Annotated in this window: 48 protein-coding genes and 1 pseudogene (1 of these 49 cut by a window edge); 13 read left to right on the top strand and 36 right to left on the bottom strand. The window is 71.0% G+C overall.

What is annotated here, in order from left to right:
* From M8I34_RS19225 to M8I34_RS19185, 9 genes are all read right to left on the bottom strand, one after another.
* Positions 1-239, bottom strand: partial view of an ATP-binding cassette domain-containing protein gene (locus tag M8I34_RS19225; protein ID WP_250050656.1) — the 5' portion only. Its footprint begins 571 nt before the window's first position; the window shows 239 of its 810 coding nt (coding positions 1-239); it begins with the start codon at positions 237-239; the stop codon falls past the left edge of the window.
* A gap of 11 nt (positions 240-250) precedes the next feature.
* Positions 251-1,351: a sugar ABC transporter substrate-binding protein gene (locus tag M8I34_RS19220; protein ID WP_250050655.1), complete on the bottom strand. Its 1,101-nt coding sequence runs from the start codon at positions 1,349-1,351 to the stop codon at positions 251-253.
* Positions 1,351-3,756: a SpoIIE family protein phosphatase gene (locus M8I34_RS19215; protein ID WP_250050713.1), complete on the bottom strand. Its 2,406-nt coding sequence runs from the start codon at positions 3,754-3,756 to the stop codon at positions 1,351-1,353. The genes M8I34_RS19220 and M8I34_RS19215 overlap by 1 nt, the downstream gene beginning before the upstream one ends.
* Positions 3,757-4,094: 338 nt before the next feature.
* A complete protein-coding gene (locus M8I34_RS19210; protein WP_250050654.1) occupies positions 4,095-5,759 on the bottom strand; it encodes an FAD-dependent oxidoreductase in 1,665 nt (554 codons plus the stop codon).
* A 207-nt stretch (positions 5,760-5,966) separates the two neighbouring features.
* Entirely contained in the window at positions 5,967-6,995 is a 1,029-nt protein-coding gene (locus tag M8I34_RS19205; RefSeq protein ID WP_250050653.1) for a zinc-dependent alcohol dehydrogenase family protein, read from the bottom strand.
* A gap of 144 nt (positions 6,996-7,139) precedes the next feature.
* Positions 7,140-7,391, bottom strand: a complete 252-nt coding sequence (locus tag M8I34_RS19200) for a hypothetical protein (protein WP_250050652.1) — start codon at positions 7,389-7,391, stop codon at positions 7,140-7,142.
* Positions 7,392-7,494: 103 nt separating this feature from the next.
* Entirely contained in the window at positions 7,495-7,935 is a 441-nt protein-coding gene (locus M8I34_RS19195) for a hypothetical protein (protein ID WP_250050651.1), read from the bottom strand.
* Positions 7,936-8,112: 177 nt separating this feature from the next.
* Entirely contained in the window at positions 8,113-9,105 is a 993-nt protein-coding gene (locus tag M8I34_RS19190) for a hypothetical protein (RefSeq protein WP_250050650.1), read from the bottom strand.
* 162 nt (positions 9,106-9,267) lie between these two features.
* Complete coding sequence (locus tag M8I34_RS19185) at positions 9,268-10,731, bottom strand: amino acid permease (protein ID WP_250050649.1); 1,464 nt, start codon at positions 10,729-10,731, stop codon at positions 9,268-9,270.
* A gap of 703 nt (positions 10,732-11,434) precedes the next feature.
* Here M8I34_RS19185 and M8I34_RS19180 point away from each other — a divergent pair.
* A complete protein-coding gene (locus M8I34_RS19180; RefSeq protein WP_250050648.1) occupies positions 11,435-12,862 on the top strand; it encodes an NAD(P)-binding protein in 1,428 nt (475 codons plus the stop codon).
* Positions 12,863-12,908: 46 nt separating this feature from the next.
* Here M8I34_RS19180 and M8I34_RS19175 read toward each other — a convergent pair whose 3' ends face one another.
* The 3 genes from M8I34_RS19175 to M8I34_RS19165 all read right to left on the bottom strand — a co-directional run bounded on the left by M8I34_RS19175 (position 12,909) and on the right by M8I34_RS19165 (position 18,716).
* Complete coding sequence (locus M8I34_RS19175) at positions 12,909-15,386, bottom strand: SpoIIE family protein phosphatase (RefSeq protein ID WP_250050647.1); 2,478 nt, start codon at positions 15,384-15,386, stop codon at positions 12,909-12,911.
* Positions 15,387-15,590: 204 nt separating this feature from the next.
* Positions 15,591-17,225: a helix-turn-helix domain-containing protein gene (locus M8I34_RS19170; RefSeq protein ID WP_250050646.1), complete on the bottom strand. Its 1,635-nt coding sequence runs from the start codon at positions 17,223-17,225 to the stop codon at positions 15,591-15,593.
* A 339-nt stretch (positions 17,226-17,564) separates the two neighbouring features.
* Positions 17,565-18,716, bottom strand: coding sequence for an acyltransferase family protein (locus M8I34_RS19165; RefSeq protein ID WP_374210939.1), 1,152 nt, complete (start codon positions 18,714-18,716; stop codon positions 17,565-17,567).
* 482 nt (positions 18,717-19,198) lie between these two features.
* Between M8I34_RS19165 and M8I34_RS19160 the strand changes: the two genes are divergently transcribed.
* The 4 genes from M8I34_RS19160 (at position 19,199) to M8I34_RS19145 (ending at position 24,333) form a co-directional block, all read left to right on the top strand.
* Positions 19,199-20,032: an undecaprenyl-diphosphate phosphatase gene (locus M8I34_RS19160; protein WP_250050645.1), complete on the top strand. Its 834-nt coding sequence runs from the start codon at positions 19,199-19,201 to the stop codon at positions 20,030-20,032.
* A 103-nt stretch (positions 20,033-20,135) separates the two neighbouring features.
* A complete protein-coding gene (locus M8I34_RS19155) occupies positions 20,136-21,467 on the top strand; it encodes a PP2C family protein-serine/threonine phosphatase (RefSeq protein ID WP_250050644.1) in 1,332 nt (443 codons plus the stop codon).
* Between the two features lie 467 nt (positions 21,468-21,934).
* A complete protein-coding gene (locus tag M8I34_RS19150; protein ID WP_250050643.1) occupies positions 21,935-23,302 on the top strand; it encodes a DUF5685 family protein in 1,368 nt (455 codons plus the stop codon).
* A gap of 107 nt (positions 23,303-23,409) precedes the next feature.
* Positions 23,410-24,333: a PhzF family phenazine biosynthesis protein gene (locus M8I34_RS19145; protein WP_250050642.1), complete on the top strand. Its 924-nt coding sequence runs from the start codon at positions 23,410-23,412 to the stop codon at positions 24,331-24,333.
* Between the two features lie 91 nt (positions 24,334-24,424).
* Here the strand turns inward: M8I34_RS19145 and M8I34_RS19140 are convergent, their stop codons facing one another.
* From M8I34_RS19140 to M8I34_RS41330, 4 genes are all read right to left on the bottom strand, one after another.
* Positions 24,425-25,258 carry a hypothetical protein gene (locus M8I34_RS19140; protein WP_250050641.1) on the bottom strand — a complete coding sequence of 278 codons (834 nt, stop codon included), beginning with the start codon at positions 25,256-25,258 and terminating at the stop codon, positions 24,425-24,427.
* Positions 25,258-26,529, bottom strand: coding sequence for a VWA domain-containing protein (locus tag M8I34_RS19135; RefSeq protein ID WP_250050640.1), 1,272 nt, complete (start codon positions 26,527-26,529; stop codon positions 25,258-25,260). The genes M8I34_RS19140 and M8I34_RS19135 overlap by 1 nt, the downstream gene beginning before the upstream one ends.
* 151 nt (positions 26,530-26,680) lie before the next feature.
* Positions 26,681-27,859 (bottom strand): MalY/PatB family protein, encoded by a 1,179-nt coding sequence (locus M8I34_RS19130; RefSeq protein WP_250050639.1) that lies wholly within the window; start codon positions 27,857-27,859, stop codon positions 26,681-26,683.
* A 152-nt stretch (positions 27,860-28,011) separates the two neighbouring features.
* Positions 28,012-30,195, bottom strand: coding sequence for a SpoIIE family protein phosphatase (locus M8I34_RS41330; protein WP_284050522.1), 2,184 nt, complete (start codon positions 30,193-30,195; stop codon positions 28,012-28,014).
* A 377-nt stretch (positions 30,196-30,572) separates the two neighbouring features.
* On the opposite strand from M8I34_RS41330, the gene M8I34_RS19110 reads away from it, so the two are divergent.
* Both M8I34_RS19110 and M8I34_RS19105 read left to right on the top strand, forming a co-directional pair.
* Positions 30,573-31,349: a GNAT family N-acetyltransferase gene (locus tag M8I34_RS19110; protein WP_250050638.1), complete on the top strand. Its 777-nt coding sequence runs from the start codon at positions 30,573-30,575 to the stop codon at positions 31,347-31,349.
* A 139-nt stretch (positions 31,350-31,488) separates the two neighbouring features.
* On the top strand, positions 31,489-33,450 hold the full coding sequence (locus tag M8I34_RS19105; RefSeq protein WP_250050637.1) for an amino acid transporter: 1,962 nt from the start codon (positions 31,489-31,491) through the stop codon (positions 33,448-33,450).
* A 20-nt stretch (positions 33,451-33,470) separates the two neighbouring features.
* On the opposite strand, the gene M8I34_RS19100 is transcribed toward M8I34_RS19105, so the two are convergent.
* Both M8I34_RS19100 and M8I34_RS19095 read right to left on the bottom strand, forming a co-directional pair.
* Entirely contained in the window at positions 33,471-34,244 is a 774-nt protein-coding gene (locus M8I34_RS19100) for a (2Fe-2S)-binding protein (RefSeq protein ID WP_250050636.1), read from the bottom strand.
* Between the two features lie 107 nt (positions 34,245-34,351).
* Positions 34,352-35,215: a LysR family transcriptional regulator gene (locus M8I34_RS19095; protein WP_244416528.1), complete on the bottom strand. Its 864-nt coding sequence runs from the start codon at positions 35,213-35,215 to the stop codon at positions 34,352-34,354.
* A gap of 81 nt (positions 35,216-35,296) precedes the next feature.
* Here M8I34_RS19095 and M8I34_RS19090 point away from each other — a divergent pair.
* Both M8I34_RS19090 and M8I34_RS19085 read left to right on the top strand, forming a co-directional pair.
* A pseudogene (locus M8I34_RS19090) lies at positions 35,297-36,181 on the top strand (DMT family transporter); the annotation flags it as partial.
* Between the two features lie 186 nt (positions 36,182-36,367).
* A complete protein-coding gene (locus M8I34_RS19085) occupies positions 36,368-37,489 on the top strand; it encodes a CapA family protein (RefSeq protein ID WP_250050635.1) in 1,122 nt (373 codons plus the stop codon).
* A gap of 53 nt (positions 37,490-37,542) precedes the next feature.
* On the opposite strand, the gene M8I34_RS19080 is transcribed toward M8I34_RS19085, so the two are convergent.
* From M8I34_RS19080 to M8I34_RS19000, 17 genes are all read right to left on the bottom strand, one after another.
* On the bottom strand, positions 37,543-38,142 hold the full coding sequence (locus M8I34_RS19080) for a carboxymuconolactone decarboxylase family protein (RefSeq protein WP_250050634.1): 600 nt from the start codon (positions 38,140-38,142) through the stop codon (positions 37,543-37,545).
* A 133-nt stretch (positions 38,143-38,275) separates the two neighbouring features.
* Positions 38,276-39,979 (bottom strand): cholesterol oxidase substrate-binding domain-containing protein, encoded by a 1,704-nt coding sequence (locus tag M8I34_RS19075; protein ID WP_250050633.1) that lies wholly within the window; start codon positions 39,977-39,979, stop codon positions 38,276-38,278.
* 210 nt (positions 39,980-40,189) lie between these two features.
* The gene (locus tag M8I34_RS19070) at positions 40,190-40,360 is read right to left on the bottom strand and encodes a hypothetical protein (protein ID WP_030983248.1); all 171 of its coding nucleotides are present in this window, start codon (positions 40,358-40,360) and stop codon (positions 40,190-40,192) included.
* A gap of 386 nt (positions 40,361-40,746) precedes the next feature.
* Positions 40,747-41,163: a gas vesicle protein K gene (locus M8I34_RS19065; RefSeq protein ID WP_250050632.1), complete on the bottom strand. Its 417-nt coding sequence runs from the start codon at positions 41,161-41,163 to the stop codon at positions 40,747-40,749.
* Between the two features lie 41 nt (positions 41,164-41,204).
* Positions 41,205-41,444 (bottom strand): gas vesicle protein, encoded by a 240-nt coding sequence (locus M8I34_RS19060; protein WP_250050631.1) that lies wholly within the window; start codon positions 41,442-41,444, stop codon positions 41,205-41,207.
* Positions 41,441-42,394, bottom strand: coding sequence for a GvpL/GvpF family gas vesicle protein (locus M8I34_RS19055; protein ID WP_250050630.1), 954 nt, complete (start codon positions 42,392-42,394; stop codon positions 41,441-41,443). Before M8I34_RS19055 ends, M8I34_RS19060 begins: the two co-directional genes overlap by 4 nt.
* Positions 42,391-42,816 carry a gas vesicle protein gene (locus tag M8I34_RS19050; RefSeq protein ID WP_250050629.1) on the bottom strand — a complete coding sequence of 142 codons (426 nt, stop codon included), beginning with the start codon at positions 42,814-42,816 and terminating at the stop codon, positions 42,391-42,393. The genes M8I34_RS19055 and M8I34_RS19050 overlap by 4 nt, the downstream gene beginning before the upstream one ends.
* Positions 42,817-42,858: 42 nt before the next feature.
* Positions 42,859-44,112, bottom strand: a complete 1,254-nt coding sequence (locus tag M8I34_RS19045) for an SRPBCC family protein (protein WP_250050628.1) — start codon at positions 44,110-44,112, stop codon at positions 42,859-42,861.
* Positions 44,105-44,824 (bottom strand): hypothetical protein, encoded by a 720-nt coding sequence (locus M8I34_RS19040; protein ID WP_250050627.1) that lies wholly within the window; start codon positions 44,822-44,824, stop codon positions 44,105-44,107. Before M8I34_RS19040 ends, M8I34_RS19045 begins: the two co-directional genes overlap by 8 nt.
* 27 nt (positions 44,825-44,851) lie before the next feature.
* A complete protein-coding gene (locus tag M8I34_RS19035; protein WP_250050626.1) occupies positions 44,852-45,109 on the bottom strand; it encodes a gas vesicle protein GvpG in 258 nt (85 codons plus the stop codon).
* A 22-nt stretch (positions 45,110-45,131) separates the two neighbouring features.
* A complete protein-coding gene (locus tag M8I34_RS19030; RefSeq protein ID WP_250050625.1) occupies positions 45,132-45,845 on the bottom strand; it encodes a GvpL/GvpF family gas vesicle protein in 714 nt (237 codons plus the stop codon).
* Positions 45,846-45,848: 3 nt separating this feature from the next.
* The gene (locus M8I34_RS19025) at positions 45,849-46,292 is read right to left on the bottom strand and encodes a gas vesicle structural protein GvpA (protein ID WP_051817742.1); all 444 of its coding nucleotides are present in this window, start codon (positions 46,290-46,292) and stop codon (positions 45,849-45,851) included.
* A gap of 77 nt (positions 46,293-46,369) precedes the next feature.
* The gene (locus M8I34_RS19020) at positions 46,370-46,678 is read right to left on the bottom strand and encodes a gas vesicle protein (RefSeq protein WP_250050624.1); all 309 of its coding nucleotides are present in this window, start codon (positions 46,676-46,678) and stop codon (positions 46,370-46,372) included.
* A gap of 445 nt (positions 46,679-47,123) precedes the next feature.
* The gene (grpE, locus tag M8I34_RS19015; RefSeq protein WP_250050623.1) at positions 47,124-47,741 is read right to left on the bottom strand and encodes a nucleotide exchange factor GrpE; all 618 of its coding nucleotides are present in this window, start codon (positions 47,739-47,741) and stop codon (positions 47,124-47,126) included.
* A complete protein-coding gene (gene dnaK, locus M8I34_RS19010) occupies positions 47,738-49,642 on the bottom strand; it encodes a molecular chaperone DnaK (RefSeq protein WP_250050622.1) in 1,905 nt (634 codons plus the stop codon). The genes grpE and dnaK overlap by 4 nt, the downstream gene beginning before the upstream one ends.
* Before the next feature lie 461 nt (positions 49,643-50,103).
* Positions 50,104-51,168, bottom strand: coding sequence for a type III polyketide synthase (locus M8I34_RS19005; RefSeq protein ID WP_250050621.1), 1,065 nt, complete (start codon positions 51,166-51,168; stop codon positions 50,104-50,106).
* A 279-nt stretch (positions 51,169-51,447) separates the two neighbouring features.
* A complete protein-coding gene (locus M8I34_RS19000) occupies positions 51,448-52,656 on the bottom strand; it encodes a cytochrome P450 (protein ID WP_244416542.1) in 1,209 nt (402 codons plus the stop codon).
* Between the two features lie 394 nt (positions 52,657-53,050).
* Between M8I34_RS19000 and M8I34_RS18995 the strand changes: the two genes are divergently transcribed.
* Both M8I34_RS18995 and M8I34_RS18990 read left to right on the top strand, forming a co-directional pair.
* Complete coding sequence (locus tag M8I34_RS18995) at positions 53,051-53,656, top strand: helix-turn-helix domain-containing protein (RefSeq protein ID WP_250050620.1); 606 nt, start codon at positions 53,051-53,053, stop codon at positions 53,654-53,656.
* A 203-nt stretch (positions 53,657-53,859) separates the two neighbouring features.
* A complete protein-coding gene (locus tag M8I34_RS18990) occupies positions 53,860-54,729 on the top strand; it encodes a molybdopterin-dependent oxidoreductase (protein WP_250050619.1) in 870 nt (289 codons plus the stop codon).
* 119 nt (positions 54,730-54,848) lie between these two features.
* Here M8I34_RS18990 and M8I34_RS18985 read toward each other — a convergent pair whose 3' ends face one another.
* The gene (locus M8I34_RS18985) at positions 54,849-55,667 is read right to left on the bottom strand and encodes a DUF2785 domain-containing protein (protein ID WP_250050618.1); all 819 of its coding nucleotides are present in this window, start codon (positions 55,665-55,667) and stop codon (positions 54,849-54,851) included.
* 452 nt (positions 55,668-56,119) lie between these two features.
* Between M8I34_RS18985 and M8I34_RS18980 the strand changes: the two genes are divergently transcribed.
* Positions 56,120-56,488: a hypothetical protein gene (locus M8I34_RS18980; protein ID WP_250050617.1), complete on the top strand. Its 369-nt coding sequence runs from the start codon at positions 56,120-56,122 to the stop codon at positions 56,486-56,488.
* Between the two features lie 360 nt (positions 56,489-56,848).
* The gene (locus M8I34_RS18975) at positions 56,849-57,226 is read left to right on the top strand and encodes a hypothetical protein (RefSeq protein ID WP_244416547.1); all 378 of its coding nucleotides are present in this window, start codon (positions 56,849-56,851) and stop codon (positions 57,224-57,226) included.
* The last annotated feature ends 48 nt before the right edge of the window (positions 57,227-57,274 follow it).

Below are 57,274 nucleotides of genomic sequence, written 5' to 3'. Positions count from 1 at the left end.
ACGGGCCGCCCCTCCCACTCGACCACGCCCTCATCGGCGGGATCGACACCGGCGATCACCCTGATCAGCGTGGACTTGCCCGCGCCGTTGTCGCCCACGAGCGCGACGACCTGACCGGCCCGTACTTCCAGATCGACATCCGCCAGTGCCTGGACGGCGCCGTACCGCTTGAAGATGCCGCGCAGCGCCAGCAGGGGCGGTGCCGGCCTCGGCCGCCGGAGGGTTGCGCCGGACTCCATGGGTACCTGCCTTATCCGGTGAGCCCCGCCGCCCGGCAGGCGGACGCGAACTTGGGGGTGCAGATCTGATCGATGGTGTACATGCCGTCCTTGACCACCGTGTTCCTGATGTTGTGCACGGTCACGGAGACCGGGGTGAGCAGCACGGCCGGGATGCCGCGGGTGGTGGGGCTGCTGACCGTGTGTGTCGTGATGCCGTCCAGCTTCTTGCCGCGTCCCAGCGCGACGGCCATGGCGGCCGCGGTGTCGGCCTCGGGCTTGAAGGGCTTGTAGACGGTCATGTACTGATCGCCCTTGACGATGCTCTGAATGGCGCTGAGTTCGGCATCCTGCCCGGTGATGGGAGGCAGCGGGTCGACCTTGGCGGCCCGCAGGGCGGAGATGATGCCGGCGGCGAGCCCGTCATTGGCGGAGTAGACGCCGTCGATGTGGTCGGCACCGAGCGCCGAGATGGCGGCGGACATGTTGAGGTTGGCGTTCTCCGGTCGCCACCCGGCGGTCTCGTAGGCCTTCCCGATCTTCACCCGGCCCTTGAGCACGGCCAGTGCGCCCTGCTCGAACCAGGCGGAGTTGGGGTCCGTCGAAGCGCCGTTCATCATGACGATCTGGGCGCCGTGTGCCTTGTCGCCGAGGGCTTTGAGCAGCGCCTCGCCCTGGAGCCTGCCGACCCTCTCGCCGTTGAAGGAGACATAGGACGAGACCGGTCCCTCCACGAGGCGGTCGTAGGCGACGACCGGGATTCCTGCCGCCCGTGCGCTCTCCACCGGCGCGCGCAGCGACTTGGAGTCGACGGCGTCGAGGATCAGTACCCGGACCCGCTTGGTGATCATCGCGTCCATCTGCTGCTGCTGGGTGGCCACATCGTGCTCCGCGCTGACGGTCTCGACCGTGCACTCCGGGCACAGCTGATGGATCTTCTTCTCGATCAGGGGCTTGTCGAAGTGGTACAGGCGCGAGGTGTTGTCCGGGAGCAGCACACCGATCTTCACGTCGCCGCCGGAGGCAGGCCCGCTCGGCTCCCGTGCTCCGCCGGCCTGCCCGCAGGCGGCCGGCCCGGCCACCATGCACAGCCCGGCCAGGAGGACGGCAGCGCCACGCGGACGAGCACGCATCAGAGGGCCTCCTCACCCTCCGGCCGGCCGTCCGGAGCGGCCGGCAGTTCCTCGGCGCCGAGCCGCTCGCCCGGCAGCAGGGCGACCTCGCTCCACACCTGTTTGCCGCCGCTGAGCGGCACCGAGCCCCAGGACGCCGACATCGCCTCGACGAGCAGCAGCCCGCGGCCGCCGGTCGCCTCCCAGTCCACGCTGGCCGGTTTGACGGGTGAACGGGGCGAGGCGTCGTTCACCGCGATCCGCAGCCGGTCCGCGGCCAGTGTCAGATCCAGCCGCACCTCCCCCTGCGTATGCGCAATGGCGTTGGTGACCAGCTCGGACACCACCAGCAGGGCCACGTCCAGCTCCTCGGTCACGTTCCAGGAGCGCAGGGTGCGCGCGGTGAAGCGGCGGGCATGCATGACGGCGTCGGGCAGCCGCCACACCGTCCAGCGCACCCGGGTCGGGCGGACGCGCATCCCGTCGTAGCGCAGCACCAGCACCGCCACATCGTCGTCGCGCCGCTTCGCGTCCCCGAGCAGCTCGTCGGCCAGCCGCCCGGCATCGGCCGGATCGGCCGTGGCGAGCAGCTCGCGCACCCGGCCGATGCCGTCCTCCAGACGGAGCGTGGCCGACTCCACCAGGCCGTCCGTGAGCAGCGCGAGAACCGTGCCGGGGGTCAGGCCCACCTCGGTCAGCGGGAACTCACCCTCCGCGGCCACCCCCAGCGGAGGCCCGCCCTCGACCGACAGCGCCTCCGTACTGCCGTCGGGGTACCGCAGCAACGGCGGCAGATGCCCGGCCCGGACGAACCAGGCAATGCCCTCCTCCATGTCCAGATCCACATAGCAGCAGGTCGCGAACAGATCGGTCTCCATGCCGAGCAGCAGCCGATTGGCATGGGAGACCACCACATCCGGCGGATGGCCCTCCACCGCGTAGGCCCGGATGGCCGTGCGCATCTGGCCCATGATCGTGGCGGCGCCGGCGCTGTGGCCCTCCACATCGCCGATGACGAGTCCGACATGGCCGTCGGAGAGCGGAATGACGTCGTACCAGTCGCCGCCCACTTCGAGCCCCATCGTGGCGGGCAGATAGCGGGCGACGGCTACCCCGCCGGGCAGCGTCGGCAGCTTGCGGGGCAGCAGACTGCGCTGGAGCATCGTGGCGAGTTCATGCCCGGCGTCCAGTGCGTGGGCGCGTACCAGGGCCTGGCCCACCAGCCCCGCGGTCGCCGTCAGCAAGGACCGCTCCTCCGGCCCGAACGGATGCTCCTCCTCCCAGCCGATCAGGCACATCCCGACGATCCGGCCGTCGGCGGGCAGCGGCAGGACGGCGAGACCGCCGGGCCCGATGCCCGCCAGGTCGGGTTCGAGGGCCGCGCCCGGAGGCCACAGGGCCACATGGCCGCCCCGCAGCACGCTCTCCAGCGTGGGCAGGGAGTGGCACGACGTATCCGGCCACTCGGACCGCCACTCGGACCGCCATGCCGCGGGCCAGGCATCGGGCTCCGGCGGGTCGAGGACGGTCACCACGAACCGGTCGGCCTTCAGCTCGGCCACCGCCAGTCGCGTGGCCGCCAGCGGCATCCGCAGGGCGGAGACCACCACCCGGCTGACGTCCCGGATGGTCGTGGCACCGGCCAGCGCGGCGGACAGCCGCTGCACGACGGAGACCTCGTCCGCACCGGGGCGCAGATAGGAGGCGTCGGCGACCACTCCCAGCACGCGCTCCGGGGCGCCGTCGGCATCGACCAGTACCCGGCAGCGCAGGCTCAGCCAGCGCAGTTCGCCGTTGGGCCGGCGGATGCGGATCGACAGCTGCTGGCCGGCGGTGGGCAGCCGGCCCGGCTCCACGAGCGACATCAGCGCGGGAACGTCGTCCGGTGCGGTGCGCTCCAGCAGGGTCTCCACCCGCCGGTCGAACTGCTCGGGAGCGATGCCGAACAACTCCATCACCTGGGCATCCGCGTCGATCCGGCCGGTGCCCAGCGTCAGCGTGAACGCGCCGCCCCGGAGGGTGTCCAGCCCCGGCCCCAGCAGCGACCGCCGCTCCGTCCGCGCCATGACCCGGGCCGCGACGGCCTCCAGCCCGGCGGCCACCTGGTCGGCGTGCAGCTCCAGCAGATGGCGGCGGTCGGCGTCGAAGGCGTCCGGGGCCTTGTCCATGACCACCAGGCATCCCAGCCGCTTGGCGTCCCCGCCCAGCGGCAGCACACCCATCGAGACGTCGGCCGGCAGCGCCCCGGAACCGTCCCAGGGCTCCGCACCAGGACTGCCGGGGGGACCGGTGACGCCGTACTGCGCCAGCTCCGCCGGGCTCAGCCACAGCGGGACGCCGGTACGGAAGGCGGCGGCGACCGGTGAGCTGCCGGACAGCTCAAAGCCCGTCGGCAGGCCGTAGGGAGCGCCGGAGCCGCCGACCATCTCGGCCAGCTGAAGTTCGCCGCCTCCTGCGGCAGGCACATAGACGGCGGTCAGCTCAGCCCCGGTGGACCCAGGGACTCGTGCGGTCACTGCCTGTACCGCCTCCGTATGCCGGAAGCCGTCGTCGTAAGCCACGGTCGCCGTGTCCGCCCTCGGGGGCCAGAGCGTCCACCCCGCCACCGCCTCACCGGATATGTCGTCATTCACGGCCTCCTCTCCATGGTGCGGCACGCAGGGAGGCAGGAGCGAGTCGGTGAGCGGATCACGGTGGGTGACCAGGGGAGACCTCCACGGCAGCGGATCGGACGGATCGTCCCCGAGGGGCGGCGCGGTACGGATCAGCGGGTGACCGGCCGGATGGACTGGGCGTGCCGGAACACATTGCGCGGGTCCCAGTAGTCCTTGACCGCCTGTAGGCGTGCGTAGTTGTCGCCGTAGTACAGGCGGTGCGAGGGCTGGCCGGAGCGGTTCCACTCGGGGTCGTCGAGGTCGGTGTCCGGGTAGTTGATGTAGCACCCGTCGGTCACCGGCGCCGGCTGCTCCCCGGCCGGGGTGGTGGTCGGTGACAGCACCGGCACCCCGCCGGTGTCCTTGTAGACATCGCGGTAGAACTCGCGGATCCAGCGCAGGTGCGGTGCCGCGATCGAGGGGTCGATGTCGGCGTCCTGGTGGTCGGCGACACCGTCGTCGTTGGAGTCCTTCTGCCAGCTCCAGTACGTCTGGTACTGGAGCTTCAGCACGGAGCTGCGCTGGTAGACCGCGGTGTCGGCGCTGTCGGGGAGGTTGATCGCGGCGCCGTAGGAGTCGACCTGGAGCAGCGCCTGGGGGTTGCTGTAGCCGTTGCCCGACAAGTGGGTGAAGAGGGCGTCGAGCTGCGGTTCGGTGAAACCGCGCGTCATATACGCCGACTTGTACTTGCCGCACTGGTTGTCGCCGGAGCCGTTGAGCGTCTGGGTGGCGGTGAGCCACGGCAGCCGGGTCGGCACGTGCAGACCGCCCATGGGTGCGTGCTCGCCCATGCGCCGGTCCAGCGGAGTGGGTTCGACACCCAGGTCCTGGGTGAGCCACTCCAGGAAGGCGTCCAGCCGTTCCACACTGTCCGGCCTCGTGGCGTCGAGCTGGGTGATCAGCCCGATCTTGCCGTTGGCGCGTTGGTTGAGCTTCAGCAGGGTGAACATGTCGCTGTAGTCGCGGCGGAGGGACGCCGGGAGTTCCGGGGTGTTCTCGTACTCGAAGAACAGTCCGTAGTTCCGCACCAGCGACTTGAAGCGGTCCGGGTGATCCTTGAGGTCATCCCACGGCCAGGCCACGGCATGCAGCAGGACTTCGGACGGGGGCTTGGGCAGCCCCTTGAACCAATACCGGGTGACGATGCCGAAGTTGCCGCCGCCCCCGCCGGTATGGGCCCACCACAGATCCCGCAGCTCCTGCTCGGGCGCATCACGGCGCGCGATCACGACCTCCGCATGCTGTCCGTCACGGACCACGACTACCTCCACCGCGTAGAGGTAGTCCACGGTCAGGCCGTGCTGACGGGAGAGCAGGCCGTAGCCGCCGCCGGCCACATGGCCGCCGGCGCCGACCGAGTAGCAGGAGCCGCCGGGCAGCGCCACGCCGAAGGGCGCGTAGAGGTGGGTGGCGACATGCCAGTTGTTCGCCCCGGACTCGACGCAGTACGCGCCCATCTCCTGGTCCAGGTAGGCCCGGTCCATCTGCGCGAGGTCGAGGATCACGCCCACGTCGTCGCCGCAGACGAAGTTCTCGTAGCAGTGGCCGCCCGACCGGACCGTGATCCGCCGATGCAGATCCGCGTCGGAACCGTGGCTCGCCAGATACTTGTTGAGCGCGGCGACGGCCTCGCGCGTCGAACTGACCACTGACACATAGTCAGGTGTCGCGATGAAGCGCTGGTTGAACCCTCTCCGGAGGGCCTCGTAGCGGGCATCGCCCTGGCCCACTTCGGTCCCGCATGCGGCTGTGGCCGCGATCTCGTGGACGGTCATCTGGTCTCCCCTTGTCGAACGGCAGCGCAACGTAGTCAATTGACTACTATCCGTGACTATGGCGAGGGCTGCGAGTACCTGAAAGGAGTCAGCCGGTGCACCGGGGTTGACTTCCGCCCTTCCTGTACTGCCCGCACATCCCGTACTTCCCGCTCGTGGCGTGACGGCTCGACGGCCATGACGCCACGACGGGCGCCGTCGCGCCCGTCAGCCCGGTGTCAGTACGGCGGCCCCCTCGACCCGGTCGGCGGCCAGGTCCGCGAGCGCCTGCGGGGCGCGGCTCAACGGGTAGGGGCTGACGGTGACCCGGATGCCGATCCGTGCCGCGGTGGCCAGGAACTCGCGGCCGTCCTGGCGGGTGTTGGCGGTCACGCTGCGCAGATTCCGCTCAAGGAAGAGATGGCGCTGATAGTGGAGCGGGGGGATGTCGGTGAGGTGGATACCGGCAACGGCGAGCGTGCCCGAGCGGTCGAGGGCCTCAAGCGCCACCGGCACCAGATCGCCCACCGGCGCGAAGAGAATCGCCGAGTCCAGCGGTTCGGGAGGGCGGTCGTAGGCACCGCCGGCCGAGGATGCGCCCAGGTCGAGGGCGAGTTGACGGGCGCGCGCGGACCGGGTCAGCACATGGACGGTCGCGCCTTCGGCCAGTGCGACCTGTGCGGCCAGATGCGCCGAGGCGCCGAACCCGTAGATCCCGAGCCTGCCGCCGGACGGCAGTGCACTGCGGCGCAGCGCGCGGTAGCCGATGATCCCGGCGCACAGCAGCGGCGCCAGCAGGGTGGCGTCCTGGCCGTCCGGAAGCGGGTAGGCAAAGTCCGCGGGGACGAGGGCGGCATCGGCGAATCCGCCGTCGGCGTCCCAGCCGGTGTACAGGGACGCCGGACAGAGGTTCTCGTGGCCCGCACGGCAATACCGGCAGCTGCCGCAGGTGCTGCGCAGCCAGGCCCCGCCGGCCCGGTCGCCGGTGCGGAACGCCGTCACCGCCTCGCCGGTGGCGACCACGCGGCCGACGATCTCATGGCCCGGTACGGTCGCCGGCCGGTGCGGAGGCAGGTCCCCCTCCGCCAGATGCAGATCCGTACGGCACACCCCGCAGGCCTCCACCGTGAGCAACAGGTCGTCGGGGCCCGGCTCGGGAGCGGGACGGCGGACGGGGGCCAGCGGCCCGGAGGCCATCGGGCCAGGACGCCGGACGGCCCAGCCGGACACCGGGTCCGGGCCTGCAACGGGGGCCATGTCCCCAGGATGGCGTCCACCGGAGAGACCGACAAACGGTGCGGCGGGGCCCGTCGGGGCTCCGGAGGCCGTGCCGTACGGGCGTGCCTCGTGCACGGGCGGGCCGCTGGTGGACGGGCCGCCGTGCGCCAGGGCGCATCCGTCCTACCTGAAGAGCGCGGCCAGCTTCCGGATCATCCTGGAGAACAGGCCCGGGCGGGCGGGGGGCGGGGCCGCGGCGGGGGCGGTGGCCGGCGGCGGCTCGGTCGGCGGCGGATCGGCCGACGGCGGGGGCGCCGGGATGGCCGGCTGCTGCGGGACGGCGTCGTCGGCGGGTGCGCGCGGGGGCTGCGGCTTGTTGCGTACGAGTTCGGCGCGGACGAGCGCGCCAAGAGCGGCAAAGACGTCGAGGGGCATGCCGGATCTCCTGCGGTGGAAGTGCCGAGAGCTGACGACGGCAGGCCGCGATCGCCCCACGGTCCCGTGACGGGAGGGGGTCGGCGAAGGCGGCCGGGTCGGCTCAGCAGCGCAGGACGGCCACGCGTGGTGGCGATGCGGGGGCGGCGGCCGTGACGGCGGCCCCGGAAGACACGTCCTTGGACGTGGTGAGGGTCTGCTCGACGGGGGAGTTCCCCAGAGCCTTGCCACCGGACCCGGTCGGGACCTGATGGCGCAGATGGCAGGCCGACGCGTCGCACAGGCGACGGACGCCGCTGCCGGGGTGCTTTCCGCTGCCTCCGGTCGACGCCAGCACCGGCCCCGCGGCGAGGCAGGGCCCCGCGGCCGGGCCCGGTACGGCGGGAGCGTCGGCCCGGGGCGGGCAGCCGTGGGCATCGGGGGCCGGGCCATGGGGGGAACTCGGAGTGAGTGCGGCGTGCAGCAGGGCCAGCAACGCGACGAACACCAGCACGCGCCAGCCGCCAGTTGCCGCGGCGCGGCCTGTGCTGACGGTGTTGCGCATGCGAATCTCCCAACCCTCTTCGAGGAGGAAATCCCCTGGAAGGTGTCGGGACACTCCCGATCCGCCGCAAGAGGCGACAAAACCACCCGTTCCGGCTATCTCATCGCACACACGCTCCGGCCCTCGCACACACGCCCCAGGGGCGCGGCCCGTTCGCCGGTCGGCCCGCTCCGGCCGTCAACGCCGCCGGGAAGCGGCACGCCCCGCGCCGCCGTCGTCGGGGTCACCGCTCGCATAACGGCCGTGGAAGTGCGCGTAGCGCTCCAGCGGTTCGCCGTCCATGCCCCATGGCCAGGGCGTCGCCACGCCTCCGGTGACGTGCAGTACGGTCCCGGCCTCGGCCGTCCGGCCGGCCTTGAGCAGGGCGTAGGCCAGCAGATTGAGATCGGCCAGGGCCGCCGCGTGGTGGAGGAACCCCGGGCTCGGCCAGTAGTGCGCGGCCTGGTCGAGTGTCCTGGCGGCGTCGGGGCGCCGCCAGATCTCGCCGGCGCCCAGGGCCGTCATCCCGCCGCCGGCGACCGCTCGCTGATGGCCGTGGACGAGCGCGGTGAGCTCCAGACCGGCGGCCGGGGCATCGGGCGGCATCAGGGAGCGGACACCGTCGAGCAGATCCAGCACCAGGGCGCTGGAGCCGCACTCGTCCGGCGACAGATAGCCCAGGGCCTGGAGATGCGCCTCGCGGTTCCAGGGGTCGCGGGCCTTGATCTCGCGCCAGATCGCTGCCAGCTCCGTGGAGGGGCTCCGCTCAAGGCGCAGCGTGGCCAGATACAGGGTCCACGGCGTGGGGTCGGCGGGGAGCAGCTCGGCCGCGAGCCGGCAGGTCTCGCGGGTGGCGTGCAGATCGACGGTGGAATCCTGCTGCCGGGCCTGGATCAGGTCCGACCAGGCGTGCAGCAGCAAGGCGCCGTGGTCCTTGGGGCTGTGCTGCCGCCAGATGCCGGGCAGCGACCGCCCCGCCGATCCGGCGAGCACCGCCAGGCGGTGGGCCTTGCGGTCCCAGTCCTGGCCGGCCTCGTCGATCACATCCGACATCAGGGCCATCACGGCGGTGTCCAGGGAACCGCGGGACCAGCATGTCTCGACCCGTCGCCGGACCCGGCCCAGGGTGACGTCGTCGAGCTCGGGGACCAGGCGGGGAAGGCTGCCTTTGCGGCGTCTGAAGACGGGCATTGTTGTTCGGCGGCCTTCCGGTGGTGGGCTCGTGGGCGCAGCTGCGGAGCAGTGCGCGCTGGTCGGGCGGTGATATCGCCGGTGTGCCGTACGGCCAGCGGTGCAGGGCACACCGCCGACCGTACGGCACACCGTCCGGTGGCCGTACGGCAGGTCCGCCGGCTAGCGGGAGGTGACGGCCGCCTTCTCTGCGGTGTTGCGGCCGAGCCGGTCGCGGACCAGGGAGACCCCGACCACCAGCACGGCCAGGAGCACCGACAGCAGCACCTGGATCCGGCCGCCGCCCTCGCTGTCGTCGGTGAGCATGTAGACCAGCACGAACGAGATCATCGCGATGGTCGCCCAGGTCAGGTACGGGAACAGCCACATCCGGACGACCAGCTTGTCGGGGTTCTCGCGCAGGATGATGCCGCGCATCCGCAGCTGCGAGAAGCAGATGACCAGCCAGACGAAGAGCGCGACCGCGCCCGAGGAGTTCAGCAGGAACTGGAAGACGGTGTCCGGCCACAGGTAGTTGAAGCCGACCGCGACGAAGCCGAAGAGGACCGAGGCGAGGATCGCGGCCTGCGGGACGCCGCGCGAGTTCGTCCGGGCGAAGGCCTTCGGGGCATCGCCGCGCTGGCCGAGGGAGAAGGCCATCCGGGAGGCGGTGTAGAGGCCGGAGTTCAGGCAGGAGAGCACGGCGGTCAGCACGATGACGTTCATGATCTGGCCGGCGTGCGGGATGCCGATGGAGTCGAGGGCCGCGACGTACGAGCCCTTCTTGGCTATCGAGGGGTCGTTCCACGGCAGCAGGGAGACGATGACGAGGATCGAGCCGAGGTAGAAGATGCCGACTCGCCAGATGACGCTCTTGGTGGCCTTGGTGACCGCGCGCTGCGGGTCCTCGGACTCACCGGCGGCGAGGGTGACGATCTCGCTGCCCATGAAGGAGAAGACGACCATCAGCACACCGGTGAGGATCGCGCTGGGCCCGTTCGGCAGGAAGCCGCCATGGGAGGTGAGGTTGGCGAAGCCGGTTGCCGCGTTGTCGGAGCCGGGCAGTACACCGAAGATCGCCAGGCCGCCGAGGACGATGAAGGCCGCGATGGCGACGACCTTGATGCCCGCGAACCAGAACTCGAACTCGCCGAACGAGGCGACGGAGGCGAGGTTGGTGGCGGTGAGGACGACCATCACGATCAGCGCCCAGGCCCACTGCGGGACGGCCGGGACCCAGCTGGTCAGGATCGCCGCACCGGCGGTCGCCTCCACGGCGAGCACCACGACCCAGAAGAACCAGTACAGCCAGCCGATGGAGAAACCGGCCCAGCGGCCGAGTGCCCGGTCCGCGTAGGCGGAGAACGAGCCGGAGGTCGGGTTGGCGGCCGCCATCTCACCGAGCATCCGCATCACGAACACGACCAGCGCGCCCACCAGGGCGTACGACAGCAGGATGCCGGGCCCGGCCGCGGCGATACCGGAGGCGGAGCCGACGAAGAGACCGGCGCCGATGACCCCACCCACGGCGATCATGGACAGATGGCGGTTCTTGAGGCCCGACTGAAGCCCTGACTGCTCCGGAGCCTGCCCGTTCCCGGGCGGTGCGGGCGGAGCGGCCACGGGGCTGGGGGGAGGTGTAGTCATCTCGACATCCATTGAGGGTTGGAGGGGTCATGCATGTGGTGACTGCTGGGATCGCCTCGGTGGCCGGACGCACATGAGGGCCGGGGCCGGCAGGCGGCGATCATGGCCCTGACGACGTGCGAAGGCGCGGCGAGCGGGCCGTTGCCTTCGGATGCCTTTGCGCGGGTGGGGGAGCGCTGATCGCGCCTCCGCGCTGTGGCCCGCCCTCCTCGTGAGAGGTGAGCCGCATCACGTCCGGATTGGGATTTGCGTAAGCGTATGTGGCGGTGCGCGGTGGCGTATTTGTGAGAGAGGACAAATTCCCCTCCGAGAGCTGTACGTCCGGCCAATGAAGATTGGCGGAAAAAGGGCTCGCGCTCCGAGGAATGTGAGGTGACGGAGGTCCGGTGGCTGCTATCCGGGCCCGTTCCCGCAGGCGTCCGGGCGGCTCCTGGTACGGGCGGACAACGGCGCCGGCGAACCCTTGGTCACCGGCACAGATGCCTCGGGCCGTGCGCGCCCTAGCGTGAGTTCGGCCAGTTCACCGGCCGACGAGCAAGGGGACTCCATGGCCACCCTTCCCTCCGCCCGACAGACCCGCACCGCCCCGGGGCACGCTCCGCCGTCCACACCATCAGTGCCGGGCGACGGCACCGGGTCGGGGGAGGCAACACCAGGTGAAGGAAGGGCTGACGCCGCGGCGGCGGATCCTCCGGAGCACCCGGTGGACGAGGCCGAAGCGACCGGGCCGGATCCGGCCACGGGTCCGGTGGGCCAGGACGCCGGGATGGTGGTGATCGGGGCGACGACGCTGGCGCGCCGGGTCTGCGCCTCCCTGGGGGAGAGCGGGCATCCGGTCGACCATCTCGCCGCACCGGACGACCAGGACCTCCGCCGGGCCCTCGCCGCGCGGCCGGCCGGTGTGGCCGTCCTGGTGGGCGACGATCTGTCCGCGCTGCGCTATGCCCTTGCGGTACGGCATGTCTGCGACACCGTCCGGATCGTCGTCACCGTCTTCGACCGCACCGTCGCGCAGCAGCTCCGGCTGCTGCTGCACCACTGTGTGCCGGTCTCACCCGCCGACCTCCTGGCGCCGACGCTGGCCGGCCTGTGTGTGGACCCCGACGCCCTGGCCGTATGGCACGACGGGTACGGCGCGGTGGCGGTCCGGCGGCCGGACGGACGGCTGGAGGAGACGGCGTGGCGGGCGAGTACGGGCGCCCGGCGGCGCGCGCTGCTCGGACGGCTGCGAGGTCAGTTGCAGCCGCATGACACGGACGCCCGGCTGCTGCTCATCGGACTGCTGGGCATCGTGGCCGTACTGGCCGCGGACTGGCTGTGGCTGGTCGGTGTGTTCCACGAGCCGGTCAGCACCGCCTTCCTGGAGGCCGCACGGGTCGTCGCCGGGGTGGGACCGGCCGCGCCGCACCCCGGCCACCCCGTGTACGAGGTGGTGTCCGCGGTGGCGATGCTGGTGACGGTGGGATTCACCGCGCTGCTGACCGCGGGCATCGTCGACCGGCTGATCGGCCCCCGGCTGGTCGGCGTCCTGGGACCGCGGGTGCTGCCCCGGTCCGGTCACGTCATCGTGGTGGGGCTGGGGCAGGTGGGGCTGCGGCTGTGCCAGACGCTGCGTCAGCTGGGGGTCCCGGTCGTCGGCGTCGAGCGCGAGCCCGCCGCTCCGAATCTGCGCCTCGCCCGGTCGATGGGGATACCCGTGGTGCTGGCGCACGGTGAGGACCGGGCGGTGCTCGCGCGGCTCGGGCTGGGGCGGGCGCGGGCGCTCGCCGCCGTCGGCTCCCATGAACTGGACAACATCGCCGTCGCGGTCGCCGCCCACGGTGTGGCCCCTGACATCCGGGTGGTGCTGCGCGCCGGGGAGGACGAGGCGATCGCCGGGACCCGCTCGCTGCTTCCCCTCGGGCTGACCCGCGATATCACCCGGACCAGCGCGGCCTATGTGACCGCCCATCTGACGGCCGGCCCGTCCGGTGCGTCGCCTCGGCGCGTCGTGGCCGACACCGACTGCGACTACGTCGACCTGCCGGGGCACGGTCTCGTTGCCCGGCCCGTCGCGGCCGGGGACGACTGCGGCCATGTGCCCGGCGGGGGCGAGCGCGCCGGCGTCCGGAGCGTCCTCGGGGCGGGCTGAGGACGGCGCCCCGCCGGCGTCCGCCCGGTCCTCGTACGCTCCGGGCTCAGTCCGCTTCGCCGGAGGGGCCGGTGTCGGACGGCATGCTCTGCTCGGTCCAGATGATCTTGCCGATCGGTGTGTAGCGGGTACCCCACCGCCGGGTGAGCTGCGCGACGATGAACAGCCCGCGCCCGCCCTCGTCGGTGGTCCGGGCGTGGCGCAGCCGCGGCGAGGTGCTGCTGGCGTCGGAGACCTCGCAGATCAGGGCGTCCTGCCGGATCAGGCGCAGGGTGATCGGTCCGGTGCCGTGGCGGATGGCGTTGGTGACCAGTTCGCTGACGATCAGCTCCGTGGTGAACAGCAGCTCGTCCAGGCCCCACTCCGACAGCTGCTGCCCGGCCAGGGCGCGGGCGCTGCCGACCACGGCCGGGTCGGCAGCCAGGTCCCAGGAGGCGACCTGATGCGCGTCCAGGGCGTGCGTGCGGGCGAGGAGCAGCGCGGCGTCATCGGACGGCGGGCCGGTCATCAGAGCCTTGACCACATTCCCGCCGACCTCCTTGAGCGTCCGGCCGGGCACCGCGAGGGCGCCGCTCAGCCGGGACAGCCCGACACCGATGTCGCGGTCACAGGTCTCGATCAGCCCGTTGGTGTAGAGCGCGATCAGACTGCCCTCGGCCAGTTCCAGTTCAACGGATTCAAAGGGCAGCGTCCCGAGGCCGAGCGGCGGTCCGGCAGGCACGTCGGGGCACTCCACCGCGCCGTCGGCGCCGACGATCAGCGGTGGCAGATGGCTGGCCCGCGCCAGGCTGCACCGCCTGCTGACCGGGTCGTACACGGCGTACAGGCAGGTGGCCCCCATGAACGTCGAGGCCACGCTCGGATTCCCGGCGTCGGCCGGCGGATCGGTGCGGTGCGTCTTCACCAGGCCGATGACCAGGTCGTCCAGGCGGGCCAGCAGTTCATCGGGCGGCAGATCCAGGTTGGCCAGGGTGCGTACGGCGGTACGCAGCCGCCCCATGGTGGCCGCGGCGTTGATGCCGTGTCCGACCACGTCCCCGACGACCAGGGCGACCCGCGCCCCGGACAGCGGGATCACATCGAACCAGTCGCCGCCCACACCGCTGGGGGCATCCGCCGGGAAGTACCACGACGCCACCTCCAGCGCGGATCCGCCGGTCAGCTCGTGCGGCAGCAGGTTCTGCTGCATGACCCGGGCCGCGGTGTGCTCGCGGGTGAAGCGGCGCGCGTTGTCGACGCACACCGCGGCCCGCGCGACGAGCTCCTCGGCGAGCTGGACGTCGTCCGCCACGAAGGGCCCCAGGCGGCGCGAGCGGAAGAAGGTCGCCGCGCCCAGGGTGATGCCCCGGGCCTGTACCGGTGCCACCATCACCGAGCGGAATCCGAAGGCGCGGATCACGGCGGCCCGGACCGGGTCCTCGGTGACCCAGGAGCTGGTGGCGAAGTCCAGGACCGGTTCCACCAGGGACTCGCCCTTGAGCAGACAGCGGGCGATGGGCGACGACGGGGAACGCTGGACGGCTTCCCCGACGGCCAGGCCGGCCTCCGGGCAGCCCTCGTGGACCGACTGCTGACCGGAGCGGCGCATGGTGGGGGTGCTGTCGACCGGCCCGGGGACCGGCTCCGCACCCCTCAGAACCGAATCCAGCAGATCGACGGCGACGAAGTCGGCGAGCGCCGGCACGGCGACATCGGCCAGCTCCTGGGCGGTGCGGGTGACGTCCAGCGTGCTGCCGATACGCACGCTGGCGTCGTTCAGCAGGGCCAGGCGTTCCTGGGCCCGCCAGCGTTCGGTGACGTCGATGACCATGTACCAGACGCCGATACGACGGCCCCGGGGGTCCTCCAGCACGAAGAAGGACGCCGAGTAGGCGCGCTCCTGGTGGGGGTCCGCATAGGTGGGGCTGCGGAATTCGTAGTCCAGCACCGGCGCCCCGCTCTTCAGGACCCGCTGCATCCGCTCCTCGAACGCCTCGGCCTCCAGCTTCGGCAGCACCTCCGTCACCCTTTTCCCCAGCCGCCGGTCGAGGGGGACCAGGCGCTCCAGCACGTCGTTCACCCAGACGTAGCGCAGCCCGGTGTCCAGTACCGCCATGCCGACCGGCGCATGCGCCAGGAACGGTTCGAGCATCAGCTGGTTCACGCCGCCGCCCGGCATCCGCCACTCCTCCAGGGCGAGGACGGACCACCGTTCCCGGCCGGAGCCGTCGAGCAGGGGCGTGACCTGCACCGCCAGCTGGAGAGCCCGGCCGTCCCGGTGGCGCGCCGCCACCGATCCGCCCCAGCCGTCCCCCGACCGGCACCACCGGGCCACGGCGGCCACCCGGGCCTCGTCGCCGGGCATCGCCAGCAGCTCCGCGGCGGGCCGGTGGAGGACCTCCTCGGCCGGATAGCCGAGCAGCCGCTCCGCCGCCCGGGTCCAGGCCACGACCAGCCCCTGTCCGTCCACTTCGGCCGTCGCGGACTGCGCCATGTCCCATGCGCGGTCCGACCCGCCCGGGAGGGCATTCTCCGAGGTCATCATCGCCAGCCCGTCAGCTCAATGGAGCAATATCGCCCAGTTTAGGAGAATCGTGGACCAAAGGCGGGCCGCGCGGTCCGGGCCGCGGGCGTCGGCTCCACGGGGAGACGGCGGGGGGCGCCGTGCACCCGCGGCCGACGTGGGCCGACGAGGGCCGACGAGCGTCGACGAGGCCCGCGACCGTGCCGCCGGGCGCCGCGCTCCGGCTCAGGGGGCGGGCAGCAGCCGCAGCTGGAGCATGGCCAGCAGCCGCTGATCCGGACGGCTCAGGTCGAGACCGGTCAGCTCCTCGGCCCGGCGGATCCGGTAGCGCAGCGTGTTGGGGTGCACATGCAGTTCGGCGGCAGCGGCCCGGACATCGCCGAAGGAGTTCAGATAGGCGAGGACGGACTCGGCCAACTGCCCCTGGCTGCGGCTGTCATGAGTGACCAGAGCGGTCAGCCGGGGGTCGCGCATCTCGGGGTGCGCGGAGAGCAGCGTCAGCACTTCGCTGACGAGCACCTCGGCCTGGATGTCCGGCAGCGCGGCGACCGTGGTGGTGACGCCGGCACCCACCATGGCGTCGAGGATCCGGTCCGCCTCCCGGCGCGATTCGGGAACCTCACCGAGCCCCGGCACGATGCAGCCGACGGACCCGCGCAACGACAGGCCCAGGTGCCGTCGGGCGGCCTCGGTGATCGCCTGCCCCCAGCCGCGCAGCGTGCCGACGTCGATGCTGCGCGGCAGCTGCGGCAGCAGCACATAGATCCGCGAGTCGATCTGGGTGACCAGGGCGCTGCGGTGCCGGGCGGCGGTGTGCACCGAGATCAGGTTGCCGACCTCGGCGCGGGTCAGCTCCGGCAGGGTGGCCTCGGTGGTGGCCCCGTACGAGAAGCCCAGGACGGCGGCCGGGCGGGCCGCGTCCAGGGCCAGGTGGCCGGCCAGCGGCTGGGGCCCGGTGCTGCCTTCCAGCAGCCCGGCCGCGAGCGTACGGGTCAGCGTCAGATCCGCGGAGAGCTCGCGGCGGCGGCGTACGAGGTGGAGCGCGGCGACCCGGGCCGCGCCCAGCAGGGCCTGGTCCGACTGCTCGGTCAGCGGTGCCGAGCCCTCCTGCACCCAGATGGTGCCCAGCTGACGTTCGCCGGACCGGATGGCCACCGCGAGCCGGCGGCGGATGCCCAGCTCGGCGTGCGCATCGATCCGGATCACCTCGTCGGAGGCGCGCAGCCGCTGGAACACGCCCCACTTCCGCAGCCGCGCCAGATAGGCCTCCGGACCCTGCCAGCCCAGGATGGACAGCCGCCGCAGATCGTCGACCTCGTCGGAGTCGGCGGAGCGGGAGTAGGCCAGTACGCGGTTGGCGGTGTCCTCGATGCTGACGATGCCGCCGGTGAGGATCGCGGTGGTCTGGGCCAGCGAGAAGAGATCGCCCTCCTCGGGCCCCTCGCCGGGGCGCCCCTGCGGCAGGCTCTCCAGCGCCGCGCGGGCCAGCGCGTCCACCTGCTCCCAGCGCGCCTCGCTCCGTACGGACAGCAGCGCGATGCCCGCCTCGACGGCGGTCGCGCTGAGCGCCTCGGCCTGTCCGGGAGTGTCCAGCTTGACCGCGACGGCGGCGGCTCCGTCGCGCCCGCCGGCCCGCAGCGCGGGGAATGCGGCACGGCCGCGTGCCCCTATCGCGAGGACCAGCTCACCGGGGCGGGTGATCGGCGGATCCTCCGGGTCCAGCAGTGCGACGCTGCGGATCTCCACGTCCAGTCCGGCGGGTGCGGCCTGGAGTTCCACCAGGGGCTCGCCCAGTGACAACAGCAGCTGGCGCAGGCTGATTCCGGTCGGGGGTGGCGGTGCCGTCGCGGCTGGATCCATGATCGGTGCCTCTGCCGGGTCCGGGTGGCCTGGGCTCATAGGGCTGCTGGCCATCTCGCAGGCACTTCCGATCACGTCACGTCAAGCATCCGGTCGGCCCAAGGTGAGCCACCACCGCGCGTATGGGCCATGCCCACAGTACTGATGCTATCCGGCAGGGCGATCGGGGCCGTGGCGGAAGCGGTGCCGCCGGAAGATGTCTACACGTGGTGTAGACGGTGAGGCGGTGGTGCAGGCACGGGGCTCCCGGTCTCCGGGTGTGCCGGGCCGGGCGGCGGCCGGAGTGCTGCCGCCGCCACGGCCACTGCCACGGCCACGCTCACCCGGGCCCCGGTGTCGTCATGTCGGACGGCCTCGTGGCGCACCGCGGGAGGGTTCCTCTCTGAAGGCCCACTTCATCTTCGGCTCCATGGCAAAGCGCAGGGCACGTTGGACCGGCGGTGTGCACAGCAGCGTCACGATCGCACCGGCGAGCAGCGTGATGGCGACGGCACCCCACGGGGTGTGGACCCAGGCGGCGTCGTACCAGTCCCACCAGCGGGAGGCCTTGGCGAGGAAGGCGTGCAGCAGATAGCCGTAGAGCGTGCCGGCGCCGAGTACGGTGCACCACGTCCGGCGGCCGGGCACCCAGGCCAGGAAACAGGCCGTGAGGACCAGCGAGCAGCCGAACATGGCCAGTTGCATCAGCACCCCGCACCACCACGGAACGCCCAGCTTCTGGGCGCTGTCGGTGTGGTAGAACCATGCGTCGTTCATGCGCGGCTCGGCCCAGTACGCGAAGGCCAGCGCGGCCATGAGGACGGGCACCGCGGCAATGCGCGCCGCCCAGCAGCGCACGAGATGGAAGTGCTCCGCCTTCAGGCACATGCCGAGGACGAAGAACGGCAGGAATTGCAGGACCCGTTGCATGTCCAGGTCGCTGCTGATCTCCGGGGACACGGAGGCCGACAGGGCGATCGCGAGGGCCAGCGGCACCGGCCACCGTACGATCCGCCACAGCGGTGCGGTGAGCCGCCAGATGAACAGGGCGGCCAGGAACCAGGTGACGAACCACGGGTCCAGCAGGTCGACCGTGAAGCTCGGTATGTCGCCGGCCCAGTACCGGAACAGTGCATAGGCCGTCTGGAAGAGGATGAACGGGACGGCGACTCCGGTGACCAGCCGCTGTAGCCGGTCGCGGCGCATATCGAAACTGCGGGAGAAATAGCCGGATATGACGATGAAGGCCGGCATGTGGAACGCGTAGACGAAGATGTAGAGCGCGGCCGCACTGCGGCTGCCCGCGTAGAGCGGCTCCCAGGCGTGGCCCAGTGCCACCAGCACGATCGCCAGGTATTTGGCGTTGTCGAAGAACGCGTCGCGGGGCTTTCCCGGGGTCGGCGGCCCCGACTTGGCCACGGCGGCGGGGGAGCGCGCGGCGACGGCGGGCCGGTCGGCGGAGGGCGGCCGAGCGGTGTCCTGCGGGGAGGCGGAGCGGAGAGGAGGTGTCACGACACGGCCTCCCAGCGGTCGGTGGGCCGCCGGGACCTTCTCCCTGTGGTGGTGGGGGCAACAACCGTGACAGTCGTGGCAAGCGGCATCCTGGCTCCTTATGTGGATGGCGTGCGGGACGGGTGAAGGACCCTACAAGGCGTGGGGTTGACGACATGGCCCGGTGTCCAGGCGTCCGCCCCCTGTTCGTCTATACGTCGCCGGTCACGGGCACCGTTCAGCCGTGTTCATCCGTACCGAATCCCGGCGGCGCTCCGCCACCCGGGCCCGCGGCAGTTGCCGTCTGCCCGGCCCGGCTCGCCGGGCCGAGCGCCCGGCGAGCCTCCCCACCGCCCGGCCGGGCCGGCACCGCGGCGGTCCGCGAGGCCGCTTCGGCCGGCCGGCGCACCCCCAGTACAGTCGCTGCACCGACCTGTGTGCCGAGGCATACGCACCACGGCGCACCCGCGCCGTACGCCACACCGTCCGCAGAAATGGAATCCATGAGCGCGATCAGCATCGGCCAAGCCGTCGTCCTCGGAGCCGTCGAGGGGGTGACGGAGTTCCTTCCGGTGTCCTCCACCGGCCACCTCAAGATTGCCGAAGGCCTGATGGGGATCCCCGTCGACGACAGGACCGTGGTCGGCTTCTCGGCCGTCATCCAGGTCGGCGCGATCGCCGCGGCGCTCGCCTACTTCTTCAAGGACATCGTGCGGATCGTCGGCGCGTGGTTCCGTGGACTGCGCGATCGCGAGGAGCGCTACCACCACGACTACAAGTTCGCCTGGTGGGTGATCTACGCCACCATCCCGATCGTCGTCGTCGGCCTGGCCGCCAAGCCACTGATCGAAGGCCCCCTCGCCTCCCTCTGGGTGGTGGCCGGTTCGCTGATCATCGGCAGTGGCGTGATGTGGGCGGCCGACCGGATGGGCCGCCACAAGCGCGGTGAGGACGACACCTCGCTCAAGGACGCCATGTGGGTCGGCTGCTCCCAGATCCTCGCCCTCCTCTTCCCCGGCTTCTCCCGCTCCGGCGCGACGATGTCCACCGCCCTCATCCTGGGTCTGGAGCGCGTCGCGGCCACCCGCCTCTCCTTTTTCCTCGGCATCCCGGCCCTCACCGGAGCCGGTATCTACGAGCTGAAGGACGCCGTCGGCAGCGGTGCCGCCGTCGCGCCGCTGGCCATCGGCACCGTCGTCTCGTTCGCCGTCGCCTATGCCTCGATCTCCTGGCTGCTGAAGTTCGTGGCCAAGCACTCCTTCAACTCCTTTGTGATCTACCGGATCCTCGTCGGCGCACTTCTCTTCGGGCTACTGGGCATGGGCGTACTCAGCTGACCTCCGCGGGAGGGTGCCGACGGGCCGTGGCCTCCGCCGCACGGAGGACCGGCGCCCCGGCCGCGGCGGGCCGTGGGGCCGCCCGGGGCCAGGGCGGCGGATCATGGCCGGGGCCGCACCGGAAGCGGGCCGCAGCGCCCTGGAGGTGACCTTGTCGAACCGGGATGGCTCGGATGCGGATCCGGAAGCCGATCATGACCGCCTGGTGGCCCGTCTGCGCACGACGGAGGAAGCCGCCGAGCAGATCGGCACCACCTTGGACGAGCAGACCACGTGCGCCGAACTGTCCCGCTTCCTGTGCCGGCACCTGTGTGACGCCGCCGCCGTGGACCTGCTCACCGAGGGCGGCGGGACCCGTCCCCCTTCCCCGGCGGCGCTGCGACGGGTGGCGACGGCGGGCCTGGTCAAGGTGCTGGAAGCACGGTTCCCCGACGAGGGTCCGGGCGGGCCGGAGGGCGGGGCCGCCGCCCTGCGGGCGCTGGACGAGGGGCTCCCCGTCGCCTCGGCGGCCACCTTGCCGGGCGGCCGCTCCGCCGGGGCACTGTCGGTGCCGCTCGTCGCGCACGACCGCCACTACGGTGTGCTGCTGGCCCTGCGCGCGGGCGGCAGTTTCACCGCGCACGAGACCGCCACCGCGCAGTATCTGGCACGTCTCGCCGCCGTCCAGCTCGCCCAGGCCCGCCGCTATGCCGCCGTACAGGGCACGGCGATGGACCTCCAACGGGCACTCCTCGCCGAGCCCGGCCGGCCGCACCCCAACCTCGAACTCGCCACCCGCTATCTGCCCTCCGGCGGTCACGCCCTGGTCGGCGGCGACTGGTTCGAGACGGTGCGGCTCCATTACGGGCGCACCCTGCTCGTCATGGGCGACGTCATGGGACACGGGCTCGACGCGGCGGTCGACATGAACGCCTACCGCTCCCACCTCCGCTATATCGCCTCGACCGATCTGCCGCCGCACCGTGTGCTGCGCCAACTCGACGCCGCCGTGGCCGGGGACGAGTCCCGGCGTCCGGCGACCTGTCTGCTGGCCCGGGTCGATCCGGCGCGCGGGATCGCCGCCTTCGCCAGCGCGGGCCACCTCCCCCCGGCGGTCTTCAGCCGCGAGGGCGTCGCCGGCCTCGTCGATGTCCCCATCGGCCCGCCCCTGGGCACCGGGGCCGGGGGCTACGAACTCGTCTCCCGCACCCTCACCCCCGCCGACACTCTGCTGATGTTCACCGACGGTCTCGTCGAGCGGCGCGGCGAAGACATCGACGCCTCGCTGGCCCGGCTGGCCGGGGTGCGGATGCCTGCCGGGGCGGGCGTGACGGAGGTGCTCGACGAGGTCCTGCTCCGCCTCGACGGCCTGCACGCGGAGGACGATGTCGCCGTCCTCGCCGCGCGTCTGCGCCACCATCCGGGGGCGGGGCCGGCCGAGCCCGGCGCGGTCTGACGCGTCGGCGCACCGTGCTCCGACGAATCCGGAAGCCGGTTGAATCATCCCGGGACGCGGTCCGTATATAGGGGTGTGCCGCGGGATTTTCCCCGATTCCCGGCCTGGCCCGGCCTTCCTGTGGACCTGGGCCCGCGGTCGCTCCGCCGGCGCTTCCCCTGGCCCGGCGGAGTGACCGCCGCACTGCCGTGAGGGCGAGGTGTACGGGCCCACGCCACCGGGACGCGGCCGAAGAAGGGCACGGCCCCCGGGCGGGTGGCGGACCGTCTCGGGCACGGTCCCCGGCCGACGGCGTTCCGGCACCGTCGAGGTGACGACACGTCAGTAGTTTCCGGGATCTGCGGATCCGCGGATCTGCGCGAGGGGTGTGTGTCCAGGTCAGCGGTGCGATCGGTACGATTTTTCCGGCCGCTGCCGGCGAGCGCCGGCCCGGGCCGGTCCACGCCGACGTCTTACGGGGGTTTCACATGTTCGGGATCGTCAGGCCATGCACCCATCGCCTGTCCCAAGGACTCAAAGCGGAGTGGATGGCCCATCTGTGCGGTCTCTGTCTCGCGCTGCGCGGCGATCACGGGCAGTTCGCCCGCGTCGTCACGAACTACGACGGGTTGATCATCTCCGTGCTGACGGATGCGCAGTCCGGCCCCGCGCAGGCCCGCCGCCGCACCGCGGGGCCCTGCCCGCTGCGGGGTATGCGCACCGCCTCGGTGGCGAAGGGGGAGGGCGCACGCCTCGCGGCATCGGTGTCCCTCGTGCTCGCCTCGGCGAAGATACGCGACCATGTCGCCGACGGGAACGGAGCGCTGCGCCGCCGCCCCGTGGCCGCCGCCGCGCGCAAGGTCGCCGCGGGATGGGACCGGGCCGGGGCGCGCACCGGCGCCACCGTCGGCTTCGACACCGCCGTACTCGTCGACGCGGTCGACCGGCAGCTCGTCATCGAGGAGTTGGCCGGCCCCGGAACACCGCTGACGGTCATCACCGAACCGACCGAGACGGCGACCGCCGCGGCCTTCGCCCACACCGCGGTGCTGGCGGGCCGGCCCGGTAACGCCGCGCCGCTGGCCGAGGCCGGGCGGCTCTTCGGACGGCTGGCCCATCTCCTCGACGCCGTGGAGGACCGTGCGGCGGACGCCGCCGAGGGCGCCTGGAACCCGCTCGCCGCCACCGGTGCCACCGCCGCGCAGGCGCGCCGGCTCTGCGACGACGCACTGCACGGCATCCGCCTCGCGCTGCGCGAGGTGGAGTTCGCCGACTCCACCCTGGTGCATGTGCTGCTGGTGCACGAACTGCGCCGGTCGGTGGACCGTGCCTTCGGTACGGCCGCCTGCTCCCACCAGGGGCACGGAGCGCCGGGCCCGTACGACGGCCAGGGCGGGAACCCGTACGGGAACGGATACGGGCAGCCTTCCCCCTACGGGCAGCCTCCCCAGCCCGGACAGGCACCCGCCGGTGGCCCGTACGCCCAAGGCGGGCAGCATCTGAACGGTCTTCAGAACCCTTACAGCGGCGGTCCGATGGGCCCCGGCGGTCCGGGCGGCGGTCATGGCGGCGGCCACGGTGGCGGCTCCGGTGGCGGCTCCGGCGGTGACAACGGCGGGATGCCGCAGTTCCCGCACCAGCCGAAGAAGCCCCGTAACTTCTTCGCCGGCTGCGCGGTCGCCATCGGGCTGTGCTGCACCTGCCAGCTCTGCTGCGCGGAGGAGTACGAGGGCCCGTGGTCGCGCAAGAAGCGCGAAGGGTGCTGCCGGGACTGCGACTGCTGTGACTGCTGCGACAGTTGCAGCTGCTGTGATGGTTGCGACTGCTGTGACGGTTGCAGCTGCTGTGACTGCTGACCACGGTGCCGTCCCGCCGGGGAGAAGAGCCCGGGGAGAAGGACCCGGGGAGCAGGCCCGGACGTAGCCTGGGCCGCGGACCGACCGCGCCGAGAGGAGCTCGACCCATGGCCGACAGCACCCCGTTCGCCCTGGTGGATGTCTTCACCGAGCAGCCGCTGGAAGGCAATCCGCTGGCCCTCGTTCCCGACGCCGATGCGCTGCCCGAAGGGCTGCTGCCCCGCATCGCCCGCGAGTTCCACCAGGCGGAGACGACGTTTCTGCTGCGGCCCGCGCAGCCCGGCGCCACCTGGCGGCTGCGCTCCTTCACCGCGGCGGGCATCGAGGTGTTCGGGGCCGGCCACAACGCCCTCGGTGCCTGGTGGTGGCTGGCGTCCACGGGCCGGCTCGGCCCCCACGGCGGCGCGGGGCGTTGGCACCAGCAGCTGGGCTCCACGGTGCTGCCGGTCGAGATCACCGCGGACGGGAACCGCCGCATCGAGGTCACCCTGGAACAGCGGGCGGCCGAATACGGGGCCGAGTTGACCGACCGAGCCGCCCTTGCCGAGGCGCTCGGGGTCGACGGCGACGGACTGGGGGCGGCCGCCGGACTGCCCGTCGCACAGGTCGTCTCCACGGGCGCCGCGCATCTGATGGTCGGGCTCCGAAGCCGTCGCGTCGTCGAGGCCGCGCGTCCGGATGCCGCCCGGCTGCGGGCGTTGCTGCCCGATGTCGGCGGCCAGGGTGTGTACCTGTACGCCCTCGATCCGGCCGAGCCCGGCGCCGGGGTGCATGCCCGCTTCGTCAACCCGGTCGCCGGTATCACCGAGGACCCGGCCACCGGGAGCGCCGCGGGCCCGCTCGCCTGCCTCCTGCGCCGTCACGGCCGGGCAGGTGACCAACTGGCCATCGTGCAGGGGCATGCGCTCGGCCGGCCCTCCCAGATCAGGGTCACCGTCGCCGGCGACACCCCGCGAGTCACCGGCCGCGCCGCCCTGGCCGCGACCGGTGAACTCAACCTGCCGAGAGGAGAACTCATCCCGCCGAGATGAGAACTCAACCCGCCGAGAGGGGAGAGGGGGAACGGAGAAAGCGTCCCCCGGGTGGAGCGGCCACGGCCCGTGCCATGGCCGCCCCGGCAGTTCAGGCGCCCGGTGGCACCTGTGACGGGCGGCCGGAGCCCCGGGTGAAGCGGTAGCCGGCGAGGCCGGCCAGGGCCGAGAGCAGTCCGCCCGCCGCGGTCCAGAGCCAGCGGTCGGACCACCCGCCGGAGGACCAGCCGCCGTCCGGCTCGCCCAGGGCCGCAGGCTCCCCGGGGGCGGTGCTCTCCTCGGCCTGCGGTGTGGCGGTGGAGGCGCCGGGCACCAGGGGCGCGGCGAGTGTGCCGTCCACCGCGTGGGCGCCGCCGGTGTCGGCCGTGGTGGCGTCGACCTCGGCGTGCACCGGCAGACCGAGGTCGTCCTTGGGCAGATCGACGACCGTCAGGCGTACGTAGTAGCTGCCGGGCAGCGGATCGTTCGACCACGGCTCCGCCCAGGCGCGGACCGTGCGCAGGGTGCAGGACAGCTCGACGGATCCCGCGTCCTGGGCCGCGGTCCTGGTCCGGGCGCCGTACATGCACGCCTGATGGCGGCGCAGCCCGTCGTAGACATCGAGCTGCCAGGTCGCCGCGCCGTGCCGGGCACTCTGCGGGAGCGTCACCTTGGCCTTGACCGTGGCGCGCTGTCCCGCGTCCACGGGCAGCACCCAGTAGAGGTAGTCACCGGTGGACGCGTCCGCCGTGGCCCGCTGATCCGGCTTGATGGCGGTCGCCGTACGGAAGGAGGTACCGGCCTCGGTCGGAGCGGCAGCCTCCGCATCCGCGTCGGCGCTGGTGCTCGCCCCGGGGGACGGACTGTCGGCGACGGCGGTTCCCGCCATGCCGAAGATACCGGCGCCGGCCAGTACCACGGTCATCAGTGTGCTTAGGGTGCGCATCAGTTGGTCCTCCAGACGGTGACGCGCCAACGGGATATCCAGCCCCAGAGCAGACCGGCGACGAGCCCGCTGAGTACCAGTGAGCCCAGCAGCCACCAGCCGTGTCCGAGGCCGAAGAAGGCCGCGTCGGAGGCGTCATCGGGCCCGTCCACCAGGTCGACGGTCAGCTCGACGGGCAGGCCCGGGTCGGTCTTGACCGAGGCGGGTGCCGAGAAGGAGTTGCTGACCTGGAGGCAGACGGTCTCCGCCGCCGGTGTGTCGTCGTCCCCGGAGGTGACTGGCGCCTTCGGGTAGCGCAGCCCGGAGGAGATCACATCCGTACGGCCGTCGCCGGCCTCGGAGCCGCGGACGATCTCCCGGCCGTGCACGGTCGAGGCCCGCAGCAGCACGCCGTAGTCGTTGTTCACGGCACGGTCCGCGGCGAGGCTCACCGAGGCACGCAGTTCCTGGCCGGGCCGGACGTTCACCCGGTACCAGCGGTGCTCGGCGAACTTCTCCCGGTCGCTGTAGAGACCGGCCTTGAGCTCGGGGGCATTGGCGCACTGCTGCGCGCCCTCGGTCGTCACCGGAGTGGCCACGGGATGGGCGGCGCGGTCCACCAACTGGTGTACCCGGTCCCGGAGTTGCTTGGTGTGCTGTACGGAGGTGTAGGTTCCGCCGGTCGCCTCGGCGATACAGCTCAGCTGGTTGCGGGTCTTGGCGTCCGGCAGCAGCCCGAGGGTGTCGACGGTGAGATGGATGCCCTTGGCGGCGATGTCCCGCGCCACCTGGCAGGGGTCGAGCGGGGCGCAGGTGTCCTCGCCGTCCGTGATGAGGACGATCCGGCGGGTCGCGTCGCCGCCCTTGAGGTCGTCGGCCGCGCCCAGCAGGGCCGGTCCGATGGGCGTCCAGCCGGTGGGGGCGAGCGTGGCCACCGCGGTCTTCGCCTCGGTCCGGTTCAGCGGGCCGACCGGGTAGAGCTGCCGGGTGTCCTTGCAGCCGACTTTCCGGTCCTCGCCGCGGTAGTTGGCGCCGAGGGTACGTATGCCGAGCTGGACCTCGTCCGGCACCGCGTCCAGTACCTCGTTGAACGCCTGCTTCGCGGCGGCCATCCGGCTCTGTCCGTCGATGTCACGCGCCCGCATCGAGCCGCTGACATCGAGCGTCAGCTCGACCTTGGGGGAAGACTTCGCATCCGGTTCACCGGCTGCGGCAGGTGTGGGGGCCAACGCGACGGTCATCGCGGCCAGCAGGCCGCACACCCCGGCCGCCAGCCGTTTTCTTGTGATCATCGCCGGATCGTATGGAGAAACTCCCCGCAATCCAAAAACGGTCCTCTCAACTGCGGTGTGGAGGAGGGCCGGTGGTGGGGGGCCGGTGCCCGGTCCGGTGGTTCCTTCCCTTGGCGGGGCAGGAAGCCGCGGGCCCGGCCGGGCGTCCGGGTCAGGTCAGCGCGGCGGCCATGCGCCGTACGGCCTCGGTGAGCAGCTCGGGCGAGGTCGCCAGGTTGAGCCGGACGTGACCGGCGCCGCCGGTGCCGAAGCCGGCACCGGGGCTGAGGGCGACCCTGCCGCGTTCGAGGAAGGCCGCGGCGGGGTCGTCACCGAGGCCGAGCGGGCGGCAGTCGAGCCAGGCCAGATACGTCCCGGCGGCGGGGCGGTAGCGGACCTCGGGGAGACGCTCGGCCAGCAGGCCGGCGAGCAGCCGGCGGTTGTCGTCGACGCCGGCGCGCACCGCGTCGAGCCAGTCACCGCCGTCCCGCAGGGCGGCGGTGTGGGCGATGATGCCGAGGTGACTGGGGCCGTGGCTGACCTCCTCCGGGATGCGGGCCAGCTCGTCGGCCGCGGCGGGCCCGGCGATGGCGAGCGCCGCCTTGAGACCGGCCAGGTTCCACGCCTTCGACGCCGACATCAGCGACAGACCGCTCTCCGCCCCGGGCACGCTCAAGTAGGGCACGAATCCGGCGTCCAGGGCCACCACGGGCGCGTGGATCTCGTCGGCGACGACCCGTACGCCGTACCTCTCCGCGAGCGCCGCGACCGCGGACAGTTCGTCGGCGTCGTGCACGGTGCCGGTGGGGTTGTGCGGGCTGCACAGCAGGTACGCGGCCCGGCCCCCGTCCGCGACCGCATGCCGGAACGCCCGCTCCAGCGAGGCGAAGTCGATCCGCCCCGTCTCTCCCAGCGGCGCTTCGACCACGCGCCGGTCCATATGCGCCACGAACTGGTAGAACGGCGGATAGACGGGGCAGTTGACGACCACCGCGTCTCCCGGGCCGGTCAGCAGCTTGAGCACCTCGACGATGCCCAGCATCACATCGGGCACGATCGCCGTGCGCTCCACGACGAGGCCTTCCCAGTCCCATCGCGCCCGTGCGAAGTCGGCCAGCGCCCTGGCGTACGCCGTCCCGGCCGGATAGCCCGTGTCGCCGAGCGCCACCGCATCCGTGATCGCCTCGGCGACCGGTACGGCGAGCGGCACATCCATCTCCGCCACCCACAGCGGCAGCACATCGTCCGGGTACGTACGCCACTTCATGCTCGTACGCTGCCGCAGGTCGTCGAGGGAGAGCCGGCGCAGCGGGTTGGTGTCGTCGGGGGTGGCACGCGGCACGGGGTCCATGAAGCCAAAATAGGCACGTTGCCCGGGGAAGGGCAGGGGGAGCGCGGCCTTCGTCAGCGGCCGGGGCCGTGCGCGCCGGGCCGGGACCCGTGGCCGGGCGGGTGTGCGGACCGGGCCGGAGTGGTGCCCACTGGTGGGCGCCGGGTCGGCTGTCAGGTGGCGGTGAGGACCAGAGCGGCCTGGTCATCGGGGGTGGAACGGCCCGCGAAGGCGGTCACCGAGGCATGAATGGCTTCGACGAGAGCGGCCGCGCCGGAGAACGGGGCCGGGAGGGCGACGAGGGCCTCGGCCAGACGGTGTTCGTCGAAGAACTCGCCGGCGGCGGAGCGGGCCTCGGTGATGCCGTCGGTGACCAGCACCAGACTGTCGCCCGTATAGAGGTCGAGCCGGCAGGCGGCGCCGTCGAATTCGGGGGCGATCCCCAGGAGCAGGCCCGACTGGACGAGTTGTTCGACCGTCCCGTCGGTGCGGCGCACGAGCGGCGGGACGTGGCCGGCGCGGATCAGCTCCAGCGCGAGGTGGGACGGGGTGTGCCGCAGCTCGCCGTAGACGAGCGAGACGAAGTAGTCCTCGTCGAGAGCGTTCCCGGTCAGCGCGGTGTTGATGGCGTCGACCACGGCGGCCGGGTCGTGCAGCAGCCGCGCGGCGGCACGTGCGGTGTGGCGGACCATGCCGGTGGTGGTCGCGGCCAGGGCACCGCGCCCGCACACATCGCCGATCATGAACGCCCAGCGGTCGTCCGGGAGCGGGAAGACGTCGTAGAAGTCGCCGCCGACCTCGAGCCCTTCACCGGCGGGGTAGTACGACGCCGCCAGATCGGCGCCGGGAATCCTGGGCAGCTCCGGAGGCAGCAGCCCGGCCTGGAGGTCGCGGGCCAGCTGGACACGGTTGCTGAACTGGTGGGCGTTGTCGGCGCTGGAAGCGGCCCGGCGGGCCAGCTCCTCGGCGAGGGCGATGACATGGCTGTCCAGGGGCCGGTCGGTGGCCAGCAGGGTCAGAGCGCCGAAAGTGCGGCCGCGGGTGGCCAGCGGGGCACAGACGTAACCGGTGACGCCGGGCGGCACGGGGCCGCCGCCGGGCGAGGTGCCGGTGTGGTCCGTCTCCGTGGTGCCCGAGGCCAGGACGCGGGCAACCGCCCTGTCGACCTGGTCCCGCAGGACGGGCGAGGCGAGGAGGTCCTCCTCGGCCCGGGAGGCGGCGGCCACGGCGATCCGCCGGGTCCGCCCGTCCTCGACGACATGGACGCTGCACAGCGGGGCCAAGGTCGGCACGGTCAGCCGGGCCAGGCACTGGAGACAGTCGGCGTAGTGCAGCTCGCGGGTGATGGCCGTGCTGGCGTCCAGGACGAAAGCCAGGTCCTCACGGGCCTCCTTCTCCCGCTCCTGGGCGGCGCGGCGCGCCTCCGTGGCCTGATGACGCTCGATGGCCAGCGCGGCGATACGGGCGAACGCGGCGCTGAGGGCCAGGTCCTTGTCCTCGGGGGCCTTGGGGGCGCGGTGATACATCGCGAAGGTGCCCAGCAGCCGGTCGTCCGTCGCCAGGATCGGAGTGGACCAGCACGCCGCGACCCCGGCCCGCGCGGCCAGGTCGTGGTAGCCGTCCCACCGGTGATCGGTGGCGATATCAGTGACGATCACCGGCACCCGCAGATACGCGGCGGTGCCGCACGAGCCGATGTCCGGACCGATGGCTATCCCGTCGATCGCCTCGTTGTAGAAGTCCGGCAGTCCCGGGCCGGTGCCGTGCCACAGATGTGCGCCCTCGGGATCGGCCAGCAGCACCGAGACGATCAGTTCCGGGGACAGCTCCTCGATGGCCCGCGCCATGCCGGTCAGGATGTCGCCCAGCGGGGCGTCGCGGGCGATCTGCTCCAGCAGGATGCGCTGTTCGGCCGCGAGCAGCTGGGCGTGGTGGTACACGGTGGTCTCCACCGCGAGCACGACCACCCCGTCGACCTCGCCGACCGCGTCCCGGCGGGGCTCGTACGTGAAGTCGAAGAACCCCTCCCGCTCCGCCCCCGGCACACCGAGCACCAGCCGGGCACCGCGGGCCCGGAACGGCGTCCCGGTGCGGTGCACCGCATCGAGCCGGTCGATGACGCCCTGCGGCACCAGCTCCGGCACCAGGTCCGCGATCGGCGCGCCCGTCCCGGCGCGGTCGCCGCCGAAGGCCTCGAAGAACGCCGGATTCGCCGCCTCCAGCAGGTGCGACGGGCCGCTCAGCGCAGCGAAGATCACCGGAGCCTGATCGAACAGGTCCTCGTACTCCGCGCTCCGCCGGGGCGTGGACCTGGGATATGCGGTGATCGCGCCGGGGCGATCCGACTGTAGGGACATGACAGGCCGCCCTCTCTCGCACACATCGACCGCGGCGCCCGTCCACCTCCCACTCTGGCACACCACCACAAGGTTTCCGGGCCACGGCCCCGCGTGCTCACCGAGCGGATCCGCTCGGCAACGCGCTGAACTTTTCGGCCGTCCTTGTGCGGCGGTACGTCGTCGGTACGTGACGGGTCCGTTCGGCGTACGCGTTCCCCTCCCCGGAAGGGATAACACCAGATTTGCCTGATTCCTCCCGTACTGTCCTCGTGGCCGATGGGCCTCCCGCACCGGCCACCGGTCCGCCCGGCGGCTCGCCGAGCGCGGCGCCACCGCCCCGGCGCACCACCGCACCGGCGCCGAGGCGGCAGGCCGCGACCACCCGAGGAACCCTTGTGATCGAACTCGCCCCGGACCAACTCCCCCCGCTCACCCGTTGGTTCGCCGCCGGAGTCCCCGGGACGGCGGCGCTGGCCGAACACGTACGGGCCGGTGGCACCGGCCGCTGGTGGGCCGACCGCGCCGCAGACCCACGTGCCCTGGCCGTGGCCTGCGCGGACCATGTACTCCTCCGCGGCGACCCGGGCGCCCTGGCCCCGGACGCCCTCGCCGTCTTCGGCGCGCACTATGTGCAGGCCCCCGCCCGCTTCCTGCCGGCGCTGGGCAGCGCCTTCGACCTGGTCGTGCCGTGGGAGCGGATGCTGTATCTGCACCGGGAGCCCGTACCGGCGCCGTGCACCCCGGACGGTGTGACGGTGCGTCGGCTGGCACCGGGGGACGCCCCGGTGTTGGCCGCCCTCCCTCCGGACGCGGCGTGGGTCCACGCCAGCTGGGGCGGCGCGGCCGGTCTCGCCGCGTCCGGACTCGGCTGGGCCGCCGTCCGGACGGACGAGGTCCTCGCCGTGGCCTGCACCTACTTCCACGGCACCCGATACGAGGACATCGCCTGCTTCACCCTCCCCGGACACCGCCGTCAGCACCTGGCCCTGGCGTGTGTGACCGCCCTGTGCCAGGACATCGCCGCCCGCGGACACACCCCGAGCTGGACCTGCTCCCGCGACAACCGCCCCAGCCGGCTGCTCGCCTGGACCGCGGGATTCCGTCTGGAGGACGAGTACGTGCACCACCTCACCGGAAAACCGGCCCGCAGGAGCGCCGGGCTCCCCGTCTGAACACCCGGCTGCCGCCGCGTCCCCGGGACACGAACGCGCCACAAGGCCGAGCACCACGGTCACGACGTCCGCACTACGTACGCTGACGTGGCCGTCTCGCCGATGACCGGATGCTTTCGCGGTACGACAGGAGCACACGATGGCCGCCTCCGCCGGATCTCCTCCCGGGGACGCAGCACGGCATCGCCTGCGCGCGTGGATGCTGGAGGGCCTGGCCGACATGGCCAAGCACCACCCCGGGCCGCACGCCGCGCCCGAAGGCGCCCACCGACAGCGGTGGTGGCGGGTGATGTGCCTGACCGGAGTGGACTACTTCTCGACACTCGGCTATCAGCCGGGCATCGCCGCGCTGGCCGCAGGCGCGCTGTCGCCGATCGCCACCCTGGTCCTCGTCCTGGTGACGCTGGCCGGCGCGCTGCCGGTGTACCGGCGGGTGGCGCGGGAGAGCCCGCACGGACAGGGCTCGATCGCGATGCTGGAGCGGCTGCTGTCCTTCTGGCAGGGCAAGCTGTTCGTGCTGACCCTGCTGGGTTTCGCCGCCACCGACTTCCTCATCACCATCACCCTGTCGGCGGCCGACGCCGCCACCCACCTGGTGGAGAACCCCCACCTCACCAGCGCCCTGCACAACGGTCAGCTGGTCATCACGCTGATCCTGGTCGCCCTGCTCGGCGCGGTGTTCCTCAAGGGTTTCCTGGAGGCCATCGGGGTGGCGATCGTGCTGGTGGGCCTCTACCTGGCGCTCAATGCGGTCGTGGTCGTCGCCGGACTGTGGCATGTGGCCGGCACCGCGCATGTCGTCACCGACTGGTCCCATGCGCTGACCGCCGAGCACGGCAGCGTGCCGGCGATGATCGGTGTGGCGCTGCTGGTCTTCCCGAAGCTGGCACTGGGCCTGTCCGGGTTCGAGACCGGTGTGGCCGTCATGCCCCATATCGAGGGCGACCCCGACGACACCGAGGAGCGCCCCACCGGCCGGATCCGGGGCGCGAAGAAGCTGCTCACCACCGCCGCCGTGATCATGAGCGTCTTCCTCATCATCACCAGCTTCATCACGACCCTGCTCATCCCCGCGGACGCCTTCAAGCCGGGCGGACCGGCCAACGGGCGCGCCCTGGCCTATCTGGCCCATGAGTACCTGGGCTCCCTCTTCGGCACGGTCTACGACGTCTCCACCATCGCCATCCTCTGGTTCGCCGGCGCCTCGGCCATGGCCGGTCTGCTGAATCTGATGCCGCAGTATCTGCCGCGCTACGGGATGGCGCCCCACTGGGCGCGGGCGGTCCGCCCGATGGTGCTGGTCTTCACCCTGGTCGCCTTCCTCGTGACCTGGCTCTTCGACGCCGATGTGGACGCCCAGGGCGGCGCCTACGCCACCGGCGTGCTGGTCCTCATCAGCTCCGCCGCGATCGCCGTGACCATCACCGCCCGGCGCGCCCGCGAGCACGGCTGGACGATCGGCTTCGGCGTCATCGCCGTGGTGTTCCTCTACACCACGGTGGCGAATGTGATCGAGCGCCCCGACGGTGTGAAGATCGGTGCCTGTTTCATCGCCGGCATCATCCTCGTCTCGTTCCTCTCCCGCCTCGCCCGGGCCTTCGAACTGCGGGTGACCAGCGTCGTGCTCGACGAGAAGGCCGAGCGGTTCATCCGCGACACCGCCCACCGCAAGATCCGCTTCATCGCCAACGAGCCCGACCAGCGCGATCTGTCCGAGTACCGCGACAAGCTCCAGCAGATCCGCACGGACAACGACCTCCCGGTCGACGACGACTTCATCTTCGTCGAGGTCACCGTCGGCGACCCGTCCGAATTCGAGAGCGAACTCCGCGTACGCGGCGAGGTGCTGCACGGCCGATTCCGGGTGCTCGTCATGGACAGCTCCACCGTCTCCAACGCGCTGGCCGCTCTGCTGCTGCACGCACGCGACCTCACCGGGGCGCGGCCGCACATCTACTTCGAGTGGACCGAGGGCAACCCCTTCGCCCAGTTCCTCCGCTTCTTCCTCTTCGGCCAGGGCGAAGTCGCCCCCGTCACCCGGGAGGTCCTGCGCGAGGCCGAACCCGACCGCGACCGCCGCCCCCGCGTCCACGTCGGCTGAGCGGCGCCACCGGGCATGCCCTATCGGCGTACGAGGACGCAGTCGCCGCACACGGCACCCGCGGCGTCCGGTGCGGCACGGTAGATCAGACAGCAACTCCTGCGCCGGAAGCGCCCGTTGCGCGGATCCACGGTGTGGGCGTCGCGGAGCTGTGGGTGGCGCAGCATCAGCAGGGCCGCGGTGCGGGCGGGCCGCGCCAGGGCCGGTGCTGCCGACACGATGCCCGCGGCCGCGCCGTTCACGGCCGATGCCACATTGCCCCACAGAATGCGCCGGGACACCGAAAAGGCCGCGACGGCGTCCACCAGATCGCGGACCGGCCCCTCCAGCAGGGCCCCGGCAGCACCGGCACCGGTGACGGATCCGGCGTCACCCGTGGCAACGGCGTCACCCGTGGCGACGGCGGCCACCGTCTCCCGCGGCAGCGACAGGGCGAACGCGCCACCGAGGCCGGAGTGCCACCGCAGATCGTCCAGTGTGGGCGGCCGCGACGGCAGGCGGTGCAGAGCGGCCAGGCCGAGCAGCGGTGAGACGACCCGCGCCACCAGCCCCAGATGCGCCACCGACGCGGCCACGCGCAGCTCGACCTCCTCGGCCGGTCGCCCACCGCCGCCCGCGAGAGCGGCCCGCACCGAGGCGACCCGCTCCGCCAGGACCCCGCTCTCCACCCGCGCCACCTCGCTCAACTTCCGCCAAGGCGCGATGGGTTCCGACCCCGCGGCGTGCGTCTCGAAGGTGAAGAACGGCCCGAGAGCCGAGACCTGTTCCTGCAACGCGGTGGTGGGTTCCGTCATGACGTGCCTGTCCGTTTCCGGTGGTGCGGGGGGAGGAGGCGGCGGGAGGTCCGGCCGATCGGCACCGGACACTGCCGCGGGAGCGGTACGAGGCCGGGCGCAGTCCGTCACTTCCGCCGTCCGTAGAGGTCGGTGAGCAGCGCGACGGCGGCGTGGGTCGCCGGATGCGGGTCATGGCGCCGCCAGATGAGGTGGACCGCGATGGGTGCCGCGTCCCGCAGCCGCCGGAAGACGATGCCGTCGCGGCGGTACTGGTTGACGGTGCTCTCCGGCGTGATGCCGACGGTGCGGCCGGTGGCGATCAGCGCGAGCCAGTCGTCGATGTCCTGGGTGTGTTCGACGACGGGACGCGCTGATTCGGGCCACAGGTCGGCCGTGGTGGTGCCGGTGCGCCGGTCGATGAGCAACGTGCGTTCGCGGATGTCGCACAGGGCGATGGAACGGCGTCTGGCCCAGGGATCGTCGGCGGCCATGGCGCAGTAGCGGCGTTCGTGGCCGACGACGGCGCTGGCGAAACGCGCGTCATCGAAGGCGGTGCGGACCACGGCGAGGTCGCACAGGCCCTCCGCCAGGCCACCGGTGGCGGAGTTGGTGCGGATCAGGTGCAGCTCGACGTCGGGATAGCGGGCGGCCCAACGGCGCTGGTACTCGGCGGTGTGCCGGCCCATGGCCGACCATGCGTGGCCGATGCGCAGCCGCGTATGACCGGTGGTGGCCTCCCGGATGAGGTTGTCGGCCTCGGCCAGCACCTTCCGGGCACGCGCCAGCACCTGAACACCTGCCGTGGTGGGGATGACGCTCCGGCTCGTACGGTGCAACAGCCGTACGCCCAGGGCGTCTTCGAGCGAACCGAGGGTGCGGGACACCGCCGCCTGCGAGATGCCGAGATCGATGGCGGCATCGGTGAAGCCACCGGCATCGACGATCGCCACCAGACAGCGCAGATGCCGCAGTTCCATGGGCAGAGTCATAGGCAGATCCATAACCACAGCGTATTGATGAGTACGTGCATGCATTTTACGTATGGATCCGCGCGGAGGGATGCTGCCTGCATGCGAAGGAGCACTCAAGGCCGGCTGTACCCCGAGGCCGCTCAGGGGGGATCGGCGACCTATCCGGGCCGTGCGGCAGGCGTGGCGATGATGTGTGGCAGCGGGCTCTCCAACCAGATCGGTGCCGCCACCGGAGCACTGGCGTTTCCGGTGATCGGGCCGGCCGGTGTGGTGGCCGTACGGCAGTGGGTGGCCGGCCTCGTCCTCCTGGCGGTGGGCCGGCCGCGGCTGCGCTCGTTCACCTGGCGGCAGTGGTGGCCGGTGCTGTGCCTGGCGGCGGTCTTCGCCACGATGAACCTGTCCCTCTACACGGCGATCGACCGCATCGGCCTGGGCCTGGCGGTGACCCTGGAGTTCCTCGGGCCGCTGGCCGTGGCCCTGGCCGCCTCCCGCCGCCTGGCCGACCTGCTGTGCGCCCTCGTCGCGGGGGCGGCGGTCGTCCTGCTGGCCCGCCCGCAGCCGAGCACCGACTACGCCGGCATCGCGCTGGGCCTGCTCGCCGCCGTGTGCTGGGCGTCCTACGTCCTGCTCAACCGCCTCGTCGGCGCCCGCCTGCCGGGCACCGAAGGGTCGGCCGCCGCTGCCGGCGTCTCCGCCCTGCTGTACCTGCCCGTCGGCATCACCGTGCTCGCCCACCATCCGCCGACCGCGAGCGCCGTGGGCTGTGCGGCGGCCGCCGGCATCCTCTCCTCGGCCGTCCCGTTCCTCGCCGACCTGCTCGCCCTGCGCCGGGTCCCCGCCCGCTTCTTCGGCGTCTTCATGAGCGTCAACCCCGTCCTCGCGGCCCTGGTCGGCCTCGTCGTCCTGGACCAGGCCCTGCACGCGATCGACTGGCTGGCCATCGCGGCCATCGTGGCGGCCAACACCGTCAGCATCCTGGCCGCTGGCTCCCGCACCACGGCCCCGCCCGGCGGACGGGGCGCGACGCTCCCTGTCGCCTCGGGGGGGCCGGTCACGGCGACGGCTCCCGTGGCGGCTGATCCGGTCGCGTCGCACGACCTGCGGACCGGCCCGATGGCGCGCTGTGAAGCCCCACGCGAAACCTCCGCCAACGGGCTCTAACCTGGAGGAATGGGCAGTGACTTGCTCACCCTGTTCCTCTGCGGCGATGTCATGCTCGGCCGTGGCGTCGACCAGATCCTTCCGTGCCCGGGAGACCCGGCGCTGCGGGAGGGCTACGTGCAGGACGCCCGGTCCTATGTCGAGCTGGCGGAGGCGGTGAACGGCCCCATTCCCCGTCCGGTCGGCTTCGCCTGGCCCTGGGGGGACGCACTGCGGGTGCTGGATGACGCCGCGCCCGCCGCCCGGGTGCTCAATCTGGAAACCGGCGTCACGGAGGACGGCGCATTCGCCCCCGGCAAGGGAATCCACTACCGGATGCACCCCGCGAACCTTCCGTGCCTGACCGCCGCCCGCCCCGACGTCTGCGTACTGGCCAACAACCACGTCCTGGACTTCGGCCGCCAAGGACTGGCGGACACCCTCGACGCCTTGGCGGGGGCGGGGCTGCGGACGGCCGGGGCGGGCGCGGACGCCGACGCGGCGCGCCGGCCGGCGGTCGTTCCCCTCGAAGGCGGCCGCCGCATCCTGGTCTTCTCCTTCGGCATGCCGTCCAGCGGCATCCCCGGATCATGGGCCGCGACCGGGGACCGCGCCGGCGTCGACTTCGTGGCCAGGCCCTCGTCGGCCGCCGCGACCGGGATCGTCGGCCGGGTACGGCAGGTGAAGCGGCCGGGCGATGTCGTGGTGGTCTCCGTCCACTGGGGTGCCAACTGGGGTTACCACGTGACCCGTGACGAGGCCGCCTTCGCGCATGTACTTCTCGACGGCGGCGTGGATGTCGTCCACGGACACTCCTCGCACCATCCCCGCGCCCTGGAGGCGTACCGGGGGAAGCTCGTGATCTACGGGTGCGGCGACTTCATCGACGACTACGAGGGCATCACCGGCTACCAGCGGTATCGGGACGACCTGCGGCTGCTCTGCCTCGTCTCGGTGGACCCGGACACCGGCAGACTGCACGAGGTGCGGATCACCCCTCTTCAGGCCCGGCGCATGCGGCTGTGGCATGCCTCGCGCCAGGACACCCGATGGCTGCGGGCGCTCCTCGACCGGATCGGTTCCGGCTTCCACCCGTGCGTCCTCTCCACCCCTGAGGGCACGCTCACCCTCCGTCCTTCCGGGACTTCGTGACCGTCATGACGGCGTCGCCGGCCGTGCCAGGGCGAGAGGGGAGAGAGCGACGTTCACCGGCCGTCCTCTTCCGCCGCACTGCCGTCCGGGAGCGGGATCTCCCGGAATCGCGGCGTGCCGGGTTCCGGGGCGAGCCTGGTGGCGCGGGCGGTGAAGCTGATGGCGTGGTACCAGCCGCACAGCATCAGCAGGTCGAGGAGTTCTTCCGGAGTGAACTCGGTGGTGAGCCGGGCCCAGAGCGTGTCATCGATGTCGTGGCGGGTGTGCAGGGCATCGGCCGCGTCGAGGAGAAGCCGGTCGCGCTCGAACGTCCAGCAGGGATCGGCACTCGTTCCGTGGGTGAGTGAACTGATCTGTGCGGCGGTCAGGCCGGCCCGGGTGGCGAAACGGGCGACGTGCACGCCCCATTCGTACTCGCAGCCGCACCGCGCGCAGGTGCGGTCGATGAGGATCTCCCGGTCCCGCAGGCCGAGGCCGAGCCGGCGGCTGAGCTCGTACGAGCCCCAGCCGTGCAGCGCCTCGGCCAGCGGCACCTTGCGCGCGTACAGGCGGAACAGGGCGAGCGGCGCCTCGCCGTCCGGCATCATGCGGCGCAGAACCGCGGCGGCCTCGGGGGAGTAGGGGGCTTCGACGGGCGGGATGCGCGCACTCATGACCACTCTGACCACTCCCTTCATCGCTTCGGATTTCGAAGCGATGAAGGGAGTGTAGTGGTTCGGAAATCGAAGCGCTGCCCCCTCGGGAAAGATGCCTGCGACGCGATGCGGGGCCCGGCCGGGGCTCCGCTCAGGGCAGCAGAGTGTCGAGGAAGGCGTTGGAGAACACCCGTGCCGGGTCATAGCGGTTCAGCGTGTCCCGGGCGGTGCGCCAGTCCTCGAACGCGGCCGGGACGGTGCCGCCCACGGCGGCAGGATCCGTCCACGGACCGCCGTCCGTGTAGGCCCAGCCCTTGGACCACTCGGGGCGCACGGTCGCATACGAGCCGGTGTAGGTCTGCCAGATCCACTGTTCCAGCTCGCGGAAGAAGGGGGCCGCACCGGGCGTGCCGGGATAGGTGGCGAAGTCGAGCCACACGACGGTGTCCCACTCGGGGTGGTCGGCGCGGGCTCGCGCCGGGGACAGCAGCGGGCCGTCGAGGGGGTCCGTACCGGTGATGCGCAGCTCGATCGGGCCGTTGACCGGGTACGAGCCACGGTTCTGATGAGCCGTCAGCACGCTCTGGTAGCGGGAGTAGAAGTCACCCACCACCCGCTGCACATTCGCCCGGGACGTCAGTACCGCCCACCCCGCTTCGACGATCCGCAGTGTCGAGGGCTCGACGTACAGCAGGCTGTTCCTCGACCAGCCCCAGACGTCCCAGGTGCCGGTGACGATCAGCCCGGACCCGACGATGGACATGGCGAGCTTGGTGAACGCGGGCGTCTTGTCGCCGCCGCCCGCGGCGATCTCCCCGAGCAGCCCGGACATCTCCTCGGTGACACGGTTGGCAAAGGTGTAGGCGTACGGGACGTCGATCTGCTTGGCGAGCAGCGGCTTGGACGGTGCCGGGCTCCACACCTTCAGCCAGGGCACATCGGTGAAGGGGAACCAGATCGCTTCGATACGTCCGGTGCGCTCCAGGTAGGAGCTGATCGTGCGGCCGCCCGTACCGGGCGGACCGAAGACGGTGCCCACGTTCACGTCGAACCAATTCTGGCAGCGCAGCCGGGTGTTGGCCGCCGCGGTCATCGTCACCTCGGTGAGGAACGCACGGCCCAGATGGACCAGGAACGCGCGGATGTCCGGGTCGGAGCGGGTGAAGGTCTTGAGCACATAGCGGCCCGCCGCCGCGCTCCACACCACGGCGGTGAGGGAGGTGACCAGGGAGCTCAGGGTGCCGAAGCCGGATCCCGCGGGCGGGCGTTCGGTGGCGGTGGGCAGTCCCGTGCCGTGGCCGCCGATGGCGAGCACCCCGCCGATGGTGAGGTCGCCGGGCGCGGTGGTGGTGGCGAGCCCGAGCCCTGCCTCCTCCAGGCGGGCGAGGATGGTGTCGAGCGTTGCCCCCGTCTGCGCCGTGACGCTCCCGGGGCCGCCGCTCTGCACACTGACCGCGGTGAGGTGGGACGTGGTGTCGACGATGACCGTACGGTTGGTGTCGGCCCCGGCGGGCAGCACCAGCGGCGACCAGGTGTGCCCCTTGCCCCGGGCCCGTAGCCGGTAGCCGTGCTCATGGGCCCAGTTGGCGAGCGTGACCACGTCGTCGGGCGTGCGCGCCGAGGCGGTCCAGACCCCCTCGACGATGATCTCCAACGACCAGTTGCGGAAGGCCTGCTGGGAGAGCGGGATGCCCGCGGGAAAGCCGGGCGGCGGGGCGAGGGTGGCTGCGGCACTGCCCGCGGGAATGCGATGAGCGGGCTGTAATCCGGCTGCCGCGGCGAGCCCCGCGGCGGCGGCCCCGGTCAGCAGCGTGCGGCGGGTGAAGGATGCTCTTCGAGCGCTGTCGTCGGACATGGCTGTCCCTCCGGCGCGCGGCGCGCCGGCCCCGCGGCACCGCGCACGGATCGTAGGGGTGAGACCGTACGAGCGCCCCGGTGCGGTGGGGGTGTGCCGGAAGAGTAAGGTGACGGGCCATCAGTTGCAATGGCCGTCCGTAAATACCGTTCCCCGGCGGGCCGAAGGGGATCGGTCCGCCGGGGACATCGAGTGGATCGGGACCGGGTTCTACCAGCGGTACCAGCGGCCGCGCCGGCCGGCGGCGCCGGTCGAACGCATGAGGAAGCCGAGCAGCCAGAAGGCCAGCACGACCACGGCGACGATCCACAGCGCCTTGAGCGCGAATCCCGCGCCGAAGAGAAGCAGCGCGAGAAGCAGAACCAGAAGCAGCGGAACCATAATCCTGCACCTCCGTGTAGGTAGGACGGGAGAGCGCATGGAAGAAACCATGACGCCGATCTGATGAGGAGTGCGGGACCGACGACCTCGCTCCGCCCGGCACCGGCCGGGCGTCGACTGCACGCCTGCGCCCCTTTGCGGCGGTCCGGACGGTGTCCGGCTGCTCCGCAGCGGCCCTTGCCAACGCGCTACGGATCACCGCGGAGGAGCGAAGAACCTGGTGTGCTCCGGAGCGAAAAAACCTGGTGTGCTCTGCGGCCCTGATAGTGCGTGTTGCCGTTCAACCGCCGTTGAAACATCGGCGCGGGGCGACACCGGTCTCGGGAATTCGGTACCGGTCAGGAATGCAGCGGGGGCGTCCGGCGACGGGGGTGTCGCTGAACCGCTCAGCCGAGGTCATTGCGTGGCAACAGGGAGCCAAGGGGACCGAGATCGAGATTGAGGTCCTCCATCGTGAGCCCGTAGCGCTCACAGAGTTCCGTCATACGGTCCTGGAGAATCATGAGCGTCATCCCGACCCGCTCTTCCTGCTCCTCATTCAGACCGCCCTGGTCGACGCGGTGCAGTGCGGTGCGCTCCATGAGCTGCCGCAAGAGCTCCACGATGGTCAGCACCAATTTCATGAGGTCGCGTTCGACCGTCTCCGGGTCGGTCTTCAGCCGTTGGGCGATACTGCTGCCCTGCCCCTGCCGATGTTCCTCGGCGCCGGCCGGCACCAGGTCGAATGCCCGTGCCGCCGCCTGCGCCACCTCCGCGAAGGCGGGCTTCACGGGCGCGGCCGGATTCACCGGTTCCTCCGTCATGGCGTATCCCTCGTCACTTGGAAAATCCTCCTCACGGTCCTTCACCACGGTGCCGGACTGTCGGGCGTGATCGAGCGAATCACCGCGCGCAGATTGATATGGACAAGATCCACCTCGGCAATGGACAGCACCACATCTCCGGTAAGGACGGCACCGCCGTTCAGGAGGCGGTCCAAGAGATCGATCAGGGCAATCTGCCGCCCGGCGAGAGATTCCTCCTCGGTGCGGTCCGCCACGAACGAGGCATCCGTGAACGCGGCCTCAAGGTCGTTTCCCTTCATGGGTTCCCGCCTTCCGCGGGCGGCGTCGCGAAGGAGTACGGGGCCCACGGACCGGTGATCTCGACACGTACGCCGGGGACACCATCGGCCAGACCCTTCAGGGCCCGGTGGAACTCCCCGATGCGGTCCGTGGGGACCAGATACGCCTCGTTGGCGATGTTCTCGCCGGTACCGGACGCCAGTTCACCTTGCTGCGGGCGGTGCGCGACCAGGTCCCGTGCCACGTCGGCCACCCGGACCCGCACTTCGGCGGCGACGGCTCCCGCCGCACGGTAGGCATCACGATGCATACGCCGTTGGGCCCGCCGCTGCTGCAAGTAGGCCCGGCCGGGACTGACCGCGGACGCGGCGGGGGCCGGGCTGCCGGGCGCGGCAGATCCCGAGGCGCCGGCCGCGGCCGCGGGGGCTTCGGCCGCGGCCGCCGCGCGTGCGTCCGCGTACACCTTCACCCCCACTTCGGCATGGCCTTCGAGCCGGGAGAGCAGCGCGTCGAACTCGGTACCGCGCTCGTCCAGCATCGACCGCACCCGGGCATCGTCCAGATACACCGTGGCCAGCCGCATGGGCAGCACCATGGCGCCGGCATGGGCGGCCTCGACGACGGCGTGGTGCGTCCGCGCGATCCTCTCCAGCTCCGTCAGGTCCTCCAGCTGCGCCTTCATGCCCTCCGCGCTGAAGGCGTCGGCAGGGACGGAGGAGACCAGGGCCGTGAGGCGGCCGGAGGTGACCGTCCGGAGGGGGCCGTCCCGCAGCCCGGTCAGCTGACGAGCCGACGCATCGAGGGCAGGGCCGGTGCGGCCGATGGCGTAGACGTACGAGATCCAAGAGCGGTCGGATTCCTGCTGCGCAGAGGGCCGATCAGAGGGCTGCTCAGGGGGCTGATCAGCGGGCCGGCCGAGGGTGCGCGGCGAGACCGCAGTCTCCTCGGCTCCTGGCGTGGGGCGGTTCACTGCTCCTCCTTGCGGTCTGCCTGGTGTGCGCCGGAGCCCTCGGGGGAGCCGATGGCCGCGCGCAGTTCGGCGAGTTCGGCGCGCAGCTGCCGGTTCTCCTCGGCCAGCGGGTCACTGCCGACGGCCGGCGTACGCCCGTCGGGAACCTCCTGCGGCGCACGGGCGCGGGACGAGAGGGAGGGGTCGTGTTCCCACCAGTCGATGCCCATCTCCTTGGCCTTGTCGACGGAGGCGACGAGCAGCCGGAGCTTGATGGTCAGCAGCTCGATGTCGAGCAGATTGATCTGGATGTCGCCCGCGATGACGACGCCCTTGTCGAGGACACGCTCCAGGATGTCGGCCAGGTTGGCGGAGGACCCCTGCCGGCCGTACGGGGACGGACCGGAGGAAGGCCCCATACGGCCGGCCAGTGAATCGGACATGATCAGCCTCGTCTGTGCGGTCGCGGTCGTGGTCGGGACGGGTCAGCGGGCAACGGCGGTACGGCGGCCCCGGCGGGGTGCCGGCGGCTCGTCCTCGTCGTACGGGTCCCGTGCGTCCGCCGGTTCGTGCGCCGGTTCGTCGTCCTCGTCGAGCGGCTCCCCGCGGTCGTCGTCCTCGTCGACGGGCTCCTCGAGGTCGTCCTCGTCGGCATCGGATTCCGCCGCGAGGTCGTCGTGGTCGTCGTCCACGTCGTGGTCGTCGACGTCGTGATCGTCTACGTCGTGGTGGTCCACGCCCTCGTCCTCGGCGTCGTCAACGCCCTCAACGTCCTCGGCGTCTTCCTCGCCATCGAGGTCATCGAGGTCCTCGTCCTCAGCGTCGGCATCCTCGTCGGCCTCATCGTCTCCGGGGCGCACCTCGTCGGAGCCGCGCTCGTTTTCCTCCCGGTCCTCCTCCTCCGCCGCGACGGCGTCATCGTGCGCGACCACGACCTCGCCGTCCTGGATCTCACCGCGCCAGCCATCGGTGGCCTCGCCGCGCATCATGATGAATTTGCGGTAGAGCTTGAGGTCCAGCCGGGCCCGGCGGCCCTGGGCGCGCCAGATGTTGCCCGTCTTCTCGAACAGGCCCTTGGGGAAGTACTCAAGAACCAGCAGCACCCGCGTCAGGTTGTCGGTGAGGCGGTGGAAGGTCACCACGCCCTTGACCGTGCCCTTCGCGCCTTCGGTGGTCCAGGTGATCCGCTCGTCGGGCACCTGCTCGGTGACATTGGCCCGCCAACTGCGCGTGGACTTGGCGACCTTCACCTTCCAGTTGCTGCTGGTGTCATCGGATTTCTCGACACTGACGACGCCCTTGGCGAAGGTGCTGAATTCCTGGAACTGCGTCCACTGGTCGTACGCCTCGCGTACGGGGACACCCACATCGATGTCCTCGACGATCGTCACGCTCTTGGACTTGCCGCCGCCGCCCTTGCGGCCCTTGCCGAACAGGCTCTTCACCTTGTCCTTGACGGTGTCCTTGAGGTGGGATGCGCCCACCGTCAGCGCCGCCTGCTGCGGCGACTTGCCCTCGCCGAGGGCCTTGCCGCCCTTCGCCAGACTGCTCACCAGGCCGCCGGGACCCTGGCCGGGTTCGGCGAGCTTGCCGACGCTCTCGCCCAGCTTGTGGCCGAGTTGGGTGACCGCGTGTTCCGCCCGGGCCTGGAGGTAGTGCTGAAGTTCTTCCTTGAGCTGGTCGGCCGCCGGGCTCTTGGTCACCTCGTCCTTGATCTTGCTGAAGGTGGACTCAGCCATTGCTGCCTCCACGGTCGGCAACCGTGCGCGCCGCGCCGGAAGCCTTGCTCGATGCCTTGTTGCGGGCACCGGAGGCGGCCTTCCGCCCCGGGGCGGTGGAGGTGCGTCCGCGGGAGGACGCGGACGCGGCCTTACCCGAAGTCTTGGAGGCGCTCGACGCCGAGCGCCGCGGCGTGGACGACCGGTCGGTGGCCGTCGACTTCTTGGCCGACGCCGACTTCGTGGCGGTCTTCGTGGCCGTTTTCGTGGCCGAGTTCGCGGACGACTTGGCAGGTGTCTTACGGCGCGGGGCGGGCTTCTCGCTCTCCGCGTCCGGGGCGTCCGAGGCGTCGTCGATGTCCTCGGCGTCGTCCCGCGGCTCGTCCTCGGGCTCCGGATCCGCATCATCCGCCGCGTGTCCGGCACCGTCCGTCCCGCCCTCGTCGAGGGCCAGGGTCCGCTCGTGCAGGGAGTCGGCGAGACCGTTCATCCGCTGGGTGAGCGCGGCACCGGCGGCCGACTTCGTGGCGTCCACCAGCTCCTTGCGCACCTGGTCGTTGAGGGGGGCGAGAACCGGTGAGTTGGCCACCAGCGTGCCCAGTTGCCTGGGGTCCAGGTTCAGTTTCTTGCCGGCCAGGAACATGCCCAGCCCGATGGCCAGCTTGGCTTTCTTCGTGCGCCCCAGGAGGTAGCCCCCTACGAGGGCCACACCTATCTTGGCGTTGTTCATCATCTCTCGTACACCTCGTTCTCCCCGTGATCAGGAGTCGGTACGTAGTCGGCGCTGCTGGGCCTCCAGCCATTCGAGCCGGTCCAGGAGCTCGTCCTCGCGGGAGTCGAACTCGTCGGCCCCGATGGTGCCGTCCAGCAACTGCTGTTCCAGCGCGGCCAGTTCCTCGTGGACCGGCGCCGGGTCGTAGTACTCGCGCTCGGCGGTGAGCACCACTTGGTCAAGGACCCAGACCGTGCCCCGTACCGGGGCCAGCGGCAGGGTCAGGATCTGTGTGATGAGGCCCATGACAACGGATCTCCGCTCGCGGTCAGACGAAGCTGTACGGCGGCAACGGGCCGTGCAGATCGAAGGTGTAGGCGTCACCGCGCTTCCCGGCCTCCGCATGGACCGCCTCGGAGAAGGCCGCGGCCTTCTCCCGCTCCACGAGGAACGACACGCTGAGGAAATGACGCTTCGTCGGTTCGACGGCCGCGGTGCGTACCGCGTCCGGAGTCAGAAGGGCCACGATGTCCGTACGCGCCCGGTCCTGGCGGGCCTGGACCTCCTGCGAGATCAGCTCGCCCAGGGCCACCTTGTCGTCGTACGCGTCCGGGTTCTGCCGGGTGCGTTCGTTGAGCCGTTGCACCTCGGCGGATTCCTGGACGATCTCCCGCAGCAGATCGTCCTCGTCGCGTGCCACCTTGAGGTGGTACTCGCGGCAGCCGGCGACCTCTGCGAGGCGCTGGGTGTAGGTGTCGCGGTGTTCCTCCAGCGCGGAGACCACCTGTGCGTCGTCGGGACCGACCAGTCCGAAGCGCATCGGCAGGGCGGCACCGTCGGCCAGCAGACGTTCCTGAACGCCCTGGTGGGCCACCACATCGCGGCGCTTGGCCCGTAGCTCTGCCGGCGCGTCGCTGACCACGGCACACAGGTCCTTCGTCTTGACGGTGCGCAGTGGCGCTGCCGGGCTGCCGACCCCGGCGACGTCGTTGAGTCGCAAGGGATGGTCGGCACCGGTGATGGCGTAGAGGTAGGTTGCCACGGTTCAGTCCTCCCGACGGCGGGCCGTGCGACGGTTGGTGGAGCCGGCGGACTTACGTGCCGGACGCTCTTCCGCCTCCTCCTCGGATCCCTCCTGGCCCTTCTGTAGGGATTCGCTGAATGCCTCGACGGCTCCTGTCAGCGCGCCTTTCGACTTTCCTTTGGCACCGCTTTCCGTTGCCTCCCCGACCAGGTCGGTGAGCTGACTCGGCGCCTTGCGACCCGATTCCAGGTCCAGACGGTTGCACGCCTCGGCGAAGCGCAGATAGGTATCCACGCTCGCCACGACGACGCGTACGTCAATCTTGAGAATTTCGATGCCGACGAGGGAGACCCGCACAAAGGCGTCAATGACAAGCCCTCGGTCGAGTATCAGCTCGAGGACATCGTAAAGATTTCCCGAACCACTTCCGCTGGTCGATGCGTTGGATTGCTGAATGGCAGTCACGATCGATCATCCCTTCCAGTTGACTGGAGCGGGTCATGGGGGTGCGTGATGACGTGGGCGGCCGAGCCCGGGCCGCATCATCTGTCGATCTGGCCGCGCCCATATCGGCGCGTGCGCTCATAGCCCACCAGTTGGCCCCGTTCATCGAGGTAAACGCGGTAGGAAGCCATCACGCTCGCGGTGTCCGGGACCCTTTCGATCTCCACCACTTCCACATCCGCCAACCAACCGTCATCGGTGGCCTTGAGCGCCGACACCGAGCCGGGCTCGCATTGGAGCATCTGTGCAAGTTGCCCGGAGGCGTGGCGCATTGCCGTGGGCGCGGCGACCCGTTCCGGCCGTCCGTTGTGCGCTTCCTTGTGATCCGTGTTTTCCTCGGTCGCCATGATCCCGCCTGTCGTGCGTCGTAGGGTTTTTGTCGAAGTACGGTGGATGTCCGGTGGCGATAGAGGACCGCGTGCCCCCGGGACTCGAACGTATGCGTAGTCGCATGTATGAGCAGTGATTCCGCCTTACGGAAGGCGATCTCCGTAGTTCAACTCACCGATCAGCTCAACGATCGGCTCACGGCCAACTCGCGAATCACTGACGTGTCCGTCAGCGCGGGGGATTCAGGAGTGCAATTACCCAGGACGGGCCGAGCCCCGTCAGCAAGACGCCTCCCGTCACCGTGACAAGACGCCACTCGTCACCATGACAAGACGCCCCTCATCACCATGACAAGAAAAGCCGGCCGCGGAGCCGTGACGCTGGGGAAAGCGGCACAGCTACGGCAGCCGGCGACATGAAGTTGCGTACGACGGAATCAGGGCGCCCCGGTCCGGGGGATTGTTACGGGCCGGCGGGCGGTTCGCCGGCGACGATCACCTGGGCGGGGCGCAGCAGACGGTCGCCGACGCGGTAGCCCTGGCGGAGGACCGCGATGCAGGTGGCATGCTCCAACCGGTCGTCGGGGGTGTAGGTGATGGCCTCATGGATCAGCGGGTCGAAGGGGGCGCCCACCGTGCCGAAGGGCTGGAGGCCCAGTGCCCCCAGTTCGTTGTGCAGAGCCTCGGCGACGCGCTGGAAACCACCGGTGACCTCGCCCTGTTCCCTGGCCTCGGCGAGGGAGTCGAGCACGGGCAGCAGCCGGCTCAGCACATTGGCCACGGCGATCTCGCCGACCGCCAGGCGGTCGCGGTGGACCCGCTTGCGGTAGTTGTCGTACTCGGCCTTCAGCCGCTGAAGATCGGCCGTACGCTCCCGGAGCTGGGCGCGCAGCGCCACTTCCTGCGGGGCCGACCGCTCCGGGGCCCGGTCGTCACCGGAGGGCCGTCCCGTGCGCTGCTCGCTGTCCTCCTCCGCCGGGGTGGCGCGGGGCGGGACCGCGGCGGGGCTTTCCCCCGGACCGTGCCCGACGATGGCCAGCGGCGGCTGAGCGGGGCCACGGACGTTGGTCGGACGGTTCATCGTGCGCCTCCCTCCTGCTTGTCGTCATCGACGATCTCCGCATCGACGACATCGTCCTGATCGCCGGCCGCCGTGTCCGACGCGCCCTCGCCGGAGCCGCCGGCGGCCCCGTCGGAGCCCTGGGCCTGAGCCTGCGACTGGGCGTCGGCGTACATGGCCTGGCCCAGCTTCTGGGAGACGGTCGCCAGCTTCTCGGTGGCGGTACGTAGCTCCGCGGTGTTGCCGCCGTCGCCGGAGTCGGCCTTGAGCTTCTCCTTCACCTCGCCGATGGCGGTCTCGACCTCGGTCTTGATGTCACCGGGGACCTTGTCCTCGTTGTCCTTGAGGAACTTCTCGGTCTGGTAGACGAGCTGCTCGGCCTGGTTGCGGGTCTCCGCGGTCTCCCGCCTGCGGCGGTCCTCCTCGGCGTGGTGCTCGGCGTCGCGGACCATCCGGTCGATGTCGTCCTTCGGCAGCGAGGAGCCGCCGGTGACGGTCATCTTCTGCTCCTTGCCGGTGCCCAGGTCCTTGGCCGTGACGTGCATGATGCCGTTGGCGTCGATGTCGAAGGAGACCTCGATCTGCGGGACCCCGCGCGGGGCCGGCGGCAGACCGGTCAGCTGGAACATTCCGAGCTTCTTGTTGTACGCCGCGATCTCGCGCTCGCCCTGGTAGACCTGGATCTGCACGGACGGCTGGTTGTCCTCGGCCGTCGTGAAGATCTCGGAGCGCTTGGTCGGGATCGTGGTGTTGCGTTCGAGGAGCTTGGTCATGATGCCGCCCTTGGTCTCGATACCGAGGGACAGCGGGGTGACGTCCAGCAGGAGGACGTCCTTGACCTCGCCCTTGAGCACACCGGCCTGGAGGGCGGCACCGACGGCGACGACCTCGTCCGGGTTGACGCCCTTGTGCGGATCCTTGCCGGTCAGCTCCTTGACCAGTTCGGTCACCGCGGGCATACGGGTCGAGCCGCCGACCAGGATCACATGATCGATGTCGGCGACCTTGATCCCGGCGTCCTTCACCGCGTTGTGGAACGGCGTCTTGCACCGCTCCAGGAGGTCGGCCGTCAGCTGCTCGAACTGCGAGCGGGTGAGCTTCTCGTCCAGGTGCAGCGGCCCGTCGGCCGATGCGCTCAGATACGGCAGATTGATCGTGGTCTCGGTCGCCGCCGACAGTTCGATCTTCGCCTTCTCCGCGGCCTCGCGCAGGCGCTGGGTGGCCATCTTGTCCTGGGACAGGTCGATGCCGTAGGCGTTCTTGAACTGCTTGGTCAGGTAGTCCACGATCCGCTGGTCCCAGTCGTCGCCGCCCAGGTGGGTGTCGCCGTTGGTGGCCTTCACCTCGACGACGCCGTCGCCGATGTCCAGCAGCGAGACGTCGAAGGTGCCACCGCCGAGGTCGAACACCAGGATGGTCTGGTCGTTCTCCTTGTCGAGGCCGTAGGCCAGGGCCGCGGCGGTCGGCTCATTGACGATCCGCAGTACGTTCAGGCCGGCGATCTCACCGGCCTCCTTGGTCGCGGTGCGCTGGGCGTCGTTGAAGTACGCAGGAACGGTGACGACGGCATCCGTCACATCCTCGCCCAGGTATTCCTCGGCATCGCGCTTGAGCTTTTGAAGCACCCGCGCGGCGATCTCCTGAGCGGTGTACTGCTTGCCGTCGATGTCGCCGCTCTCCGGGAAACGCCACTGCGCCTCGCCCATGTGACGCTTGACCGACCGCGCGGTGCGGTCGACGTTGGTCACGGCCTGCCGTTTGGCGATCTCACCCACCAGCACATCGCCGCCCTTGGCGAAGCCGACCACCGACGGGGTGGTCCGGGCGCCCTCGGCGTTGCTGATGACCGTGGGCTCACCGCCCTCCAGCACGCTGACCACCGAGTTCGTCGTACCAAGGTCAATACCCACTGCACGTGCCATGGTCTTCTCCTCGTCTTGCGGCCGACTCCCGGAGCGGCACCGCCCGGCACCGGCACCCGACGCCACGCCCGCAGGCCCCCTGGCGGAGGCCGGACCGGGTGCCCGGGTGGCCCCGAGTCTCGCCCCGTTGGCCCTCTCACCTGCTGTGATGGAGAGTGAGCCGGTCTGCGTCGCCGGTATACAACGTGCATAAAACGTGCCGACACATCTGTCAAGATATTCCTTTTCACGGCATATACACCGTATGCGCCAACCGCGGTCGCGTTCCCGCCGGCCGTTGCAGTCGGGTGGCCCTGCCGGCTCGCCGGCCCTGCCAGCTCGTCGGCCCTACTGGCCCCGTCGGCCCTACCGGCCCCCGCGTCTGCCCTGCCGGACCCAGTGGCGACAGCCGGGTCTGCCGGGAGAGCGCACCCCGCTCGGTGCGCCCGGCGGTTCACCGCGGACGCACCGAGCGGGGCGAGTCAGGCCGCTGTCACGGGAGTTGAGGTCCAGGTGCCGAGGGCCATCTCGGCGGTGATGCCGGGGCCGAAGCCGGCCAGCAGACCGCGCTGGCCGTCGAGGGCCGACGCTTCGTCGAACATGCGCGCCAGCGCGTCGAGCACCACCGCACTGGCGATGTTGCCGTACTCGGTCAGTGTCGCGCGGCTGAACCGGAAGGCCTCCGGAGGCACGTCGAGGAAGCGGCACAGGTCGTCCAGGATGCGCGGACCGCCCGCGTGGACGATGTAGAAGTCCAGTTGGCCCGCGTCCCAGTGGTGCTGCTCGGCGACGGCGCGCAGGGCGGGGGCGAGCGGTTCCATGGTCCCGGGGACGCGCTTGTCCAACTGGAAGTGGAAGCCCGTGGACCGGATCGCGTAGGAGATCCAGTCCTCCGTGTTCGGGATGAGGTACGAGCTGTTGCGTTCCAGCTGGACACCGGTGCCGCCGCTGCCGCGGACCACGGCGGAGGCCACCGCGTCACCGAAGAGACCGTTCGACAGCAGCGACCCCACACCCAGGTCCGTGGGCTGGTAGCACAGCGAGCAGAACTCACACGCGACGATCAGCACGTTGGCTTCGGGGTACGCCCGGCAGAAGTCGTGTGCCCGGTTGATCGCGGCGCCCCCCGCGGCGCAGCCGAGCTGGGCTATCGGTATCTGCCGTGTCTCCGACCGGAAGCCCAGGGTGTTGATGAGCCAGGCGGTCAGTGCCGGCATCATGAATCCGGTGCAGGAGACGTAGACGATGAGGTCGATCTGCCGGGGTTCCAGTTCGGCCTGGTCGAGCGCCTTGCGGACCACGGCGGGGACGCGGGCCTTGGACTCCTCCTCGTAGACCGCGCTACGGGCGTCCAGCCCCGGATGCTTGAGCACCTTGTCGATCGGCTGTATCAGATGTCGTTTGAGTACACCCGTGTTCTCGATCAGCCGCAGTATCAGTCTCAGCTGCGAATGATCCTTGTGCAGCCGTCGCGCGAGTTCGAGGGTGTCGTCCTGGGTGATGACGTATTCAGGGACCGCGATTGCAGGTTTGCACAGAACCGCCATGGGATGCACTCCTTGCAGACTGTGGCCCGCCCAGTGAATTCCCTGTTCTGAAATTCGAGTCGTTATCGGCCGACGGTATCCGTCGAGGTCACTCGCCCGATCAGAGCGGGAAAGGAAACCAGGAGCGGATCCGGCGGCCCGAAATTGACGACTACGGGAGGGAATCGAGCGGGCCAGCCGTCGAAGAATGAACTCTCCCCGTGCTGGTGGAACGATCTTTCCGAGTAGTAACCGTACGCCAGGCAGGTGCAATCGGCATGTTGCTGCCGTGACCCACGGTCACCACGTGACGGGCAGCTCCAGGGGATAGCGCCAGATCGAGTTGGTGTTCCAGCGGATCTCCTCGGCCGGCTGTGCCAGCTTCAGGTCCGGGAAGCGCTCCAGGAGGGTTCCGAGGGCGACTTCCAGCTCCGTGAAGGCGAGCGGGGCACCCAGGCAGTGGTGTCCGCCCCAGCCGAAGGTCATGTGCGAGGTCCGGTCCTCGCGCTCCAGGTCCAGCTCGTCGGGCCGGTCGAACTTCCGGCTGTCCCGGTTGGCCGTCAGATAGGAGACGTGCACGATGTCCCCGGCCCGGATCAACACCCCGCTCAACTCCACGTCCTCGGTGGCGACTCGGGGGATGCCGACGCCCTTGCGGAAGGGGATGAACCGCAGCATTTCCTCCATCGCCTGCGGGAGCATCTCGGGGCGGGAACGCAGCATCGCGAGGTCCTTGGGCCGAGTGAGCAGCGTGTAGGCGAGGTTGCCGATCTCGTAGGTGGTGGTGTCCTGGCCGGTGATGAGCAGGACCATGGCCATGACGGTGAGTTCCTGGTCGTTGAGGATCTCGTCGCCGTCGCGAGCGGTGGCCAGGGCGCTGATCAGGTCGTCGCCCGGGTGCTGGCGACGCTTCGCCGTCAGCGTCTTGAAGTAGCCGCGCATATCGGCCTTGGCCTGCACGGCGCGGTCCCGGTTCTCGACGGTGACGTTCATCATCGTCCGGGCGTGCCCGCGCAGCTGGGCGCGGTCGGACTCGGGGATGTCGAGGACCTCGCAGATCGTGGTCAGCGGCAGGGGGGACGCCAGGCTCTCCATCAGGTCGGCGGGAGAGCCGTGCTCGGTCATCCGGTCCAGCAGTTCGTCCACGACATGCTGGGTGCGGGTCCGCATCCGCTCCACGTGCCGCGGGGCGAACGCCTTGGAGACCAGGCTCCGCAAGCGGCTGCTGGCGGGCGGGTCCATCACGTTGATCGCCTCGTCCTGGACGATCGGCTCGGGGGTCATGCGGGGGAAGTCCCGGCCGATGACGGCGCTGCGGCTGAAGCGCCGGTCCGTCGTCACCGTGCGTACGTCGTCGTACTTGGTGACGAGCCATGCCTCGCCTTCCCCGTGGGGCAGCCGGATACGGGCGACCGGTTCTTCGGTCAGCAGGCGCTTGAGAGTCGGATCGAATTCCAGGCCCTCGGCATAGTCGAATGGACAGTTCCAGACTTTAGAGCCGGATTTCATGGTGAGCTCCCGAAGTGAGGTGTGACGAGCGGATTCACCGCCTGCGAAGTGAAGAACCAAGCGCCCGCATGCGGTCGTACCAGGTGCCAGCCGTCAGCCGGAAAGGCGCTCATTTATTTCCGGTCACCGTCGACCCGGAGGTAGGGAGGTCCTTTTCTGCCCCGTTCGGCCGACGGACTGCCGGGGGTGGTTGCCCTGAGGTCCACAGTGACTTACGGATATCGGTGAGTGGTCGGTGAGATGCGCCGATCGGGTGATCTCTCGGCCGGGTTCAGAGGTGCCGTACTGCGTATTTCCCTAGGGAGAGCCGGGCCGCGGCTCATCGGAGTCCGGAGAGCGAAGGCCCGCCCCGGCCCGCTTGACAAAAGCTGTTGCCAGGACGGCAAATAGAGCCATGGCGGACGATGACATTCCCGGCGTGCTGAACGCGGTCGGCCCGCGGCTGCGGGCGCTGCGGCGACAGCGCGGAGCGACCCTGGCGCAGCTGAGCGAGGTCACCGGCATCTCGCTCAGCACCCTCTCGCGTCTGGAGTCCGGGCAGCGCAAACCGACCCTCGAACTCCTGCTTCCGCTGGCCAAGGCCCATGGGGTGCAGCTGGACGAGCTGGTCGGGGCACCGGCCACCGGCGACCCCCGTGTCCATCCGCGCCCCTTCACCCGCGACGGGCAGACCTTTGTGCCGCTGACCCGGCACCTCGGCGGCCTGCACGCCTACAAGCAGATCCTCCCCGCCAAGAAAGTCACCGGCACGCGCCCCGAGTTGCGTACCCACGAGGGCTATGAGTGGCTCTACGTCCTTTCCGGCCGGCTGTGGCTGGCACTCGGTGAGCACGATCTCGTTCTCACCTCAGGGGAGGCCGCCGAATTCGACACCCACATCCCGCACGGCTTCGCCAATGCAGGCCCGCATCCCGTCGAGTTCCTCAGCCTCTTCGGGGCACAGGGCGAGCGGATGCACGTCCGCGCCTCGCCACCGGCGCCGCACCCCGGCCAGGCCTGACCCTCTGCGCGGGCAGCCCAGGCCGATAAGGAATTGCCTTGGACGACACGGCAGTTGAGGATCGACGGCAGTAAGGGGGACGGCTCTGCGTACCGGCACGTTGCGCCGTTCCGTGGCCGGCGCACCACCACGTGAGGACACCCATGCGAGCAGCGGACCCGGACTTCGTCACTCCCACCGGAGAGGTATTCACCAGAACGCACGTGGGCGTGCCACAGGTGGACGCCGCGACCTGGTCCCTGACGGTGGAAGGACTCGTCGCACATCCGCTGCGACTGGACCTGGAAGCGCTGCACGCACTCCCCGCGACGCGCCTCACCGCCTTCCACGAATGTTTCGGCAGCCCGTTCGCCCCTGATGTCCCGGTGCGCGCGGTGGCGAACGTGCGATGGTTCGGCGTCCCCCTCGCGCGCCTGCTGGACGACGCGGCGCCGCACGCCGACGCCGCGCACCTCTGGTTCGAGGGCGTGGACCACGGCACCTTCCGCGGCACACCCGATGTCAGATACCTCAAGGACCTGCCACTGGAGACCGCCTACCGTGACGTCCTGCTCGCCTACGCGATGAACGGCGCACCGCTGGAGCCGGTACACGGCTTCCCGGTGCGCGCCGTGGTGCCGCGGATGTTCGGCACCAATTCGGTGAAATGGCTCCGCCGCATCGTCGTCTCGGACACCAGGCCCGATCACCTCTTCACCACCCAGCTCTACAACCGGCGGCAGCCCGGCAGCGAGCGCCCGCAACCGGTCCGGGAAGTGGATGTCAACAGCGTCCTAGTCGCACCACGCGAAGAGGATGACCTGGCGGCGGGGGTGCTGGAGGTGCGTGGCCGGGCGTGGAGCGTGACCGAGGTCGTCGCCGTGGAGATCGCCGTGGACGAGGGCCCGTGGGAGACCGCCCGGCTCGATGCACGGGGGCCGGAACCCACCTGGCAGCGCTTCACCCTGTCCCGGCGGTTCGCACCCGGGCAGCACCGGATCAGATGCCGGGCCCATGACCGCGCGGGCCGCGTGCAGCCTGGACCGGGCTCGCGCAACTCGGTCCAGGAGATCGTCGTGCGGGTCCGCGCCTAGATCCTCGCCTACGTCCGTGCCTGGGCCCCGCGGGCAGCGGGCACGGACCGATGCCGGCCCCGCCGCTGCTCACCTACGGGCGTACGAGCACGCGGTGAGCGGTCGGCTGTCGTCAGGTGTCAGGCGAGCCAGCTGTACGGCAGGCGGAGGAGGGCGGCGACGCGTGCGGCAACGACCGACGCGTGCGGCGGCGCGCCTCCGTCGGCCAGGCCGCGGGTCAGATGGAGATGCAGGGACTGGAGCGTGGCGAAGGTGTTGAAGGCCCAGGGCGGGACGGGGCCGGGACCTCCACCGTCGAGGGCATCCGCCACCACGTTCAGCCAGCCGGTGGCCTGCTCGGCCGTCATGCCGGGAGCGAGCAGGATGCGGCTGACCGCATGGGCCAGGCGCGCATCCTCCAGCTGTGCATAGCGGTAGTCCGCGTCTGCGGCCGTCATCCGGTGGGCACACAGCTCCAGCAGTGCGACGCGGCGGGCGGGCAGCACCCGGGCGAAGGCCGCGGCCGCGTCGGCGCCATGGGCGACGGCGTGGAGCCAGCCCAGCGAGTCGTCCCAGCCGCGGGTGTCGCGTTCGGACGGGTACCAGGCGGAGAACGCGGCGTACCAGCGCTCCGCGGCGGCGGCCGGGACGGCGTCGGGGACGGCGTGCCCCCGCGTCAGCACACACCGGAGAACGAGCGGGGCGAAGGTGCGGGCCTGAATCTCCGGATGGGTGAATCGCTCCGCGGCAGTGTCACCGAGGTCCTCCAGGACCTCGTCGAGGTGCCCTTCCCGTATCCAGCGCGCGGCGGCGGTATAGGCCTGCGCGTCACGGACCTCGGGGTCGGGAGACACCAGCATGGCCGACAGCTCGTCCCGGAGCCGGGAAGCCGGTACGGCGTCAGGGAAGGGAAAACCCTGGGCGGCGATCGTCGGCCAGCGGACAAGATCAGTACTCATCGCGGCAGCTTTCCACGCGCCGCGAGGAGCGACAAGAGGCTCCCGAAGGCCGGAACCCGCCCGGCAGCCGCACCGCGCGCGGCGAGGGAGGCCCCCGGCGAGGAAGCCCCGGCAAGGGAGACCCGACGAGGAAAGTCCCGGCAAGGCAAGCCCCGCCGTAACGAAACGTGACGGGGGGGCTGCGTTCCGCGTCCGGAGAGGGACGGTGGACAACGGGTCGATGCCCGACCGGCCCCTGCTGCACCGGGGCTGAGATGCGGATGATCCCGTCGGCCCGCAGGCTGGACGTGGGGGAGTCTTCGGCCCATGGGTCATGGCGGCATGGGCATGGCGCATGGGTCGGAGGCGTGCAGGAAGCGAGGGCTTGCCGCCCACTGCGCAGGTTTGTCGGAAACCTCGCGGAGGGCGCAAGCCGGCGCCACCCGCTCGGTGGGGCCGACAAGGGAGCAGACATGACAAAGGACCGGAAGTCTTCGCACCCGAAGATGGGCGAGGGCCCCAGCACGCACAAGGGATCGGAGCAGCACGGCTGGTCGCCCGATGTCGACCAGACCGAGCAGCAGAAGAACGAGAGTGCGCACAGGTCGTTCCATCCCGAGCGCTACGCGCCGGAGAAGGACAGCAGCAAGGAGTCGGCCGAGCGGCAGGAGAAGGTGCCGCCGGCGAGCGAGGTGAAGAGCGAGACGCGCAGCGGCGAAAAGCACGCCGCCGAGACCGATGAGAAGGGCATGCGGGACATGGGCCCGAAGGGGCCTTCACGCCGGCCCAGCGGGGGCAGGGACGCCGAAGCGCACACCGGGGTCGACCCGCAGAACCCTTGAGCGTGAGCGCCGTGCGCCGCACCGCCACAACAGCTTCGAGGCTTTCGCCGTAACCGTTCGTGAAGGCCGCGCGGGCCGGGCACCCGAAAGAGGGACCCGGCCCGCGGCTCGTCGGCTGCTCGCCCTGGTTGCCTGCCGGGTGTCCTGCGGGCGACGAGGAAGTGCAGGGGTGGCCCGCTGTGAGTGGTCCGGCCGGGCCAACTGGGCGGCGGCGCACGGCGGTCACGCCGTAGCGTGGGGTGGGGCGAGGGCACCGGGACCCGTGCGAGAGCCGTACGGGTGTCAGGAGAGCGTTACGGGGCGCCTGTTCGCTGCCGGGTGTGGTGCCGAGGACCGGTCGCGGCAGTAAAGTCTGCTCCCATGTCGAAGCCCGACGCGCTGCTTGTCGACATCGCCACCATGGTGGAGTCGGAGCAGAGCAATCAGATGTCTCTCACTGTTGTTGTCCAAGGCGCTGTCCTCACCGGACGGTTGGCGCCCGAGGGCGTGTGGCGGCAACGCGTGGCCGAGGTCTTGCAGGAGTCGGAGCGGCTGGGCCCGTTCTCCGCGCTCTTCTCCTCGGCCGGCCCGGATTCCCGCTCGCCCGGCCGGAGCGGTCCACCCACGCATCTGCACTTCCACGTGGCGAGGATCCTCCAGGGAAGCATCGGCCTTCCCGAGACCGGCGGGATGTACCGCGTGGCGATCGAGGATGTGGGCGCCTGGACGGTGGGCGACTTCCGCTACTCCGACCACTGAGCCCCTGCCCCGGCCCCGGTACGACGGAACAGGGGTGTGGGGGGCGGG

The sequence above is a fragment of the Streptomyces sp. MCA2 genome, assembly GCF_023544705.1.
In the GTDB taxonomy this organism is placed as follows: Bacteria; Actinomycetota; Actinomycetes; order Streptomycetales; family Streptomycetaceae; genus Streptomyces; species Streptomyces decoyicus.
Note: the sequence above shows the minus strand (reverse complement) of the source record. Positions and strands in the feature narration are given on the sequence as shown.

Bases quoted from the DNA above. Each gene is read 5' to 3' on its own strand.
- M8I34_RS19220 (WP_250050655.1), bottom strand. From the start codon at position 1,351: ATGCGTGCTCGTCCGCGTGGCGCTGCCGTCCTCCTGGCCGGGCTGTGC.
- M8I34_RS19215 (WP_250050713.1), bottom strand. From the start codon at position 3,756: ATGGTCGGCGGCTCCGGCGCTCCCTACGGCCTGCCGACGGGCTTTGAG.
- M8I34_RS19210 (WP_250050654.1), bottom strand. From the start codon at position 5,759: ATGACCGTCCACGAGATCGCGGCCACAGCCGCATGCGGGACCGAAGTG.
- M8I34_RS19205 (WP_250050653.1), bottom strand. From the start codon at position 6,995: ATGGCCCCCGTTGCAGGCCCGGACCCGGTGTCCGGCTGGGCCGTCCGG.
- M8I34_RS19200 (WP_250050652.1), bottom strand. From the start codon at position 7,391: ATGCCCCTCGACGTCTTTGCCGCTCTTGGCGCGCTCGTCCGCGCCGAA.
- M8I34_RS19195 (WP_250050651.1), bottom strand. From the start codon at position 7,935: ATGCGCAACACCGTCAGCACAGGCCGCGCCGCGGCAACTGGCGGCTGG.
- M8I34_RS19190 (WP_250050650.1), bottom strand. From the start codon at position 9,105: ATGCCCGTCTTCAGACGCCGCAAAGGCAGCCTTCCCCGCCTGGTCCCC.
- M8I34_RS19185 (WP_250050649.1), bottom strand. From the start codon at position 10,731: ATGACTACACCTCCCCCCAGCCCCGTGGCCGCTCCGCCCGCACCGCCC.
- M8I34_RS19175 (WP_250050647.1), bottom strand. From the start codon at position 15,386: ATGATGACCTCGGAGAATGCCCTCCCGGGCGGGTCGGACCGCGCATGG.
- M8I34_RS19170 (WP_250050646.1), bottom strand. From the start codon at position 17,225: ATGGATCCAGCCGCGACGGCACCGCCACCCCCGACCGGAATCAGCCTG.
- M8I34_RS19160 (WP_250050645.1), top strand. From the start codon at position 19,199: ATGAGCGCGATCAGCATCGGCCAAGCCGTCGTCCTCGGAGCCGTCGAG.
- M8I34_RS19155 (WP_250050644.1), top strand. From the start codon at position 20,136: ATGGCCGGGGCCGCACCGGAAGCGGGCCGCAGCGCCCTGGAGGTGACC.
- M8I34_RS19150 (WP_250050643.1), top strand. From the start codon at position 21,935: ATGTTCGGGATCGTCAGGCCATGCACCCATCGCCTGTCCCAAGGACTC.
- M8I34_RS19145 (WP_250050642.1), top strand. From the start codon at position 23,410: ATGGCCGACAGCACCCCGTTCGCCCTGGTGGATGTCTTCACCGAGCAG.
- M8I34_RS19140 (WP_250050641.1), bottom strand. From the start codon at position 25,258: ATGCGCACCCTAAGCACACTGATGACCGTGGTACTGGCCGGCGCCGGT.
- M8I34_RS19135 (WP_250050640.1), bottom strand. From the start codon at position 26,529: ATGATCACAAGAAAACGGCTGGCGGCCGGGGTGTGCGGCCTGCTGGCC.
- M8I34_RS19130 (WP_250050639.1), bottom strand. From the start codon at position 27,859: ATGGACCCCGTGCCGCGTGCCACCCCCGACGACACCAACCCGCTGCGC.
- M8I34_RS41330 (WP_284050522.1), bottom strand. From the start codon at position 30,195: ATGTCCCTACAGTCGGATCGCCCCGGCGCGATCACCGCATATCCCAGG.
- M8I34_RS19105 (WP_250050637.1), top strand. From the start codon at position 31,489: ATGGCCGCCTCCGCCGGATCTCCTCCCGGGGACGCAGCACGGCATCGC.
- M8I34_RS19100 (WP_250050636.1), bottom strand. From the start codon at position 34,244: ATGACGGAACCCACCACCGCGTTGCAGGAACAGGTCTCGGCTCTCGGG.
- M8I34_RS19095 (WP_244416528.1), bottom strand. From the start codon at position 35,215: ATGACTCTGCCCATGGAACTGCGGCATCTGCGCTGTCTGGTGGCGATC.
- M8I34_RS19085 (WP_250050635.1), top strand. From the start codon at position 36,368: ATGGGCAGTGACTTGCTCACCCTGTTCCTCTGCGGCGATGTCATGCTC.
- M8I34_RS19080 (WP_250050634.1), bottom strand. From the start codon at position 38,142: ATGAGTGCGCGCATCCCGCCCGTCGAAGCCCCCTACTCCCCCGAGGCC.
- M8I34_RS19075 (WP_250050633.1), bottom strand. From the start codon at position 39,979: ATGTCCGACGACAGCGCTCGAAGAGCATCCTTCACCCGCCGCACGCTG.
- M8I34_RS19070 (WP_030983248.1), bottom strand. From the start codon at position 40,360: ATGGTTCCGCTGCTTCTGGTTCTGCTTCTCGCGCTGCTTCTCTTCGGC.
- M8I34_RS19065 (WP_250050632.1), bottom strand. From the start codon at position 41,163: ATGACGGAGGAACCGGTGAATCCGGCCGCGCCCGTGAAGCCCGCCTTC.
- M8I34_RS19060 (WP_250050631.1), bottom strand. From the start codon at position 41,444: ATGAAGGGAAACGACCTTGAGGCCGCGTTCACGGATGCCTCGTTCGTG.
- M8I34_RS19050 (WP_250050629.1), bottom strand. From the start codon at position 42,816: ATGTCCGATTCACTGGCCGGCCGTATGGGGCCTTCCTCCGGTCCGTCC.
- M8I34_RS19045 (WP_250050628.1), bottom strand. From the start codon at position 44,112: ATGGCTGAGTCCACCTTCAGCAAGATCAAGGACGAGGTGACCAAGAGC.
- M8I34_RS19040 (WP_250050627.1), bottom strand. From the start codon at position 44,824: ATGATGAACAACGCCAAGATAGGTGTGGCCCTCGTAGGGGGCTACCTC.
- M8I34_RS19035 (WP_250050626.1), bottom strand. From the start codon at position 45,109: ATGGGCCTCATCACACAGATCCTGACCCTGCCGCTGGCCCCGGTACGG.
- M8I34_RS19020 (WP_250050624.1), bottom strand. From the start codon at position 46,678: ATGGCGACCGAGGAAAACACGGATCACAAGGAAGCGCACAACGGACGG.
- grpE (WP_250050623.1), bottom strand. From the start codon at position 47,741: ATGAACCGTCCGACCAACGTCCGTGGCCCCGCTCAGCCGCCGCTGGCC.
- dnaK (WP_250050622.1), bottom strand. From the start codon at position 49,642: ATGGCACGTGCAGTGGGTATTGACCTTGGTACGACGAACTCGGTGGTC.
- M8I34_RS19005 (WP_250050621.1), bottom strand. From the start codon at position 51,168: ATGGCGGTTCTGTGCAAACCTGCAATCGCGGTCCCTGAATACGTCATC.
- M8I34_RS19000 (WP_244416542.1), bottom strand. From the start codon at position 52,656: ATGAAATCCGGCTCTAAAGTCTGGAACTGTCCATTCGACTATGCCGAG.
- M8I34_RS18995 (WP_250050620.1), top strand. From the start codon at position 53,051: ATGGCGGACGATGACATTCCCGGCGTGCTGAACGCGGTCGGCCCGCGG.
- M8I34_RS18985 (WP_250050618.1), bottom strand. From the start codon at position 55,667: ATGAGTACTGATCTTGTCCGCTGGCCGACGATCGCCGCCCAGGGTTTT.
- M8I34_RS18980 (WP_250050617.1), top strand. From the start codon at position 56,120: ATGACAAAGGACCGGAAGTCTTCGCACCCGAAGATGGGCGAGGGCCCC.
- M8I34_RS18975 (WP_244416547.1), top strand. From the start codon at position 56,849: ATGTCGAAGCCCGACGCGCTGCTTGTCGACATCGCCACCATGGTGGAG.